This window comes from Enterobacter sp. 03-F-07-AD-ECC (assembly GCF_047530935.1).
Classification (GTDB): domain Bacteria; phylum Pseudomonadota; class Gammaproteobacteria; order Enterobacterales; family Enterobacteriaceae; genus Enterobacter; species Enterobacter cloacae.
Map to the genome: position 1 here is coordinate 1 of NZ_JBLKBZ010000002.1, position 57,671 is coordinate 57,671.

The following is a 57,671-nucleotide window of genomic DNA, read 5'->3' on the forward strand; positions in this document are numbered from 1 at the left end:
ACATTGCATCTCTTAATAAATTTCTTTTCCCTTTATTGTCATTCTTTACGTAAATATTTATATATGTTGAATTAAATAACACATTCGATATATCAATAAAGAACATTGGTAACATCATGGCAATTATGAATGCATCTACAAGGGCACCAGCCCCCCAAAAATAACCAATGCCAAACTCTCTTGCAGATGCAAAAACTTTACTCAAAAGGGAGAGAATCAGATATATAATAAAGTTCATGAAGGTTTTGTCACCTTTAACAGCATTGGAACCACGCTACCGCCCCTGGCTTGACAGCTACCAGTGCACTGGGCAAAGTTATAATGTTCGGTTATCTAAGATGTAACCAGCAAGGAACAGCTATTAATTGTCTTCCTAAACGGCTCAGGAAACAAGCACAAATCGTTACAAATCAGTCCACTTTTGAATCAGATAACTCCATGTTATCGCAAGAATTAATAAAAAAAACGGCAGTTACCATTTTGGTTATGTTGAACATAACCAATTGATAACTGCCGCTTATTCAAACAGACAGAGACAAATCAGTCTTCAGCCAGCAACTTCTCAATCCGGCTTCTGAACTTCGCCCCTTCCTTCAGGTTACGCAGTCCATAATTCACAAACGCCTGCATGTAGCCCAGCTTCTTACCGCAGTCATAGCTCTCACCGGTCATCAGCATCGCGTCAACAGACTGCTTCTTCGCCAACTCGGCAATCGCATCGGTCAACTGGATACGGTCCCAGGCGCCTGGCTCGGTTTTTTCCAGCTCAGCCCAGATATCCGCGTTCAGGACATAACGACCAACCGCCATCAGGTCAGAATCCAGTGTCTGCGGCTGATCCGGTTTTTCGATGAACTCAACGATGCGGCTCACCTGCCCTTCTGTCTCCAGCGCTTCTTTAGTCTGGATAACAGAGTACTCGGACAGATCGCCTTTCATGCGTTTCGCCAGCACCTGGCTGCGGCCTGTTTCGTTGAAACGCGCCACCATCGCCGCCAGGTTATAGCGCAGCGGATCCGCAGAAGCAGTATCGATGATGATATCCGGCAGGACCACGATAAACGGGTTGTCGCCTACGACAGGGCGAGCACACAGGATGGAGTGGCCCAGGCCCAGCGGCTGCGCCTGACGCACGTTCATGATGGTCACGCCAGGAGGACAAATGGACTGCACTTCCGCCAGCAATTGACGTTTAACACGCTGCTCCAGCAGCGCTTCGAGTTCGTAAGAGGTGTCGAAGTGGTTTTCAACCGCATTCTTGGACGAGTGCGTAACCAGAACGATTTCTTTGATCCCTGCAGCAACAATCTCGTCGACGATGTATTGAATCATCGGCTTGTCGACGATCGGTAGCATCTCTTTAGGAATGGCTTTTGTGGCTGGCAGCATATGCATGCCCAGTCCGGCTACCGGAATGACTGCTTTCAAATTAATCATTATTTCTTCCACCTTAAAATGGTTGACGAATTATAGCTCTTAAAACTGTTTTCGCCAGTATGATTTGCCGTAATCCTGTAATGATATTACGCCTTAGCACCACAAATTACAGTAGTTGTAATCTGAATAGAATGCGATTCCGTGCCAGGAATAGTCGCAAAAAGCTCACTGACGATTATCTGTGCGGCAGCGCAAAATTCAGCCGTTCCGTATTCACCACATGCTGATCCACCCGGTCAATATCCACCGAGCTCTGCCCTTTCTCATTCACTGCTTTGATGTTTGCCAGTGACAGCAACGTCTCGTCTTTCGCCATAAACTTACCCCGCACATCCTTACGCAGGTCGAAGTTCAGCTTCAGCGCGGGTCCGATTGCTGCTTCCTGCATCACATTGATATTGCGTAAGAAAAGGTGCTGAGGTTTGTTATGCAGTTCAAGCGTCGCGCGCTGCATCTCGACGTTGGTGATGGCCACAAACGAGGTCGCATTACCGGATGAAATTTGTATGCCGCGCAGCTTATAGGCAAGCTGGCTATTATCCAGACGAATATCGTTAAGCTTGAAGTTCTGCGGAATCGACAGGTAGTCACCTTTAATCACGCCGTAACCGATTAACATGCCGGCACTATTGACCATATCGACATTATCAATAACGAAATTATCACAGCCATAAATTGCTACCGTGGCATTGTCTATTCCCGCCTTTTTACTGAAATCAGGCGTAATATTTTTGGCTTTAATATTGCGGATAATAAAGTGTTTACCGTTCTCAACGTGCACCAGCTGGCGGCAGTTGCTGCCGGTGATATTGGCAACCACAAAGTTCTTCACGGTCTGTTTTTCCGGGTAGTCGTTGTCGTAGGTACTGCCCGCAAGGCCAATACCAATCCCCCAGTTAATCTTCCCGTTGGTGCAGTTGATGTTGTCGATCACATGGTCGGAGATCAGAATATTGCGGTCATTGATGGCCACATTCCACTCGATCGCATCGCCCTGCAGGTGGCTGAATTTGCTGTTGGTGATGCGGGCGCCATCCACCTGGTTGTGAAACCCCTGGCGCAGGATGGCGTAATTGGCCTGGCTCACGCGGATGTTATCAATGACCAGATTACGCATCACGCTGGGCTTTTTGCCGCCAATGTAGATTTGCGTTACCGGGCCAAATCCGCTCATTGCCAGCCCTTTGATGACACAGTCAGAGCCACGAACGTCAAGGGTAATGTTTTCGGTACGGCCTTCGCCCTCACCGATGACTTTACTGCCCTCCTGCAGGACAAAGCGCCCCCGGCCATTGCCGGTTAACGCCCCGCGAATCAGCAGCGTTTTGCCGTCAGGAATGAAAATGCCCGTGTTGATGTTTTTGCAGGTGAGCCCTGCAGGCACAACGACGGTGTCGCCTTCGTTAAACGCCTGCTTAAAGGCGGCGATCCAGTCGTTGTTATTGTACTGATTTACAGAGACCGTCTTGCCGGTTGCCGCCCGCGCAACGCGGGACGACAGCAGCGGCATTGCCGCCAGGACGGACAGAGAAGAGACAAAGCTGCGTCGGGTAATCTTTTTCAGCATACAACCTCGGCGTTACAACGTTTGCAGCAGGCTCGCTAACTGGCGATTGATCACCTGCTGGTTAAAATCTGCCTCGACTTTTTGTCGGGCATTGTGCAGCACGGGCTCCAGCGTCTGCTGGTCGATATCGCTAAACGCGGCCAGCCGATCGGCCAGGGCCATGGCGTTATTTTCGGGGACCAGCCAGCCGGAATGGTCAGACTTGATCAGCTCCGGGATCCCGCTGTGCAGCGTCGATACCACCGGAATCCCCACCGCCATCGCCTCCATCAGCGCCACCGGTATGCCTTCCATGTCGCCATCGGCACCGGTAACGGACGGCAGCAGAAACACGTCGGCTTCATCGAGCATGGCCTTCACCTCGTGGCTCGGCTTAAAGCCCGGCATCTCCACGTGCGTTTCCAGTTCATACTGTTCAATAAGCGTGCGCAGACGACGCTCCCACGGGCCGATACCGAGAATGCGATAACGGAAATCCACCCCGCGCGCCTTTAGCTGGCGGCAGGCTTCTATCGCCACATGCAGCCCTTTTTTCTCGGTCAGTCGGGCAACGGAGATAATCTGCAGCGGTTTACCCGGCACCTTGACCGGACGGCGGGTAAAGCGCGCCAAATCCACGCCCATCCGCGAAACGGTGATTTTCTCGCCTGGGCAGCCCATCTTTTTGAGGCGTCCGGCCCACAGGTCGCTGATGGGCAGCATCATGTCGCCGCGCTGGAACAGCTGCTGATACTCCGGCGTGTAGTGGTTCAGCACTTCACGGCTGGAGATATCAATGCCGTGGAAGATCGTGGCGATCTTCCCGTCAATCACCCCCAGCTCGCGCAGTTTGGCTGCGGTCACCCCTGCCGGGCCAAAGTGGGCGATAAAGACATCAGCGCGGTACGGCTGCGCCGTTTGCCCACAGATGGCCGACAGGATCAGATTGCGCGACTCCGCGCCATAGCGGGAGATGTTCAGCGCTCGCCAGGTCGACGCGCGATGGAGCCCGCGTAAGGTCTGGCTGGCACGGTAGCGCAGCTTGTTCACTTTTCCGGATGGCTCATCCTGCAGCCAGCGGGTTTTCGCCTCCAGCCCATACTGGGTATACGCCGCATGGGTGTTTTGCGTATCGCCCTTTTGCAGGGCGATAATTTCCACGTCATATCCCATATCGATAAACGCGGTGATTTGATTGAGTACAAAGGTTTCAGACGACAGTGGAAATTTCAGTAAGAAGAAACCAACCTTCATTTCCCCTCCCGCACGCGGTCAAGCACCGACTTCACCATCCCCATTCCCTTTTCGCGCTCGGCTTTCACCGCCACGGTCAGGCGCTCATTCACGGCGGGCAGTTGCCCAAGGGTGTCGCCCACCATTGCGCCGAGCGAGCCATCCAGCAGATGACGGATATCCACGGCCATTTCCGGCATCCCCAGCTGCTGCATAATTCCGGCAGATTTGTGCTCATAGTTGATGGCAATGGCCGGCGTGCCAAAGTTCATCGAGATGATGGCAGAGTGCAGACGGGTACCCACGGTCAGGTCACAGGCTGAGAGCAGTTTGCCCATCTCCAGATCGTTCAGTTCGTCCATCACCACGTGATACCGGGACGGATCGTTCACCAGATGGCGCAGGTTCAGCGCCACCATGCGATCATCCTTGTTGTAACTATCGATACCGGTACAGGTGGAGAGCGCCAGCACCTGATAACCGCTGTCCAGCACGCGGTTAACGACCTCGGCAAAGGCCTTCTCGTAGGCGGCCTGAGTGGTGCCTAAACGCTTATCAAAAGGTGCCAGCTCGCGCAGGGTAATAGCGACGGTTTTCTGTTTCGCCGCCACGTCCAGCCAGTGCTGCACCGCGTAGCTCGGCTGGAAGCTGTCGTCCTGGTGATCCACCAGCCACGCGGTATCCACCCCGTGCTCGACTTTCGAGGTATCGATCTCGCTGCGCTTCATCATGTCGAGGCTGACTGACTCACGTAAAATCAGGGCATCGCAGTGGCCAAACACATAGTTTGCCAGCTGGTTGAACTGAGGTTCCTGGAATGGCCCGACACTGTGACCAATCATAAACAGCGGCTTCTTCGCCATAAAGGTACAGAGGGCATGCTCAAACTGCGGCACGCCGTAGAGATCGACGAAGAACGAACCGCCCACCTGAATGATGGCGTCATAGCCTGAAAGCAGACGCACGAAATCGGTAAAGCCCTGCGCAATGGCGATGTTGCGCAGCTTGCCGGTGTCGGTTACGCGAGAAAGCAGCACCTGATGCTGGTAGCGGCGACGCAACACTTTCTTCACGCGGCCCATCACGCCCGCAGCGTTATTGTGCTGTTTCATCTGGCTGTAGAGCGGGTCGCCCATCACCGGGCGGTTCAGTAACCAGGATGAGCTGACCGGGTAACGGCTCATCACGTCCACTTCTGTCTCAGGCTTAAGGGTGTTAATTGCATCCAGTAAACCGCGCAGGATGGCGCTGTCGCCACGGTTGCCGCAGGTATGGTTGCCAAGAATTAATAATTTCATAATGGCCTCTTAAATAACTAGCCTGCGCGAAGCAGCGTTTTCATTTTTTCGTTACGGCAAAACTGGCGCTTCATCTCCACCACCAGCGCATTGCGTGACAGCACAATCATCACCCCAAACGCCAGTGCGCCCGCAGCAACCTGCACTGCCAGCAGCGCGGCCAGCGGCAAATGGCCCTTCAGGAGCACGCCCAGACCGTAGCTCACCACCAGGGTCGGCAAGGAGAGATAAAACGGCAGCCACAGGCTCAGGATGTACTGACGGTAGCTGGAGCCCAGCACTGGCTTGATCATGATGAAGTAGCTCAGCACGGTGTTGATGATTTGCACCAGCAGAAAGCCCAGCGTGACGCCAATGGCGCCCGCCATGTGTCCGCCGACGATAATTGCCGGAATAAACAGGAAGGTTTTAAATACGTTGAATTTAAAGCTGATATCCACGCGCGCTTTCGCCATCAGCAGGGAGCCAATCGGGTTACCCACGGAGCGCAGCAGCCCCACCACGCAGAGCAACTGCAGGATCGGGATGATGCTGTTCCACTTCTCGCCAAATACCAGCGGCACAAAGTTGCTCGACACCACCATCAGACCCAGCAGTACCGGGAAGTTAATAATGCCGACCACGGAGAGCAGCTTGTAGAAGTTGACGCGCAGCTTTTCAGTGTCGTCCTGAATTTTGGCGAACGCCGGGAACAACACGCGGGTGATAATCGGGTTGAGCTTCATCGGCGGGACGACCGCAACGTTGTAGGCCAGGTTATAACCCCCCGCGACGCTCGCCCCCAGAATGCGCGCCAGCACCAGCGTGGAAAGGTTGGTATTGACGTAGTTGATGATGCTGTCGGCCGTCAGCCAGGCGCCAAAGCGCAGGTTCGAGGAGACGGACGCGAGGGAGAAATGCAGCCCCGGGCGATAGATTTTGCGGCCAAAGTAGCCGAACAGCAGCGTACGCACGGTAGAGTTCACCAGATACCCCAGAATGGCGGTCATGGCCAGCGGCCAGAAATGGGCGCTCACCACCGTGAAGGTAAAGCCCGCCAGCACGGCGCTGGTTTCAATCATGCCGATCTTGTTGAACTCCAGCTCTTTTTGCATCAGCGCGCGGAACTGCTGCCCGTGCGGGATCACCACAAAGGCAAACGACAGCGTGCGCATCAGCGGTGCCAGATCCGGGTTGTGCAGCACGCTGGCGATCACATCGCTCAGCAGGAACACCAGCACAAAAACAAACATCCCCAGCCCCACGTTCAGCCAGTAGAGCGTGGTCAGCTCCAGCTGGCTAATCTCTTTGCGCTGGATAATCGAGTTGGCGATACCGAAGTCAGACAGCGTGTCGGCCAGCGCGATAATCACCAGCGAGACGGTCAGCAGACCGAACTGATGATTATCGATAATGCGCGCCAGCACGGTCATCTGCACCAGCCCCAGGCCAATGATGACGATAGTCGCCATCGCTGACCACTTGGCGCCGCTGATGGTTTTTTCACGTAAGCTCATCTTAGTACGCCGCTTTGTTCACGAAACCTTTGAAGATGGTCAGAAAAACAATTTTGATATCGAACCAGAGGCTCCACTCACGGATGTACTCAAGGTCGAATTCAATACGTTTTTCCATTTTTTCCAGCGTGTCGGTTTCACCGCGCCAGCCGTTGATTTGCGCCCAGCCGGTAATGCCTGGTTTCACTTTATGGCGCAGCATGTAGCCTTCAATCAGCGAGCGGTACTGCTCGTTATGGGCAACCGCGTGCGGACGTGGCCCGACAATCGACATACCGCCAGTAAAGACGTTGATAAACTGCGGCAGCTCGTCCAGCGAGGTGCGGCGCAGGAAATTCCCCACCCGGGTCACGCGCGGATCGTTCTGCGTAGCCTGCGTCACCACTTTGTCGTTCTCCATCACCTTCATGGAGCGGAATTTCCACACCATGATCGGCTTACCGTCCATGCCGTAGCGCGTCTGACGGAAGATGACCGGGCCGGGAGAGCTCAGTTTCACCGCCAGGGCAATGCAGCACAGCACCGGAGAGATCAGCAGAAGGATCAGCGAAGAGAGCACAATGTCTTCCAGGCGTTTGAGAACACGGTTGATACCTGACAGCGGCGTGTCGTACAGCGGCACTACCGGTACACCGTTCACCTCTTCGATACGGGAATGGAGAATGTTGAAGGTAAAGACGTCCGGAATGAGGATCACGGAACAGGTGGTGTCCGCCAGGTCGCGCATCAGTTTCTTAATGCGGGACTCCTCTTTCATCTGCATGGCAATGTAGACGTTGTGAATTTTGCCCGCTTTCGCATCGTCAATAAGCTGGTCGTAGTTGCCCGCCCAGTCCGACGGCACGCCACCCGGTTTCGCGTCGTGGTAGATCCCAACCACTTCAAAACCTAACCACGGCTCTTTGCGGAAGCTATCAAGCAGCACCTGGCCCACCGGCAGATCGCCGGCAACGGCGACATAGCGGCGGTTGTAACCACGGTTACGCAACCAGCCCGCGCCAAAGCGGATCAGGGAGCGGCAAACCACCATGCCGACGCTGGTTAACAGATACCAGCAAAGATACGTCACCAGACGATTATCAAAATCATGGCTGAACGCCACCAGGCCCGCGCTGAAGATCAGGCTTAAGGTCCAGTTCTGCAGCAACAGCATCAGTTCGGTGGTCATCTTGACGCCACGCCACGAACGATAGAAATCCGTCATCCCGCCGATCATCTGAAACACGACCAGCGCAATCAGTGCCATCAGCAGGTGCATGTATAAGAACGATTGCCCGCTGATCCAACACACCGCCCACAATCCGCCGACCATGATGGTGATATCAGAAAAACGCTGCACCATAGAGATTAACGATGCATTCGTTCTCGCTCGTTCGCGCTTTTTTAGATTCGTCATCGTTGTTCCTTTAGTTCAAAACCTTACCCCTCACCCTAACCCTCTCCCCACAGGGGAGAGGGAACTTGAACACCCTCTCCCCTGTGGGGAGAGGGCTGGGGTGAGGGGCAATGATTACTGATTCAACAGCGCCAGAATGTCCTTCGTTCGGGCTTCCATCAGCGCGGTGTCGGCGCGGGATTCCACGTTCAGGCGCACCACCGGCTCGGTATTGGACGAGCGCAGGTTAAAGCGCCACTGCGGGAACGCCATGCTGATACCGTCGGTACGGTCAATTTCCAGCGCGTGAATTGCAAAGTGCTGCTCCACGCGGGCAATGGCCTCAGCCGGCTGTGCCAGTTTGCTGTTGATCTCTCCACTTGCCGGGAAGGCCGCCATACGGTCGCGCACCAGCTCGCCCAGGGTCTGACCTTTCAGGCACAGCAACTCGGTCACCAGCAGCCACGGGATCATCCCGCTGTCGCAGTAGGCAAAATCGCGGAAGTAGTGATGGGCGCTCATCTCGCCGCCGTAGATGGCGTCTTCTTCGCGCATACGCTCTTTAATAAACGCGTGACCGGTTTTGGACATCACCGGCGTGCCGCCTGCGGCAGACACCACGTCAACGGTGTTCCAGGAGAGGCGCGGGTCATGAATGATCTTCGCCCCCGGATTTTTCTCGAGGAACGCTTCCGCCAGCAGGCCGACAATGTAATAGCCCTCGATGAACTGCCCTTTCTCGTCGAACAGGAAGCAGCGGTCGAAATCGCCGTCAAAGGCGATGCCCATATCCGCACCGTGTTCAATCACCGCATTGCGGGTATCGTCGCGGCACTCTGGCAGCAGCGGGTTTGGGATACCGTTCGGGAAGTTGCCATCCGGGGTGTTGTGTACCTTGACGAAGGTCACCGGCACGTTCAGCGCCTTAAAGCGGGCTTCCAGGGCATCCACCACCGGGCCCGCCGCGCCGTTGCCGGAGTTGATGACCAGCTTCAGCGGCTTAAGGTTCGCCACGTTGATGTAACCCAGCAGGTGGTCGATGTACTCTTTACGCAGATCGATCTGCTTGTAGCTGCCGCGTGCAGACTCGTTCACCGGCGGGAAGTCGTTGGCTTCCGCCAGACGCTGCACGTCGCGCAGGCCGGTATCACCGCTGATAGGGCGCGCACCCTTGCGCACCAGCTTCATGCCGTTGTAATCCATCGGATTATGGCTGGCCGTGACTTCAATCCCGCCGTCCACGCCCAGGTGGAAGGTGGCAAAATAGATCTCTTCGGTACCGGAAAGGCCGATATCCAGCACGTCCACGCCCGCGTCCTGCAGCCCTTTCGCCAGCGCCAGCTTCAGGGATTCGCTGGTCAGACGCACGTCGCCACCCAGTACGATAGTTTTCGGTTTCAGGTATTCGCCGTACGCGCGGCCGATGCGCCACGCAATGTCTTCATTCAGCTCTTCACCCAGCTTGCCGCGAATATCGTAGGCTTTAAAACAGGTTAACTTTTCCATCATGACCCCTTTTTCAGGCAACAGTTGGCCCGCCCAATTAACAGGCAAAATATTTTTTATTCATTCGTAGGCCCGGTAAGCACAGCGCCACCGGGCATGATGCGAAGCGGTTACACCCGACCGTAGCGGTCCTGGAAACGGACAATATCGTCCTCTTCCAGATACGCGCCGGAGCGCACTTCAATTAAATCGAGAGGTATCTTCCCTGGGTTTTCCAGACAGTGTGTCGCCCCCAGCGGAATATAAATTGACTCGTTTTCACCGAGCAGTTTCACTTCACCGTCGATGGTCACTTTGGCGGTACCCGCCACCACCACCCAGTGCTCGGCACGATGGTGATGCATCTGTACCGACAGGCCTTCGCCCGGCTTCACGGTAATGCGCTTCACCTGGTAACGTTCGCCCGCATCGATGGAGTCGTATTTGCCCCACGGCCGGTACACTTCGCGGTGAATATGGTGCTCGTGGCGACCATCGGCTTTGATCTTCTCCACCACCTTTTTAACGTCCTGCACGGCGTTACGGTCGGCAATCAGCACGGCGTCTTTGGTCTGGACGACCACCAGATCCTTCACCCCCACCGTGGTCACGAGGCCGGATTCGGCGTAGACGTAGCTGTTCTCGGTTTTGTGGCTAATCACATCACCGTGATGGACGTTACCCTCCGGGGTATGCGCGCTGATCTCCCACAGGGAGGACCAGGAGCCAACATCGCTCCAGCCTGCATCCATCGGCACCACCACCGCATCCGCCGTGCGCTCCATCACCGCATAGTCAATGGACTCTTCCGGGCAGGCGAGGAAAGCGGCTTCGTCGACGCGAATAAAGTCGAGATCCGGATCCACCACGTTCATGGCTTTTTCGCAGGCGCTCAGGATATCCGGACGATACTTTTGCAGTTCTTCAAGATAGCGGCCAGCGCGGAACAGGAACATACCGCTGTTCCAGTAGTATTCACCGCTGGCAACGTAGGCCTGCGCGGTTTCCAGATTCGGTTTCTCAACGAACTGCGCCACGTCAAACGCCACGCTGTCGCCTTCGCCCGGCGTCACGCTGCCGCGGCGGATATAGCCATAGCCGGTTTCTGGCAGATCCGGCACGATGCCGAAGGTCACCAGCTTGCCGCTTTCTGCGTAAGGAATGGCCGCCCGCACTGCGTCGCGGAACGCCTCTTCCTGCTGAATGACGTGATCTGCCGCCAGTACCAGCATCAGCGGATCGCAATCCGGGCTGCTGCGTTTTGCCGCCAGCGCTGCCAGGGCAATGGCTGGGGCGGTATTTCGTCCGGCAGGCTCCAGAATGATATTTTCTGTGAGTTTGTTCAGCTGGCGCAGCTGCTCGGCAACAATAAAGCGGTGCTGTTCGTTACAAATCACCACCGGGCTTTCACACTCCACACCCTGCAGACGGTTAACCGTCGTTTGCAGCATGGTGAGATCCCCTTTCAGGCAGAGGAACTGTTTTGGATAGAGCACGCGGGACAGCGGCCACAACCGGCTACCAGAGCCACCTGCCATCACAACCGGATACAACGTGGTTTGACTCATGATTTATCCCCGTATATCTGCAATAAATTGGCTCAGCACGTTCTCTTTCTCGAGCGTGCGTTCGGCATATTCACGTGCCATCGTGTTCACTTTTGGCATGGCGAGTGCCTGTTCAATTCCGGTCACCAGCGCCGGAACCGATTCCGGCTCCACGCAAACGGCGATCCCCGGATAGCTGTCACACAGCTGGCCTAATTCGGTTTCGGCCTCTGCCGTGATCACGGCGTTCCCGCCCACGGCCAGAATGTTGGTCAGCTTGGACGGCAGCACCGCATCCGCCGCGCCGCGCTTTTGCACCACCAGATGGCAGTCACCCATCTTCAGCAGCGCAGGCAGCGCCTCGTAAGACTGAAGCGGGAAGAATTTCACGTTAGTCAGGCCGCGTTCACTGGCCATCTTCTCCAGACGCGCTTTTCCGCCGCCCTGACCAACAATCACAAACATCCACGGATGTTCGCTAAGCTGTTGAGCCGCCTCGATAACGTTCTCCAGCCCCTGCTTTTCGCCGATATTGCCTGAATAAAGAATGATTTTTTGGTCATCAGGCAAACCGAGCTCTGCGCGAAGCGCCTGCGCGTCGTGTTCTGTTACGTCACGGAAACGGGCCACTTCGGACCAGTTCGGGAAAAAGATCACCTTTTCCGGCGCGACGCCCTTCTCCTGCGCTTTGTTCATCATCGAGCGCGAGATGGTGGAGACATAATCCACGTTATGCAGACCGCTGCGCTCAAAAGCGCTGGCGAGTTTCGCCACTTTGCCGCCCTTGCCTTTACCTGCCATCCCCAGGCCCAGCATGGCGTCGACTTCATAATCCTGAATGTGCAGCAACGTGCGCGCTCCGGATAGCTTGCCCAGCAGCCGCATGCCCGGCGTGCAGAACAGCGTCGGTACCACGCCGATGATGCGATCCGGCTTCCAGCGACGCTGCGCCATCAGCGGGAAGAAACTGCTCAGGGCAAAGCTGCCCAGATGAATTAAACGTTTCAGCGTCGAGGGCTGTTTCGGCACGTACAGCGGGCAACGCCAGACGGTCGCAGCGCCCTCTTCGCGGCGATAGCGCCAGCTGGAGTAGCGCTCGCCCACTTTCCATTCCGGGTAGTACGGCGGCGCGGTAATGACCCGCACGTCATGTCCCTGGCTCGCCATCCACTCGACCATCTCGCCGGTGTATTTCCCGATACCGGTCAATTCCGGCGAGTAGTTGATTCCATATACGAGGATCTTCATAGTCCCGGCACCTCAGACTGACGATCGGCCAGGAAATAGGCACGACTGTTGTCATGCACATTGTCGCTGGCCAGCAGCGCCTCTGGCGTCTGCCAGCGGTAGTCGTCGTGCTGAGAATCAGGCAGACGCAGGTCTGCCTCACTCACCTTCAGGCGGAACCCCAGCACGATGTAGTGCGTGGTGAAGCCGATGCCTGAAAAGTTATCGTCATAGAAGTGCTGCCAGACCCCGTAAAACTGGCCTGCTGCCATCGGCAGTTGCAGGCCCAGTTCCGCCAGAGTGAGACGCTCAAACGCGTTGGCCAGCGTCTCATCCTTCTGCACGCGCCCGCCGGGCACGAACCAGAAGCCCTGAGCAGGACGATTGGTTCGTTTCCCCAGCAAGAACTCGCCGCGTTCGTTCTCCACGATCAAATCAATTGAGATGAGCGGAGTGGAGCGCACTACCGTGGCAAAATCTTCCTGACTTAAAAACATTGTTACCCCCGGAAGCGGTGCTGGTTTTCCAGGAACCACTGGTAGGTACTTGCCAGCCCTTGTTCCAGCGACACCTCGTGATACCATCCCAGCTGATGCAGACGGGTGACGTCCAGCAGTTTGCGCGGCGTGCCGTCCGGTTTGGTGGCGTCAAACACCACGCGGCCCTTGTAGCCCACCACCTGGGCGATGGTCTGCGCCAGTTCGCGAATGGTGCAATCCACGCCAGTGCCAACGTTGATATGCGACAGCATCGGCTCGGTGTTCTCCTGCCACACCTCGCGATCCAGCTCCATCACGTGAATGCTGGCCGCGGCCATGTCATCCACGTGCAGGAATTCGCGCATCGGCGTGCCGCTGCCCCACACCACCACATCCGGTGCGTTCTCGGCGGTCGCCTCGTGGAAACGACGCAGCAGCGCCGGGATCACGTGCGAGTTGCTCGGGTGGAAGTTATCGTGCGGCCCGTACAGGTTGGTCGGCATCACCGAGCGATAGTCACGGTTGTACTGACGGTTGTAGGACTCGCACAGCTTGATCCCGGCAATTTTGGCAATGGCGTACGGCTCGTTGGTTGCTTCCAGCGTCCCCTGCAGCAGTTCGCTCTCGGCGATCGGCTGTTTCGCCATTTTCGGGTAGATACAGGATGAGCCGAGGAACAACAGCTTGTTCACGTTGTGCAGATGTGCCGCGTGAATGATGTTGCTCTCAATCATCATGTTCTCGTAGATGAAATCTGCCGGGTAAGTGTTGTTAGCGACAATGCCGCCCACTTTTGCCGCCGCCAGATACACCTGATCGATACGTTCATTGGCAAAGAAGTCCTGTACCGCACGGCTATCGAGCAGATTCAGCTCGTCGCGGGTACGGACAACCACTTCCACGTCACCGCGCTGCTCCAGCTGGCGAACAATCGCGGAACCCACCATTCCGCGATGACCGGCGACAAAAATACGTTGTTTTGTCATTCTCAGGACTCCAGCGCGATGGCAACCTCGTAGCCATGAGATTTGAGCAGGGAGTGTTTTTTCGCTGCTTCAAGATCTTTGGCTACCATCTCAGAGACCATCTCCTGCAGCGTGGTTTCTGGTTTCCAGCCCAGTTTCTCGTGCGCTTTGGTTGGGTCGCCCAGCAGGGTTTCCACTTCCGCAGGACGGAAGTAACGCGGGTCAACCTGCACAATCACATCACCTGGTTTCACGCCCGGTGCGTCATGGCCGGTCACAGAGACAACAATCCCCTTCTCTTCCACGCCAGTGCCTTCGAAGCGCAGTTTGATACCCAGCTGTGCGGCAGCCATTTCCACGAATTGACGGACGGAGTACTGCACGCCGGTCGCAATCACGAAGTCTTCTGGCTGCTCCTGCTGCAGCATCATCCACTGCATCTTCACGTAGTCTTTGGCATGGCCCCAGTCACGCAGGGAGTCCATGTTGCCGAGGTGCAGGCAGGATTCCAGACCCTGAGCGATGTTGGCGATAGCGCGGGTAATTTTACGGGTCACGAAGGTTTCGCCACGACGTGGGGATTCGTGGTTAAACAGAATGCCGTTACAGGCGTACATGCCGTAAGATTCACGGTAGTTTACGGTGATCCAGTAGGCATACAGTTTGGCTACCGCGTAAGGAGAACGTGGGTAGAACGGGGTGGTTTCTTTCTGCGGGATTTCCTGCACCAGACCGTACAGTTCAGAAGTGGATGCCTGGTAGAAACGGGTTTTCTTCTCAAGGCCGAGGAAACGAATCGCTTCCAGCAGACGCAGCGTACCCATGGCGTCAACGTCAGCGGTGTATTCCGGGGATTCGAAAGAAACCGCTACGTGGCTCATCGCGCCCAGGTTGTAAACTTCATCCGGCTGTACTTCCTGCAGGATGCGGGTCAGGTTGGAGGTATCGGTCAGGTCGCCGTAGTGCAGATGGAATTTCGGGTTCGCCGCATGCGGATCCTGGTAAATATGATCCACACGTTCCGTGTTGAAAGAAGAAGCACGACGCTTAATACCGTGAACTTCATAACCTTTTTCCAGCAGTAACTCTGCCAGGTAAGAACCATCCTGCCCGGTAACGCCGGTGATGAGAGCGACTTTAGACATGTTTATATTCCTCTACTTATGAATTTAATCAGTTTCAACGCGTTCGCGTATCACCACTGCGGGGTTGCCACGGCAAATTTTATTTGCCGGTAGCGATTTAAAAACGCTGCTGCGAGCACCAACTACCGTGCCATCGCCAACAGAAACACCAGGTGCAACAAATACATCTGTTGCCAGCCAGCATTTTTCGCCAATCACAATTGGCGAAGCGGTAATATCAAAATGCTGACTCATAAAATCGTGGCTGCCGGTACACAAATAACACTTCTGTGACACCACCGCGTTTGCACCAATCGTGATATCGCCAAGGGTATATAACACGGCGTCATCCCCTACCCAGGCGTAATCGCCAAGCGTTAATTTCCAGGGGTAAGTAATTTTTACCGATGGACGAATGACTACGTTTTTTCCGATTTTTGCGCCAAACAGACGCAATAAAAAGGCACGCCAGCGATACAGTATTTGCGGTGACCAGGCAAATAAGGTGGCCTGAACGGCCCACCATAACTGCACTTTAATTCCGTTCCCGCCCCGAAAACCTTTCGGCACGGTGAACCCGTTAAGATCCTGCATTACATTTCCTTATATTCAGGCTTTGTTATATAAGGTTTTCGTTTTACCCGTAGTGCGCAGGCGGAATAAATAAGACAATTCCGCCCAGAATGCGGGCACGCGTAATATCTTACGCTGTACGTTTTTTGCATCCTGGCACAATTCCAGATTATTCGAGGTGGATACACCGCCCATTGAAAATTCAGACACCAGCCCTTTAATTCGACGGAACGGGTAGCCTGATTTATACAGACTGGCGGCCAGGGCATAATCTGATGACACTTTATACTGCAGATCATAAGGCTGTTTTTTCAGACCTTTTACCGGGAAGAAAATGGCCTGATGGCTTGCCGGTAAACTGTGATAGATATACCAGCCGGGTTTCGCGCTGCGGCAAATTTTATGTCCGTCGCCAAAATCGAGCAGCGCATCGCCAATATACATCGCGTCGTCTTTCTGGAGCGCCAGCTGACGGGCAAACTGGGCCACATCGTCATGGAACACATCGCCCGAGTTAAGGAAGATGGCATAACGGCCTTGCGCCATGTTAATGCCTTTGTTCATCGCATCGTAGATGCCTTTATCTTTCTCGCTAACGAAGCGTAAGTTGAACTCACCGTTGAGTTTTTCCAGAAACTCCGCCGTGCCATCGTTCGAGCCGCCATCGACCACAATCCACTCAAAGCTGAGACTCGGATCGCGCGCCAGGTTGCGCAGCGAGCGCCAGGTTTTTACCACCCCTTCGTAATTACGAAAGGCAACAGTAATGACGCTAAGAAACATAAATCACCTCATTTCGTCATACGTTCGTAATATTAAGCGCTTTGCGCAGAATAAACGGACAGACAATCAAGAAAGCATATTCCGGGCTAAATATTGACCCCGTAAAAAACAGCGACACTGGCGTAAACAGATAAAGCTGCACGCGAAAGTTCTGGTTATCCCCAAACGCGTTAATCATCATTTTGAAAACTTTAAACAGATACCAGAGCGTCAACAGTACGGCGAACCACGAAAAGTAAATAATTAACAGATACAGGCCATTGTCTATGGTTTTACCGACATCCGCACCGTTAAAGATTCCGAATGATGCAACATATTCGTAAAGTGAGCCGAATCTTACTACACCGTCGATATGGGTTAAGGAATAACCCACCATCACCAGCGGCCCGATAATGCGATAATAGGACGATGAACCTTCCGTTCCCAAATCTCCCAGACGCTCTGAGATATACGGGAATGCAAATACCACGCCTACTAAAAATACCGTCAGGGAGATGATCGCCAGCGGCAGCTTTTTCTTAATCGCATCTTTGTTCAGGTACTGGAATGCCCACTCCAGGAGGTAAAACAGGATAAATGTCATGACCCCTGAGAACGAACCAGACAGAACGATTCCTGCAAGAATCATAGCATCGGTCTTAGGGGTTTTGATACCAAACTGTTTGATGCTGAGCCAAATTGAGATTAACGCCAGAGCGAAAAACGCCGGTTCAAAATAGAGGGCTGTCGTACGCTTACCGCCAAACTTAATGAAGTTCAGTACATAGCTGTTACTGTAAATGAGATATTTCGAAATCATCTCCATCAGGCTGCTACCACCGGTGAGAATAATTTGCGCCATTTCCAGTGCAGCAAGCATAACAATTAACGCAACGGCAATATAAAAGAGCCTGAGGATTTTCCGATAATTGTGCGGAGAAATAGTTTTAAAACGAATACTCCAGACCATGCCAATAATAATGACAATATAAACAAACAGCATGGTAGAGGTGACGTACTTGCTGGGATCCAGCGACTGGCCAAAGATGTAGTTAAACAGCGTCAGGCCAAAGCCCATCCCTAAGGCAATCATCAGCTTCTTGAGGTTGATTTTATCGACGTACAACAGAAGCAGAGCGGGCAAGAAAGTCACAATGGTTATCGGGAAGCTTTCGCCAAGCTGGGCAATTTTGACGTTGACCAGCAGATAGATCAGCGGCAGCAGCAGATAACTACAGACTCTGATAGAACGAGACATATTCCTCCAGCATCTGTTGTCCACTGTAGGCCTTGCGGCTGCGGTTGCGGAACGATTCCAGGTCAGTGCCAAAAACGGCCTGCGCAATCTGCGGCTTCGGCAGTTGCACCAGCGGCAGCACCTCCTGTTCCGCGAACGTTTTCCCGCCCGATTTTTCCAGCACTTCACGCGCCGCATCGCTGTGGGTGGCGATCACCGGCACGCCAATCGAGAGCGCTTCGCAGAGGATCAGCGGGTAGTTATCCACGCGCGAGCTGAACACCAGCGCATCCATCCCGTTGAGGGCGCTCATCAGCTTGCGCTTATCCGTTTCAAACCCGTGATTCACCACGTTAGCGCCATCGAACGGCGAGAATTTGCCGAAGGTATGCAGTTCGATTTTGTCACCCAGCGCCATCATGTCGCGCACCAGCTGCTGGTTGGTTTTGCCGTCGTAACGCAGGTCATGCGCGACGATTGCGATTTTCGGTTTGCCTGCGGTTTCCGCAACCGGGGTCAACTCGGCCAGAATTGCTTCCGTCGCCACGTCGATCCCGTTGTTGATGATCTGACACCGCCCTGCCCCATACAGACTGTTGAAGGCATCGGCCACATGCTGGCTGGGGGAGATAAACGTGCAGCCGAGCGACAGCATGTCGCGGAACAGCTGACGTTTTCCGTCCACCAGCTGGTGAGCGCGATCCACTTTCACCGGCGGGTAATTGGTTAATGTCGGGCACTTCTGGCAGGCGTTTTTCCAGCCTTCACAGCCGTCGGTGAACGCGCAGCGCCCGGTCACGCTCCAGTGGTCGTGCAGCGTCCAGATGAAGCGGGTATCCGGCTTGTGAGCCTGTACCTTCTGGCAAAACGTCACCACCTCTTGCAGGTTCAGCCAGTAGCTGTGCAGCACGTGAAAATGGAGCACAACCGGGCCGGAAGTGCGCGTTAGCGTGCGATAGAGGTTGTTCAGGTTGCCAAACAGATCGCGGTTAAACAGACGAAACAGCGCAATGTTGGCGACAGACGTCAGACGTGGCGTCTGCTTGTGCACCTGCGGATAGCTATCGTGGCTGACGCTTTTCTTACCGCCTTTGCCATAGCCGTAGATAAAACGAGACTGAAGCCCTTTTTGCAGCGCACGCTGGTGCAGATCCAGCGCCACGCCAGCCGCCCCGCCCTCGGCGAGACGGACGTTAAATTGCAGAATGTTCATTTGATCACCTTCACGCGGGCTTTTTCGCCCACTACCAGCGCGTTATCCGGAATGCTGTCCAGCACCACGCTGCCTGCACCAATCGTGACGTTGTTACCAATGGTAATGTCGCCAATGATCACCACGTTCGCCCCCAGCTCGACGTTGTTGCCGATGACCGGGCAGGCCAGGCTCTCCGGCCCCCGGTTGCCGATGGTGACCGCATGACGAATAGTGAAATCATCCCCGGCGACCACGAACTTATTGATGACCACCGCATAGCCGTGGTGAATGGTAAAGCGGCGGCCGATGGTGGCCGCAGCCTGAATTTCATAGCCAAAAATGCATTCGGTGATAATTCGGTACAGCACCAGAACCGGTGCCGCCCAGAGGTTGTTCAGAACATTTTTCTTACGCCACACCGAGCAGAAATGCGCGATGCGGTACGCCAGAACCATGCAGCACGGGCGCAGGCTCCAGCTGTTAGCGCGGCAATCTTCCAGAAACATTATTTCCCCCGCAGTCCATCAGCCAGTCGCTTGCCGTTGCGCACAGAAAACAGCGTCAGCAAGGTACGCCAGGTCATCCGCTTATTGCGGATCTGATAGAGGGTAAAGAGCTGGTACTTCCGGCTGGCACGGTCAAACTTATCCTTGTGCTTGCGGTAGAAATGGAAGTAACCCGAGAATTTTTTTGGTGAGGAGGTGATTTGCATCTCCCCGTGGTTGATGTGCAGGATCTGCGTGGCCTCTTCCACCTTCCACGGCTCGCCATACTCCACCACCATTCGCAGGAAGATGTCGTAATCCTGCGCGGCCTTCAGTTCGGTATCGAACAGGCACTCTTTAAAGCGCCACGCCCAGGTGAACACCTGATTGCCAATGATGTTGCGCTTGTAGAACAGGCGGCGAGAGTATGGTGATTTCGGGTACAGCGGCAGGCTGGCAGGCTGCGAGTAAACCTCGCCCTGACAGACATAGTCGTTGGCATACAGGAAAGCGTGCGTGACCAGTTGTTCCTTGTGCGACAGGAAAATGGACAGACGGTTTGGTGTCCACTCGTCATCGTCGTCGATGCCGGTCAGATACTGCCCTTTGGCCTGCATAATTGCCTGATTACGCACCGCACACGCCCCGGAGTTGATCGGGTTATGGGTATAGCTGACACGCGGGTCATTGAGGTCAGTGACAAACTTTTGCAGCTGCTCATACGAAGAGGAACAGTCATCTACGATGATCAGCTCCCAGTTATCGTAATCCTGGCGCAGCACCGATTTGATTGCACGGATCGCCAGCTGTTGACGATTCCATGTCGGCATATAAATAGAAACTAAAGGGCGTTGTGTGGTCATGGTCTTCCCCTGATCCCTCACCCCGCCCCTCTCCCAAAGGGAGAGGGAGAATAGCTGCACCGGGCAGTTCCCTCTCCCCTCGGGAGAGGGTTAGGGTGAGGGGGATTGTTATTTGCTGTCAGACTTATATTCGTACTCGTAATACCCGTAATCCTGGTACCCGGTCGCACGGCGGAAGATGGAGTTCAGGATCACCCCTTTCACCTCAATGCCGTTCTGCTCGAAGCGGCTCAGGCTGGTTTCCACTTCCTTCAGGGTGTTCACCGCATAGCGCGCCACCATCAGCGTGGTTCCCGCCAGGCGACCGACCACGGCCGCATCGGTCACGGCCAGAATTGGTGGTGTATCGATCAGCACCAGGTCATAGTTTTTGCTCGCCCACTCCACCAGCTCGGCAAAGCGGTCGCTCATCAACAGTTCGGATGGGTTTGGCGGCACCTGACCACGTGGGATGAGGTCAAATTTCGGGATGCTGGTCGGTTTTGCGCTCTGGCTAATCTCACCCTTGCCAAGCAGGATTTCCGACAGGCCGTTAACGTTATTGGTCCCCAGCAGCTCGTGGGTATAGCCCTTACGCATATCGCAGTCGATCAGCAGCACCCGTTTATTGGTCTGGCTGACCACCGCCGCCAGGTTGGCACAGACAAAGGTCTTACCTATCGACGGGCTGACACCGGTTAACATCAGTACGTTGTTTTTGGCCTGCATCATGGCGAAGTGGAGACTGGTACGCAGGCTGCGCACCGCTTCAATTGCCAGGTCCGTCGGGTTACCCACTGCCAGCAGCTGGCTCTGTTTGTAACGCTTGACGCCTTTGACGCTTTTGACCCGGTCATGCGACTTCTGCCATTCGGAGAGCGGGATACTGGCGTAAACGTTGATACCGTTCTCTTCCAGCACCTGGGGGCTTTCGATACCGCGGTTGAACAGCGAGCGCAGCAACACACCAACAATGGAGAGCATCAGGCCGAGGATAATGCTGCCGAGGATAATCAGCGCTTTCTTCGGCTTCAGTACGCCAGGCTGGGTAATGGCCGGGTCAACAATACGCACGTCGCCGACGGTACTGGCTTCGGTAATCTTCAGCTCCTGCTGTTTGTTCAGCAGTTGCATATAGACCTGCTGACCGGATTCCACGTCGCGGGTCAGACGCACAATTTCCTGCTGCGTTTTTGGCATCGCGGTGACGCGGTCATTAAGCTTCGCTTTTTCCTCTTCGAGGGTGCGACGTTTTTCCAGCAGCGTGCGATAGGCCGGGTGACGTTTGGTGTAGAGCTTAGAAATTTCCGCCTCTTTGAAGGTCAACTCGTTGAGTTGCGCATCAATGTTGACCATCGAATCGAGCACCGATTTCGCTTCCAGCGGCAGATCGACGGAGTCTTTATCCTGACGAAACGCGTTCAGTTTGTTCTCTGCATCATCCAGACGTGCGCGCACTTCCGGGAGCTGTCTGGCGAGGAAGGCCAGGCTTTTCGCCGCTTCAGCCGACTTGCGCTCGACGTTCTGCTCAAGGTAGTTGCGGGTAATGCTGTTGAGAATTTCGCGGATTTGATCTTTATCTTCACCGGTAAAGGTCATGCTCAGGACACCCGTGTCCTTGCCATTTTCGGTGACCGTCAGGTTGTTTTGCAGATTGTTGATCATCCCCAGGGTGGAGAATTTGGTGACGGTAAACTCGCTGCCTTCCTGCGCCTGAATAGCGCTCACCTTCATGCTGACGCCATCTTTTGTCAGCATTTGCCCCACTTCACCGCGCGCGCTGAAGCCTGCGTCGCTGGTCAGCTGATACTGCTTCGGCCCTAGCACGGTCAGGGTAAAGGTTTGATCCGCGCTCCCTTTCGGCAGCACAAAGTCGGTAACTTTTACCGTGTCGTTGCTGTGCCCGGTCAGGCGATCCCAGCCGGCACCAAATATCGGGAAGGTATTTTTGGTAACGGAGATATCAAGCCCCAGATCGTGAACCGTTTTGCCAAGCACCAGACGCGACTGGATCAGCTGAATTTCGGCCTCGGAGGCAGGCGGTTTGTTCGCCAGGGCAGAGCCAATATCCTGCACCAGCGAGTTGCCGGTGTTCTGCTCAATCTGCACCAGCGCATCGGCGCTATAGATGGGTGTCGCAAACAGCGTATAGACGATCGCCGCGGCGGCAAACACGGCGGTGATCCCAAGTACCCACCACTTCGCCTCTATGACGGTGCCGACCAGGCGACCAATATCGATTTCATCACTGCCCGAAATCGGGGCGGCAGAAGGTTTTGTTTTTTCTGTCATTGTTATCCCTGCTGAGCTTTCAGTGCCTGCGCCCACTGACGGGCAGACTGGTCAAGTAAGGTATACACCGCCTCAAAGGCCTCACGGCTTTTGCGATAGGGATCGGGGATTTCGCGTTCGTTTTCCCAGTGACCAAACAGCATCACTTTGCCGCGCATCTCCGGTGCGATTTCGCATAGCGAGTGAATATGGCGTTTTTCCATCGTCAGGATCAGGTCATACTCCCGGCACATGCGGCCGGTGACCTGGCGGGCGCAGTGCCCGTCAAGAGAAAGGTTGTGATCGCGGGCCACGCTCGCGGCGCTTTCATCGGCACCTTTACCGACCAGCGCGCCCAGCCCTGCAGATTCGACGGTGAGCTCGGGTTGGTAGTGTTTCAGCAACCGCTCAGCCGTTGGGGAACGGCAAATGTTCCCCACGCATACCACCAGAATTTTATTAAACATCGCGGATTACCAGGTATGAATGTCGCGCGCCGTATCCGTCATGTAGCGAACGCCACTGATGGTTGGCAGCAACTGGTTGATCAGACGGTTCCAGCGGGCAACCGGTGCGGTGGTGACATACACCACGTCATAAGGCTGGAGGCGGAACTCCGTTGCCATTACCAGAGAAGTCGCATCGGACATATCCAGCTGGTAAATATTGGCAATCTTGCCTTTCGCACTGCCCTCGCCTTTCAGCGGACGGATCACGAAGATACCGGTGGCATTAGAGGTGGTGAGATCGATACCCTCTGCATTACCCAGTGCTTCGGTCAGGGTCATGCCGCTGAAGTCCATTTTGAGGGTGCTCTGTTTCTTCACTTCACCCATCACGAAGACTTTCAGATCGTCATTACGCGGTACATACAGAATGTCGCCCGGATAGAGCAGACGGTTCTGGGTCAGGTCGCCGTTTTGCATCAGCGCCTGCAGAGAAATGCGTTGTTCTTTGCCGTTGTGTGTCAGAACGACGTTGCGCCAGTCGGCACCGTCGGTTAAGCCGCCCGCGGCGTTAATGGCGTCCAGCACGGTCAGCGGCACGTTGGTGATGGCCTGCTGGCCAGATTTGTTCACCTGTCCGGAGATATAGGCTTTTTGCGAACGGAATGCGGCGATATTAACGTCCACCTGCGGATCGGCGATGTACTGCGCTAAGCGGCCGGTAATATCACTACGGATTTCGGCAAGGGTTTTCCCGGCAACGTGTACTTTGCCGATATAGGGATAGAACATGGTGCCATCAGACTGCACCCAGTTACCGGTGTCGCTTGAGCTGCGGTATTGGCCCGCTGGCGTGGTCAATTCCGGATGGTCCCACACGGTAACGTTAATCACGTCACCCGGACCTACGCGGTACTGGTAGGAGGCAATTTCCTGGTCCAGAGACATATTCGGCTGCGCAACATTTGGACGTGGACGTAATTGTTCGACCAGACGTGGTGTCAGTGGATAAACATTCACCATTTTGTCGAGATCAAAATCAGCATCCTGTTGTTTGATCACATCCTTACCCATTGTTGACATATTGCTGCCGGGAAAGACTGTACAACCACTCATCAAGGTCACAGACACCAATAATGGCATCAATTTCATTTTGGATTTCATCATTGATTATTTATCACTTTGGCAGAGTAATTATCCTGTGCAATTAAATAAGCCGGGTCGATTTGGCTTTCAGCATGCAGTTGTTCAAATAGAAATATAACTGGCATCAGTCCTAAAAAAAGCTTATTCATCCATTGGCTATTGACAGAATAATCGAGGCTGATTCACACGCTTTCAGGCACGCTACCGCCCTTGGCTTTCAGTTACCAATCCACTGACTAAACAATGCGTTATGGATAGACACCCTCTTTGATAAGGCCTTCTGGAAATATATCAGCCGCTTGCGATACACGGCAGATAATGAATAACCATCACTGAAGACCGGAACAATAATAGCAACAAGGAGATTTAACATTTGATGCTGGGAGAATTGTTGCAGCTAACCTAATAGCAGGCAAGGAGACAACTGTCCTAATAACGGTTTTTAAGATTAATATTAAGAGCAAAGTTTTGACGTTTTAGGATTTTCTTTATATTGACAAAATTAAAATAAAAACCATTTATTGCGATATATCCTAAAATGCGTTCGCCGTAATTAAATCTACGCATTTAGCTTATTTACAGATTCCGCATTGTTCTTCCTTTTTGCCGGATCGTATTAAGAGAAATCTCAGCCCGGCATTGCAATTTCCCCTGGCTTTATCCATGATCGAAGTGTGACATTGCTCATATAACAGAAGGTATTGCGATTACTATGGAATGGATTGCCGATCCATCAATCTGGGCCGGGCTGGTTACGCTGGTCGTCATCGAATTAGTGCTCGGTATTGATAACCTGGTCTTTATCGCCATCCTCGCCGAAAAACTCCCCCCGGCGCAGCGCGACCGTGCGCGCGTAACGGGCCTGCTGCTGGCGATGGTGATGCGACTGCTGCTGCTGGCCTCAATCTCCTGGCTGGTGACCCTGACAAAGCCCCTTTTCTCCGTTTACGGCCTGAGCTTTAGCGCACGTGATTTGATCATGCTCTTCGGCGGGTTGTTCCTGCTGTTTAAAGCCACGGTAGAACTGAACGAGCGGCTCGAAGGCAAAGACAGCGAAAACCCCACCCAGCGGCGTGGGGCTAAATTCTGGCCGGTGGTGGCGCAAATTGTGGTGCTCGATGCGGTCTTCTCCCTGGACTCCGTCATTACCGCCGTCGGGATGGTCGACCATCTGGCGGTGATGATGGCTGCGGTAATCATTGCCATTACGCTGATGGTGATGGCGAGTAAAGCGCTGACCCGGTTTGTTAACAGCCACCCGACCATTGTGATTCTCTGCCTGAGTTTCCTGTTAATGATTGGCTTTAGCCTGGTGGCAGACGGCTTTGGGTTCCACATTCCGAAAGGCTACCTCTACGCCGCCATTGGTTTCTCCGTCATGATTGAGGCGCTTAACCAGCTGGCGATTTTCAACCGCCGCCGTTTCCTCTCGGCAAATCAGACATTACGTCAACGCACCGCCGACACGGTGATGCGCCTGCTCAGCGGGAAGAAAGAAGATGCGGAGCTGGATGCCGAATCCTCCGCGATGCTGGCCGATCACAGTGACGGGCAGATCTTCAACCCGCAGGAACGACTGATGATTGAGCGGGTGCTCAATCTTAACCAGCGCACGGTCAGCAGCATCATGACGTCGCGCCATGACATCGAACATATCGACCTCACCGCCCCGGAAGAGCAGATCCGCGCCCTGCTGGACAGAAACCAGCATACCCGGGTGGTCGTGACGGGGGGTGACGAAGAAGAGGAGCTGCTGGGCGTGGTGCACGTCATTGACCTGCTGCAACAGCAGTTGCATGGTGAGGCACTCAATTTGCGCGCCCTGGTGCGCCAGCCGCTGGTGTTCCCGGAGGGGCTGCAGCTGCTCTCTGCCCTTGAGCAATTCCGTAACGCGCGTACGCACTTTGCCTTTGTGGTGGATGAGTTTGGTTCGGTTGAGGGGCTGGTCACGCTCAGCGACGTGATGGAAACCATCGCCGGTAATTTGCCAAACGAAGTGGATGAAATCGATGCGCGCCACGACATTCAGAAAAACGCAGACGGTTCATGGACGGCCAACGGCCATATGCCGCTTGAAGACCTGGTCCAGTATGTTCCCCTGCCGCTGGATGAAAAGCGCGAGTATCACACCATTGCAGGTCTGCTGATGGAGTATCTGCAGCGCATTCCTCAGCCGGGTGAAGAAGTTCAGGTAGGCGACTATATGCTCAAGACGCTGCAGATTGAAAACCATCGCGTGCAGAAGGTGCAGCTGATACCGCTGCGCGACGAAGACGAGATGGATTTTGAGGTGTAGGAAAAACAAGTTGCTCCCTCTCCCGTGGGAGAGGGATGGGGTGAGGGCATCAGGCCGCACTGGCAGCCGCCACCCGGCACAACGAACATCAAAGCTTATCGAGCAGCTTCTTCACGTCCTTCCCGTTTTGGGTATCTTTATTACGATCCGCCCAGTCGTTCAACCGACGTTTGGCTTCATCCTGCAGATGCTTGCGCAGGACCTGATCCACCTGCAGGCTGTAGTTCAGCGACTGCCATTGGCCATATACGCTCAGCGGTACCGGCGTCTCTTTCAGGAAGTCGATCAGCTTACCTTCACCCTGCCAGCCGGACAGCACCTGAACGTTGAAGTGGGTATCTGCCGTCTCTTTTACCAGATCCAGCTTGCCCTCGCCGGTTAATGACAACAGTGAGGAGGTCCCCTGCATGCCGTTCAGAGAGAGCTGCCCATTGTCGAGCGTCAGGTCACTGCTAAAGCTGTCGAGACGCGTGGCGCTGTCGTAATTTTCCTGCGCTTTAACATCGCTGCTACGCTCCACCGCCTGCTGTACCAGCTGCTGGAAGTTGAGCCCTTCCATGCGGGCATCTTTCAGTTCAAGGTGAGCCTGCCCCTGCCAGTCGCGGCGGAAAGCATCAGCATCGATCTTCGTGCCCGAGAAATCCCCCGCCAGCGTCAGTTGACCCGTCATGGAGATGGGGTAGTCAAAGGCTTTCAGGATGGTGCCAATCTCAACGTTGTCGAGACGCGGCTGAAATTCCGCAGTCGAGGCCTCTTTACGCACATCCAGCGTGCCCGGCAGGGAAAGGTGCCCGGCGCCCATTTTGCCGCTCAGTTCGGAGATCACCAGCAAACCGTTCTGGTTGAACATCTGGCTGCTCACGTCGGTGAAATCGATACCGCGCCAGCGCAGGCTGTTGGCCTTCAGCAGAATGTCCGCCGTGAAGCCCCGCAGACCGTTATAGTCCGGCTGATCGAGATTAGACGAGATAACCGGTCGCGTCTGTTTCCCCTGGTTTTGCCCGAGCTGCGCGGGATCGTTGTCCGTTGCGCTCGCCGGAGGCGGAGGAAGCAGGTTTTCCAGGTTGAGCTTGTCAAACTGCAGATTGAGCACCCATTTCGGCTTCGCCTCCAGAATGACGCTCGCCTGCCCTTTCAGGCTGCTGTCGTTCGCCTGCAGGTTGAGATTATTCATCTCCAGCTGTTTTAACTCTTCACGCCAGACGGCCTGCATCGTTCCCTGACCGGCAATCCCCTGGGCAGGGAGATCGGCTCCTGTCAGTTGCCAGTTCAGCTGCTGAATGTCGGCGGTAAGCTGGTGCGGATAATCCGACGCATTGACGCTGGCATTCAGAGACAAAGTGAGATCGCGCTGATCGCGGTTGACCCGTCCGCTAAACTCCAGCGAAGCAAGATGGTGCTCATCCTGCTCCATTTTGAGGTTGATATTCCGTACGGTGACCTGCTCATCGTCTTCATGCTGGAAAACCAGCACGCTATCGGCCACCTTCAGTTTGCCAATATCGAATGACCAGCCCGTATCCGACGGTTCATCAGGTAAGGTATTTTCCCGCGGCGCAACCGGCGCATCCGCGTTACGCACGGCTTCAGTTTGTTGCGTCAGCTGAATCACCGCGCCTTTTAACATCACCTGGTTGACCTGCAACTGGTGCGAAAAGAGCGGAACTAACGCCACATCAAGGCGCATGTTATCGGCAGACACCAGGGGCTGCGCAGCCCCTGGCGCGGTTAACGACATGCGGCCAGAGAGAATGCTGAGCTGGGGCCAGACGTGCCAGCGCAGCGGCCCATCCAGCTTCAGTTGATAACCACTGCGGGCTTCGACCTGCCGCACCATATAGGCGCGGAAATCATTCGGGTTAACCAGCAGAACCAACGCTGAAAGGCCAGCAACCAGCACCACCAGCAAAATCATCAGCGTTGTCAGAACTCTTCTCATGGCATCCTCAATGGACTAACGATCAGTCTTTATCAATACGGCTGGCAACCGCACCCTGCTGGTCGCGGTATTTTGCGTCCTGACGGCGGTTGTAAGGACGATCGGCCGGACCCGTCAGCGGTTCAAAGCTCAGCGCACCAATCATCATGCCCGGGCGCAGCGCCAGCGGCAGTTTACCGGCGTTGAAAAACTCCAGCACGATTCGGCCCGACCAGCCTGGATCGATACGGTGCGCGGTCACGTGTACCATCAACCCCAGACGCGCCAGAGAGGAACGGCCATCGAGCCAGCCCACCAGATCCGCGGGCAGCGTCACCGATTCAAAGGTCACCGCCAGCGCCAGCTCGCCCGGATGCAGATAAAAGGCCTCGCCTTCGTCGATAACGATTTCGTCACTCATCACGCGATCAAGCGCGGCGCTGACTTCATCCTTCGGCCCGCTAAGGTCGATGAACGGTGCGGTATGGCCGCTGAAGGTGCGGAATTTATTCCCCAGTCGCACATCAACGGTGACACCATTGATACGCTCCACGGGTGGACGTGGGGTAATAGACAGGCGGCCTTCATCCAGCCAGGCTTCTATATCGCGATCACAAAGACGCATGGCACTCTCTCCTTTCGTGCATCGTGCCCTGAGGATAATGACTCAGGGCAAAGCAGGTTATCTCTGAACGGTACACAATTCGCGCGGCTTATTCAAAAAACTGGCTGATTTTCGCTTTTAAGATATCAATGGCAATGCGGTTTTTGCCTCCGCGCGGCACGATAATATCGGCGTATTGTTTGGATGGTTCAATAAATTGCAGGAACATTGGGCGAACGGTTTTCTGGTACTGCGCCATGACGGAGTCCATTGAACGGCCACGTTCGTTTACGTCACGCTTGATGCGGCGCATCAGGCAGATGTCCAGCGGGGTATCAACAAAGATGGAGAAGTTCATTGACTCGCGCAGACGCGCGTCGGTCAGAAGCAGGATGCCTTCAAGGATAATCACCTTCTTCGGCTCAATGCGAATCGTTTCCTGCGTGCGGGTATGTTCCACGTAACTATAAACAGGCAGTTCAATCGCCTGGCCGCTCTTGAGCGCTTCTAAATGCTGGAACAACAAGCTGTGATCCATGGCATTAGGATGGTCATAGTTCGTTTTTACGCGCTCTTCCATCGACAGATGGGATTGGTCTTTGTAATAGCTGTCTTCGGGAATGACGCCGATGTGCTCATCACCAACTTGTTCACGCAGTTCGCGGTAAAGCGTACTGGCAATAAGACTTTTACCTGAAGCCGATGCGCCGGCAATGCCTATAATGACGCACTGATGAGACTTATCAGTCATAAATTTAGCGACCTGATTAACCTGGATGTTAAGGAAGGACGACGCCGGAGCGTCAAACGCGGCAATTATAGGGATTTCACGGGCGTGATACCAGTCGAAAGCGCAGGTTATGCGAGACAGGCTGAAAAGTGACGTCATGTTCCCTGAGTGAAATTTTTACGCGCGTTTTTTCAGCGTTTAACAGGATTTTTTTAAACACTAACTATTTAATAAATCTATGATGTCAAATTATGAGCAGTCGCCATATGAATTGTAAATTGTTTGTACTAGCATAAACCAAATTAGCACATTCACTCGTCCGGACCTTCACTCCTGACGGCATGGCGTCTCTGGATAAAGCGGTAATGAATAAACAACACCAGCGGGTTTTGGTTACCACCCCACATCCTCTTATGCGACTTGTCTGTCTGGGCCTGGTCACCTTTATCTTTACCCTTTTTTCGCTGGAGTTGACCCGCTTCGGCGCGCTGCTGGCTCCGCTCTGGTTTCCCACCGCCATTATGATGGTGGCGTTTTATCGCCACGCCGGAAAAATGTGGCCCGGTATTGCTCTGGCCTGTTCGTTTGGCAATATTCTGGCCTCGTGGATGCTCTTCTCCTGGTCGTCGATTAATCCGACCTATACCGCCATTAACGTGGTGGAAGCGGTAGTTGGTGCATTATTACTGCGCAAACTGCTCCCCTGGTACAACCCGCTGCAGAATCTGAATGACTGGATCCGCCTGGCCATCGGCAGCGCGCTGATCCCCCCGCTGGTGGGCGGTGTGCTGGTGCATTTACTGATACCCAGCCCGGAGCCGCTGCGTAATTTCCTCGTGTGGGTCTTGTCTGAAGCGGTTGGCGCACTGGCCCTGGTGCCATTAGGGTTACTGTTTAAGCCGCACTATCTCCTGCGCCATCGAGACCCGAAGCTGCTGCTGGAAACGCTGGTAACCATGGCCGTGACGCTGGTCCTTAGCTGGGCGGCCATCGTCTGGCTGCCGTGGCCTTTTACCTGCGTCATTGTCTTGCTGATGTGGAGCGCTGTGCGCCTGCCGCGCATGGAAGCCTTTATGGTGTTTCTGGTCACCGTGATGGTGGTTTCGCTGATGATTGCCCATAACCCGGAGGCGCTGACTACGCAGCACACCGGCGCGATGCTGAACGCCCCCTGGCTGCCGTTCCTGATGCTGCTTCTGCCAGCCAACGTCATGACCATGGTGATGTATGCCTTTCGCGCAGAGCGAAAACACATCACTGAAAGTGAAGAGCGTTTTCGTAATGCGATGGAGTATTCCGCCATTGGCATGGCGCTGGTCAGCATTGACGGCCAATGGCTGCAGGCCAATAAAGCGCTGTGTAACTTTCTCGGCTACAGCCAGACGGAGCTGCAGTCGCTCACCTTCCAGCAGCTAACCTGGCCGGAAGACCTGCACACCGATCTCGAACAGCTTGAACAACTGGTCAACGGGGATATCAACACCTACACCCTTGAGAAACGCTACTATACCCGCAGCGGCGAAGTGGTCTGGGCGCTGCTTGCGGTCTCGGTTGTACGTCATGCCGACGGTTCACCGCTCTATTTCATTGCCCAGATTGAAGATATTAACGATCTGAAGCAGACCGAATGGGTCAATAAACGGCTGATGGAGCGCATTACCCTTGCCAATGAAGCGGGCGGCATTGGCATCTGGGAGTGGGATCTGGAGCCGGACATCATCAGCTGGGATAAGCGGATGTTTGAGCTGTATGAAATCCCGCCGCACATCAAACCTACGTGGCAGCTCTGGCACGATACGATGCTGCCTGAAGATCGCGCCCATGCGGAAAAAGTGCTTCGGGAATCACTCATTTCACGGCTGCCGTTTAAGCTTGAATTCCGTATTCGCGTGAAAGAGGGGGTACGCCATATTCGCTCCCTGGCGAACCGGGTCCTGAACAAACAGGGGGAAGTCGAACGCTTGCTCGGTATCAATATGGACATGACCGAAGTGAAGCAGCTCAATGAGGCCCTGTTCCAGGAAAAAGAGCGTTTGCATATTACCCTCGACTCCATCGGCGAAGCAGTGCTGTGTACCGATGTCGACATGAATGTCACCTTTATGAACCCGGTCGCAGAGAAAATGAGCGGCTGGTTGCAAACCGAGGCCATCGGCCAGCCGGTGCTGAAGGTTCTGCATATCACCTTCGGCGAAAAAGGGCCGCTGATGGAGAATATTCACAGCGGCGATATGTCCCGTTCAGATATCGAGCAGGATGTGGTGCTGAACTGCCGTACCGGCGGCGTTTTTGATATCCATTACAGCATCACCCCACTCAGCACGCTGGACGGGCAGAATATCGGCTCGGTGCTGGTTATTCAGGACGTCACCGAATCGCGCAAAATGTTGCGTCAGCTCAGTTATAGCGCTTCTCACGATGCCCTCACCCATCTGGCAAACCGGGTCAGTTTCGAAAATCACCTCAAGCGGCTGCTGCAAACCGTTCAGGAGACGCGCCAGCGACATGCGCTGGTGTTTATCGATCTTGATCGCTTCAAAGCCGTCAACGATACCGCAGGCCACGCGGCGGGTGACGCCCTGTTGCGGGAGCTTGCGTCCTTGATGCTGACCATGCTGCGCTCCAGCGACGTGCTGGCGCGTCTGGGCGGGGATGAATTCGGGCTGCTGCTGCCGGACTGCAATATTGAAAGTGCCCGCTATATTGCGGGTCGGCTGGTCCATACCATCAACGACTATCACTTTATGTGGGAGGGCCGCCTGCACCGGATCGGCGCCAGCGCGGGGATCACGCTGATTGATGAAAATAATCATCAGGCCTCGGAAGTCATGTCCCAGGCCGACATTGCCTGCTACGCCTCGAAAAACAACGGTCGCGGCGTGGTGACAGTGTACGAGCCGCAGCAGGAGCGGGCCCACAGCGCGCGCAGCATGATGTCGCTTGATGAACAGTGGCATATGATCAAAGACAACCATCTGATGATGATCGCCCGCAGCGTGGCCTCCCCGCGCATCCCGGAAAGCTGCAACTTCTGGCTGATTTCGCTGCGCCTGTGGACCAGCCAGGGAGAAGTGCTGGAAGAGCACGCCTTCCGTTCCGGCCTGGCGGAGCCTGAGCTTTTACATGCGCTGGACCGCCGTATATTTAGCGAATTCTTCCGCGCGTATGCCGCTCCGGTTGCCAAAAAAGGCCTCGGGGTCGCCCTTCCCCTGTCCGCCGCGGGTTTAGCCAGCACCACGCTGATCGACGAATTGCTCGACCTGCTGGATAAAGGGCCTTTACCGGGCCGTCTGCTGCATCTGGTCATCGCGATCGACGTTGTGGCAAACCCGGATCCAAACGTCCAGACGGGGCTACAAAAGCTCCGCCACGCTGGCTGCCGCGTGGTGCTCAGCCAGGCGGGACGCAACATGGAGCTCTTTAGCCACCTTGGTGCCAACGTGGCTGATTATCTGATGCTGGACGCCGAAGTGGTGACCAATGTGCACGGCAACCTGATGGATGAGATGATGGTTACCATTATTCAGGGCCATGCCCAGCGTCTGGGGATGCGTACCATCGCCGGTCCGTGTAACCAACCCATCATGATGGATACGCTCTCCGGCATCGGCGTTGATTTTATTTTCGGTGACACCATCGGTGAGCCGCAGCCGCTGGATCTACTGCTGAACACCAGCTATTTCGCCATCAACTGATGGCGTCCAGCCGTCGGTATACCAGATGTGCAAAAGGGCGTAAGAGCGCCACGGCTGCCAGCGCTGGGCGTAGCGGCAAATTTGCGCAGGCGTCATGCCAGCAAAGCGTTGCTTAATCAGGTAGTCATCCGGCAGGAACACATCTTTCGCCTGCCAGCCGCGCAGGGCAAGGTAATTTGCTGTCCAGCGCCCTATCCCCGGCCGCTGCTGTAAGGCTTTCATCCCGGCCTCAATATCCGCAGGCGGGAACAGCGGAAACGTGCCGTCGACCACGGAGCGGGCCAGATGAATCAACGACTCCGCCCGTTTGACCGGCATGCCGAGGGCCTTCAGCGCCAGCGGATCCACCGCAGCCAGCACCTCAGGTGTGGGAAAGCACAGATAGCCCGGCGCATCTTTTACAGGTTCGCCGCACAGGGCTACCACCCGTGAGGCCAGCTTCGCCGCCATCGCCACGCTGACCAGTTGCCCCAGGATCGCCCGCACGCCCTGCTCGTAGGCATCCATCGCCCCCGGTAAGCGCAACCCTGGTCGCGCAGCGCCAAGGTCGCCCAGCGCCTGCTGAATTTGCTGCGGATCGCAGGCAAGATCGAACAGACCTGCGATGCGTTCAAGACAGGTCTGCGCAACCGGGATTAACCCCGGGCTAAGCGTGACGTTGAGCGTATGGGTGTTCAGATCCGGGGTGACGCGAAAGATCCCCTGGTGCCGCTGGCAGGTGAAACTGCGCTCGTAGTAGCGTTCGGTAACCGTCTCGATCCCCTCCACCGCACGCGCGCCAAGAAAGCCAAACATCCATTGCCAGTCATAAGGGGGTTGCCAGGTCAGGGTATACATTGTCACTCCTTTTTTGTTCACCTCAGCATAAACCGAAAGGCCTTGTTTCGCCTTGCTTTCATATTCCTGTTGTCGCCGGTCGGGCATTCCGCTAAAGTCTCGCCCCTTCTCACTGGCATGGGGATTAATCGTGTTTATTGGATTCGACTACGGTACGGCGAACTGTTCGGTTGCGATTATGCAAAACGGACAACCATTGCTCCTGAAAATGGAAAACCAGAGTACGCTGCTGCCGTCAATGCTCTGCGCACCAACCCGCGAAGCGGTCAGCGAATGGCTGTTCCGCCACCATCAGGTTCCGGCCACGGCGGCGGAATCACAAGCGTTGCTGCGCCGGGCCGTCAGTTTTAACCGCGAAGAAGATATCGACGTCACACCGTCGAGCGTCCAGTTCGGCCTCTCGTCGCTCGGACACTACATTGACGACCCGGAAGAGGTCTACTTCGTTAAATCGCCAAAATCGTTTCTCGGCGCCAGCGGGCTGAAGCCGCAGCAGGTGGCGATGTTTGAAGATCTGGTCTGCGCCATGATGCTGCACATTCGCAATCAGGCGCAAACCCAGGTACCGGAGGCGATCGATCAGGCGGTCATTGGCCGTCCGATCAACTTCCAGGGGCTGGGTGGCGACGAGGCTAACCAGCAGGCGCAGGGGATCCTTGAGCGTGCCGCGCACCGCGCGGGCTTTCGCGACGTGGTATTCCAGTATGAGCCGGTGGCGGCGGGGCTGGATTTTGAAGCCACGCTGACAGAAGAGAAGCGCGTGCTGGTCGTCGACATCGGCGGGGGCACCACCGACTGCTCACTGCTGCTGATGGGGCCGCAGTGGCATAACCGTCGTGACCGCGAAAACAGCCTGCTGGGGCACAGCGGCTGCCGCGTGGGCGGTAACGATCTGGATATCGCGCTCGCCTTTAAGAGCCTGATGCCACTGCTGGGCATGGGTGGGCAAACGGAAAAAGGGATCGCCCTGCCGATCCTGCCCTGGTGGAACGCTATCGCCATCAACGACGTCCCCGCGCAGAGCGATTTTTACAGCAGCGCGAATGGCCGCTTCCTGAACGATATGGTGCGCGATGCCCGGGAGGCCGACAAGGTCGCCCTGCTCTACAAAGTCTGGCGTCAGCGTCTGAGTTATCGCGTGGTGCGTACTGCCGAAGAGAGCAAAATCGCCCTCTCCGATCGCCCGGAGCACGCGGTTTCCTTGCCGTTTATCAGTGAAGATCTGGCAACCGCCATTTCTCAGGAAGGACTGGAAACCGCGCTCGCCCAGCCGCTGCAGCGCATTCTGGAACAGGTGCAACTGGCGCTGGAGAACGGCAAAGAGAAGCCGGACGTGATTTACCTGACCGGCGGTAGCGCCCGTTCGCCGCTGATCAAGAAAGCGCTGGCAGAACAGCTGCCGGGCATTCCAATTGCCGGCGGCGATGACTTTGGCTCCGTCACGGCGGGGCTGGCGCGCTGGGCGCAGGTGATGTTTAGTTAAATACACAAACTGAGGCCCCTCGATCATCTCGTGGGGCCTCAGTATCGGTATCTATAGTGAGCGACAACGCTCCACTTGCATTGGGTCTGAATTTAGTCTTTTTCTCCTCCATGCAGACCCTATTGCTGCGGAGCCATACTGCTGCATATAGCGATGAAATTCAGCCAGTGCCATAGGTGGCATGAAATAATACCCCTGCAGGAAATCAACCTTATGGGCGATAAGCCATTCGCGTTGACAGGCATACTCCACGCCCTCTGCAACAGTACGTAACCCCAGAATGCCAGCCAGATTAATGATCGATTCCAGCATCGGCAGCGTCTGATCTTCTGCATGGATCCCTTTGATAAAGATCTTATCAATCTTAATCACGTCCAGCTCGAGTTCATTCAGACAACACAGATTGGCGTATCCCGTTCCAAAATCATCCAGAGCAAAGAGGACACCCCGGTTACGTAACGAACGGATTAACTCTTTTATTGCAGGCGTGACTACCAGTGTCTGGTTTTCAGTAATCTCAATCATCAATTTTATTGGCAGTGATTCCGTTAATTCCAAAAAATTGAGGCATTCCCAATAGAAAACAGGGTTACTCAAATTTGAGGGGCTCACGTTAAACGCCACAAAAAAAGACTGTCCCTGCCAGGTAATATCGTGATTTAAATGACTCGCGACCTTATTCATCAGATAACTTGTCAGATCGTTTATTTGACCACTAATTTCCGCCAGCGGGATGAACTCACGTTGAGAAATGGCATAGTTGTGGCCTGAAGGCCACCGCGCCAGCACCTCAACGCCACACAGCTCTCCTTTACTTCCGAGGATGGGTTGAAAATAAGGCACAATCTCATCATTTTTCAAAGCCAGAGTTAATCTATTAGCTTCGTTGCTATCAAATATACCCTCTATCATTGTTTGGCTTTTCTTGTTGTCATGTGCCCCCCATCGTTCTGCCAAAAAACCATTTCTGGAAAGATAAATTATAGTCTCATTAAAGTTATCAAAACTCAGGCGATGAGTTATTTTATCTCGATAACGATAGAGCGATTTTGGCGTTAAAGAATTTGCCTTGCAAAATTCTTCCAGCCCCACTTTAGTGAAAGAGGCGTAAATCATCTCTTGTTCAAAATCACTTAAATGAAATCTATCAACGCAGCCCAATGTTGACGGAGCGCCCCCCTGCACATTTGACATCAATTTAGTTTTTAGAACAGAAATAAGGCTATTACAGCTTACTTTAGCGTTAACAGACTCACTATTTTCACAGCCTCGATTGATACATTTACTGTCACTCATCGTGAGAACAATACTGTTAACATAGATAAACTGGCTGCTATTTCTTTGCAGCCATTTTTGTATTATACAAAATGGCACTCTGTTATCAATGATTAACAAACAGCTGTTGTACTGTGGCATTAAAATGTCTGAATCAGAAACAAACGTTCCAGAATCAACGAGTACCAGATTAGGCAGAAATGACCTTATTCCTGAGAAAAGATAAATGTCGTAACTGAGCAGAAAGACCTTTTTCGTGTTCATAATTATCACCGTAAAAGTTTAATTGAAAATCGCTTCCTTCTATCGTACAGAGAGAAAGATTATATTTGCTTTGGTTTTCGCAAAACATCCAATGCCCGGTAGACAATATCCGCCTTAATAAAACAAGAACAAGAAATGGTTAATCTTAATGGTCCCTCCCTCCGTCAAGATCATATTTTTTCCACAATGATAAGAATATTTCCGCAGCAGATACAGAAATTTTCCTTATCCTAATACAGTACAAATTAATGCACTTACATTCAGAGCAAGACAAAATAAAATAAGAATAAAAAGAAAAATTACAGAATTAATATCTGTGAAACTCACAAGATGTAGAGAATCACGCCAAAGAGAAGTCCTCATTGTCACGTTACTTTGCTCGACAGACCATCAGCGTGCGCCGTAGATCCCTGACCCCATAAACGTTATCGGTGATATGTATGATCTTGTAATAAAAGAGTTGTTGCTTAGACATGAGCAGGTTGGTTATTTCATCAGGCAAGTCATCGTTATCATTTTTTACCACCGCAATGCGTTGCGTACGCAAATAACCATCACTGTCTTCTCTAAGGAAGCTCAAGGTAGTGGAGCGATTAATAGCATAATGTTTACCGTTAACATCCAGCACCCCAACTTGTGAGAAAGCACCTTCCTCTGCAGAGGAAATCCTCAAAACTAACAAAACCTCACCTTCAATGCTCACCCCCTCTTTTTGAGTATGGAGAAAAACATGGCTTTTAGCCGTACACACAAAAGCCGATGGAATACGAGGGCAATTAAGCAAAAAAAGAAATATCACCATGACCGCAGCGAACATACTAATAAAGATAATTTTCGCATTCATGCACCGTTCCTTTTTGCTCCATTTTACACACGCTAAAGAAATATTCTTTCAGTTTATTACCTGCCGATAAGTTATTGTCATCATAAAATATGATGACTTTATCTCTTCCTTCACAAATGGAACTGTGTTTTTGCCAATTTGGTGAATTCAAAAATCGGGATAACTTCACTGATGAATTATCATCTGTGGTGTAAAAATCACACGAGCCGGATTTCAATATATGTACAACCCCATCGTTATTGCGAAACATTAATATGAGAAAAAAAACCATAACTGCACAGACAGTAAAAGTGAAAACACACCATAGGATAAGCTGCGGCCACCGTCTATACTGAAAAGCCTTATCAACAATATCTAACTGGGTGGTCGTTATTCTTTTACTCTTGATATCATCATTCACGCTGCTGACCCGGGCCTGAAAAAGGAACCCTTCGCGCGGGATCGTGACGATTATATTGTTCAAGCCTAACGATGAAAAAGCTTTGCGCAATATGCTCACGCTTTTATTTAGGCTATGCCCTGAGGGTATCATGCCATGTTTTCCCCAGACCTCTTCGATGATCAGTTCCCGGTTTACTTGCTTATAGTTATTATCAATAAAAAGTTCCAGTAACCTTGAGGTTGGTGCAGAGAGGATAATCCTTTCACCTTGCACACTTAATACCCTCTGCTCTGAATCGTATAAAACCTGACCGTTAATTATTTTTTTCATCCAGATAAACTCTTATTTTTATCTTTGACGAGATTCACATACGATACAGAATATATTCACACCAGATAGTTAGCAATACAAGAATAGTTTGTTCCAATTTTATGAGGCATGTGTAAAACATCCACTACCAACAGGGATATACTTTTGCAAAGCCACTATAAATTTTTTATTTTGTGCTTTCAGTTCGGGGCTTCGGTACGTTTCTCCCGGTAGAATATAGCGAATGGTCGCTTCATCATCGGTCGAATTGCACCCCTTTTGAACAATGATTTTAAAAAAGGTATTTCCTGTATTTTCAAGAACCCCTTTCTGCTCATCCAGCATATAATGCAAATTCATTTTTCGTGGCCGAACAACCAGAATGGTTTCCAGTGCGATAGCTGGTATCGCTTCGCTCTTTTTACCCCTGTTGCGCTCCGGGAAAAGGGTGATGGGCATTTCAGTAAACTGCACACGGTAGTAGCGCTCCTTGTCATCCTGCGGACCACGATAGAAAATCTTGAAAAACTCTCCTGCATCCGGTGCCAGAGAGAAATTAAGCGGTGCAAACAGTAATTCGCCCTCTTCGATAGCCTGGCGACGCTCCCCGCCAGGCCCGGGCTTATCAATTTTCACCGCCGAAATGCTGTAAATATTCTGCTTGTGGCTGTCATTAAAAACACGTTTGCTGATAAAGGATTTATCCGCCGCCATGTCAAAAATGGTTGAATCAAGATACAAGGCGCGTGCGGGCAGGCTAAATAACGCCAGGAGAGCCAAACCAGTAACGATCATAGCCACACGCCATCCGGTCATTTTGTCACCCCTACCCAGTTCGCCATGACTTTTATCTCCCCACTGGCGCTGACCACGCCTTCCCAGTCAGAACCTGATACCGTTAAAGCAGAGCGAGAATCGTCCATCGGAAAGAGCAGTGATAAACGGGTATTGAAGTAACTCCCGTCATCAGTATTGTTGGCGTCCCAGGGCGTTTGTTGCCACAGAGCATCATTCAGGCTTATGGCCGCTTCACCACAGCTATTTCTTGCCTGAGTCACACTACCTGACTGGTTGTTATACTCAAGATAGGCCGGTATCGGTACACTTACTCCACCTTGTGCGGACGTAAACAGGCAGTACGGCGTGTCATTTAACGTTGTGCTATCGCCAATAACTTGCGCGGTAATGCTGTCAGCCTGGCGAGGGCCTGAAACAGTAACGGTATAATCCATTCTTATTGGCGTATCCTCGCCAATAGTGCCGCTACCGCTAGCAGACGTTGTATTATTAGATGAAATAATACTTATCCCATACTCCTTAGGTACGATATTAAGCTGTAACGAAGGCGTGAACTGGTAATAACCTGACTCAGGTGTTAGAGCATTAGTAAACGCAAAGGTAAACGGCTGGCTATTCGTAATACTGACGCCCGCATTGACCAGATTTTTGAGAAATGTCTGCGACAAAAAGAGGTACACATATTCACCGCTGGTGGTGAACACGTTGTAATACGCCGTCGATGCACTGAAGTTATACCATGTGGAGCCATTACCGGAATACCGCACGGTGGCCGCTGCAGGGGTAAATCCAAGCGCTGTTGAATCCACATACGCCCTGAACGTCAATGATGCCGTCAGGTTAGCTGTCTGCTGAAGATTATAGCTGACCATTTTGCAGATAACACCGCTCACGTTACTGACGACGCCCAACTCACAGGCACCTGAATCATTGGTAATACTCGGCGTGCCGTCGCTGGCGATCCACAGTTCCTGGAAGGCGCTGGTCGATTCCAGTGCCAGATGGCCGCGTTTGGTTAACGTGTAGTTTACGTAGTTCCAGCGTCCTGAGGACTGATCTTTGCAGCGCTCGCCTGCCGCGTAATCATAATTGACCGAGGTATAACAGCGATTGAAAACATATGTTTCGCTACTTCCGGTGACCATATTGCGGAAATATTCGTAGGCAGAGTCACTCAGGGAGGCAAACCCATATGCCCCGCCGACCACACCGGCGACAGACCCGACCTGAGCATGGTAGAAACCGTTGCTGTCCGTTCCCTGACCCGTAATATACCCTGTCGTTGGGCACTGCGTTCCACTGTAGCAACGAATACCGCTAAACGGTCCATCGATTGGGGAATTATCAATCCACATATCCTGATAGTTATTCGCCGGTGCCAGCCAACCTACGTAGCCTAAATAGCCTAGACTTACCTGGGAAGTTCCATATTTCACCCAGGTATTCGACCCGCTGAAACGTGGATCAAGCGAGGAAGGAGTAATAAAATACTCACCATCAATGGCATTTTCGATAAACATAAAATTATTACTGACAGATCCGGAGGATGTCGCCGTCAACGCTTTCGCTGTAAAGGGTGTTAAGGCACCGACAATGAGTAAAGGAATAATAATATTTGCACTTTTTTTCATAGAATTACCTCTTCGCCATTGTCGATTGCAGTGCACATTTAACATCACCCACCCACGCGGCCCCCCTGGCTTTATCCAGATCCAAATCGGCTTCACAGATACTTCCATTAGCTGATACCAGGGTAATGATGGGATACTTTTTATCGATATCGATCGCAAACTCACCTTTCCCGTCAGTCCGAGTTTTGCCTATGTGATTATGGATATCTGTGTTCGCCGCCAGTTGCCCATCGGGATAGCGGACGCGACCAAATACGGTCACCATACTTTTCACTTCCGGTGCAACAACGCTCACATTCCCTGGATACAAGTTCATCGCGTGTTTGCGTCCGGAAACAATATCGAAGCTGTCTTCGGAGTTCCGGTCGTTCATAATTTCCAGTTTGTATTGCGCATACGGAGGGAGCGCAATAAAGGTCGATTTACCGCTCAACAGGTAATTGCGGTTATTGACTTTTGCTGCCAGTTTTCCATCGCCTGCCAGACCCGTTTTAACAATGATCCCCGAGCGTTGTCGCTCATTACTCAGACCAACATCACCGCCAGCCCAGGCTATTGCCCCGAGAGAAGAGAAGTTCATGTTAGTCGAGTTATCTGCTGAACGAGTGACAGAGACCGTCCCGGCGTTATATTGGGTGCTGTAACTGACATTGCCATTGACGGAATAATCGTTGCCGTAATTCTGCTCTCCGCTCAGGCGCGTCGAGGCAGAAACGCCTGCTGAGGTGATTGGGCCATCTTTAAACTGTTTACGAGCGCTGATATTGCCCTGCGTCGCACCGTAACGATCGCGCGATGCGCCCACACTTAACCAGGAGGCCAGTGGTAACGAGAAGTCCAGGCTGACATAACGCTCCTGACGACCGTCATCATTCGTGTTGTTATAGAAGTAGCGCTGTACACCCGCCCGCAGACCGACAGTGGCATACCGTCCGGCATAAAGTGTTGTGCTGTAATCTATATTGCGATACTTATTGCCTGAATAGCGGTTTTCCGTCTGGCTTAGCGTTAGCGATCCTCCGTGTGGAATAACGCTTCCCAGGTTGATCGTGCCGCCAATGGAGTAGTTATCACGTTCTTGCACCGGCAAACGGTCACCAATTTTGCTGTCTTCCCGAGAGGCCCACACTGAGCCAAATCCACCGGGTGCGCTGACATTCACATTGCTGACATTTCGCCAGGTTCCATCATTTGCCAGCATCGTTTGCGCACCCACACTCACGTATTCGTTCACATTTAACGTGATATCAGTTTCGTTAACCGCATTGGAATCAAAACCGTAAAGCGTTGACTTCATATTCAGGCCGGAAAGCACCGCCAGCGTCAGAGAAGCCGCGCCCCCTCCAATCCAGCTCTGTTCACTGCCTAAGTCACGGTAATGATTGCGCTTATAACTGACGCGATCGTAATCAAGCGAACCGCCAAAGACCTGCCATGAGATCTCATGCAGCCCCGCCGCCTGCTGGCGTGAGAAGATTTTATTTACGCGACTCATGCGGGTATTGACCGTGCGCCCATTGACGACAATATCCACCGTAACGTCGTACACCCCGTAAGGGAAACGGCTGGTGTCAATTTCGTAGCTGCCCATGTTAAAGTTCTGAACGCTCAGCAGGCGTCCGTCACGAAATACATGCACCTCCCCAGCTGCCGGTAAAAAGACCGTAATCGGGGTCAGCGAAAGGGAGGTATTTTCGACAACGGTGCTGCCTTTATTTCCGTAGCTTGCACCGTAGATTTTTCCGCCGTTTAAGGCGTTAAGACTGGCAATAGACTGGACATTCCACGTATCAAGCATTCCTAATGCCAGGCGATAACCTTCGTAATCGCGCTCGTACATCGCCCGATAAACGTTGCTGGAACCATTACTTTCACCAATACCATATACCGAACCATTAATATTAAAATGGTGCTCACGAAGTGACGTTGTATTATCCAGCGTTAAATAGCTGCGGGAACTGTTGCCGTTTTGATAATCATTGTAATAGGTACCAAAACTGTAATTGAGCACGTTAGTTAACCGGTCAACGCTTGACGGACCTAACAAGGAGCTGCGCGCCACAACAGCCTCGGTCAACGCGTCCCTGCTGACGATCATCTCCAGGTGGAACGATGAAATGTTCAGTTGAAGACGTGCTTCAGGCGTAAGGGCAATAGCGGTGTTGTCCTTAAATTTCACATTGCCTATTTTTTCTACCATCTCGCGCGTTTTATCCGCCAGCACAGCATTGTTTGGCAAGTCAGAAACCATTATCGATTTGACTGTAATATTCCCGTCAACCAATGAGATCACCGCATCAGCAATTTTTTGCTGGCTTTTTTCGTCCGTCTCTTGATACCGAATAAACACCGGAACTGTCATCCCTTGCTCCAGAGAGCGCGCAAAAGTACCAGGAATGACATAATGACCAATTTTAACGGGGGCGGAATGAACGGCCCCTGGTGTTAACGCTAAAGAGAGAAATACACTCCCTCCAATAAAATATTTAAATGACATATGCATCCTTACACTTCAGCATTTTATTATTGGCACCGGTAATGGCGTCGTGCATTACTTCACTGTAATAAATTGCTTGCCATGCCAAATGCCAATACGAGTGCGGCTGTTTGATACATCGCTTTTTTGAAGCCTTATTTTGGTTCCAGGCATAACGTAATAGCGTTCCCGGCATCCCCGCCCCTGGTCCTGAGCGGGATCCTTACACACGCCATAGGCAATCACGCGGAAAGAGACATTGCCTGTGTTGATGATCAAATCGTCCTGACGACTGTAGTTGAAGCGCTCATTACGCGGAGCTACAACTAAAATAGTCCCAATTTCCGCTGAAGCCGTTGCCGTCGCGGCTTTGCCCGCTTTCGTTGCTGCGCTTTCGCTCACAGGTTCATCGATCCATTGCAGGCGATAATAGCGTTCTTTATCATCCTCTGGCCCTTTATAGAAAAAGCGGAAAACATCTTTCGCGTCGCCTGGAAGAATAAGGCTGGCGGGTGTAGACAGTAATTCGCCTGGATTAATGCTTATTTCGGTGCCATCAGGCAACGGTGATGAGAGTCGTTTCACCGTAACGCTGACATAGCGTGCGGAATTCGTCGTGTTGATAATCTCTTTCGATAATGAACTCTGCTCGGAAGTCATTATCGACGTGATATCACCCACATTAATTGCCCAACTGGAAAAAGACGTAGCGATCCCCGCCAATATGGCAAAGGGTAAATATTTATTCATCAGTACATTCCTAAGAAATTCGGGAGAAAAATCTCCCGAATTTTTTCATTCATTACGCAGGCGTGGTCCAGGTCGCGTTGAACTGTACTTTCACATCGCCTGTCCAGTAGCCATCAGGCAAAGCAGAATAGTCAGTGACAGCTGTTGAACCATCAGACGTCGCAGAGGCGATAGAGAACTTAAAGCTGGACTGATCGCTCACGCGTTCAGCACCGTTATAAGCACCGTCAGCCATCAGACTTTCCAGACCAGAAGTTGATGAGGCATTAACCAGAACGGTTTCAGCGGAACTGGAAAGTGCATTACCGTTCCAGGCAACACCGACATCCAGAGTAGATGCATCGCCGCTTGCATTGGTTAGGGTATTGCTAATGACCTGTGCAGTCAGTTCAAAGTCGGTTGCACTTTCCTGTCCCTGGATCGTAATGTCAAAAGCACCATCCTGAGTATTAAAAGCATTCAGACCTTCCGCATACTGGAATGTCAGCGAGTTCAGCGGAGTAACAACCAGCATGCTAGTTGTATCTTTTGTTGCTGTAGCATCCCATGACGCAGTGGCAGATGCAGTAACATCAGCCATTGCATTTGCTGCTGCGAAAACAGAAACCAGAGAGGCCACCAGTAATAATTTTTTCATTTTCTTCTCCTAAGAACAAACGCGCAACCTGGCACTTTTCATAATAAGTAACCGGGAAGCTCCATTTAATTGCGAGCGAGAATTGCCGCGCCGAAAAATTATGTTCCGAGATATTGTTAACAGCAACAGCATGAAATTATCAAATCCTCAACATCATTAGGAATTTTCTTGTCTTGAAGATAAGTAAACACCTACAGATTAGAACTTAAAACCATAAAAATTCATAACTAAGTTTTTAAATCTAAAAAATAATCAAATTAAAAAATTTTCATCCATTCTTGCTTTTTGATGCAAATCAAAATTAAAAAAAGATTCAAAGGATTAAAAAACATTTCAAATCAATAAACTATGAAAACCCTCAGAAAAGAAAAAACTTGTTAAAAAAATGCTACAAAAACAACCCACTTTAGTAAAAAATGAAATATTCCTAACGCAAATAAATAAATCAAGGAAAATTCTTATACGCAACCTAAAAGTAATAACGCACGAGAAATTCATTATTTTCTTGGTTATTTATAAAAATAAGAATATTCCGCGAATATTATAAAAATCCTGGTATTCGAATGATACGGTTTATTTCGCGCATTTATCACAACGTGTTGCTGTTCTTCGCCGCTTTCACTCAAAGCGATGAGATAGCATCTTATGCCCGTGCACACGGTGTCACATTGCCCTCTCCGCCATTCAGACAATTCCCGACAGTCTTCCATATTTCCTCCATTTTTCTGCCGACTGACCTGACTAAACTAGTATCATTCCCCGAAGTGTTTCAGGATGAGAACGTATAACGATGAAAGGCAGTAACAAATCCCGCTGGGCAATCGCCGCTGGCATCATTGTGGTGGTCCTTGCCGCCGCCTGGTACTGGCACACTCAATCCGCCGAGCCTTCTACTCCGGCAGGCGCCAGCAGTCAGTCAAAACGCCCTGCGGGCGGGGGTCGTCACGGTATGCGAGGCGGCGCGCTGGCACCGGTTCAGGCGGCCACCGCGGTGAATAAAGCCGTTCCTCGCTATCTCACAGGCCTCGGGACCATTACCGCCGCCAACACCGTCACAGTACGCAGCCGCGTCGACGGTCAGCTCATGGCGATCCACTTCCAGGAAGGTCAGCAGGTGAAAGCTGGCGATTTACTGGCCGAGATCGACCCAAGCCAGTTCAAAGTCGCCCTTGCCCAGGCTCAGGGGCAGCTTGCCAAAGACAAAGCCACGCTCGCTAACGCCCGGCGCGATCTGGCGCGCTACCAGCAGCTGGTGAAAACCAACCTGGTCTCTCGTCAGGAGCTGGACACGCAGCAATCGCTGGTCAGCGAAACCCAGGGCACCATCAAAGCTGACGAAGCCGCGGTGGCCAGCGCACAGCTGCAGCTTGACTGGAGCCGCATCACCGCGCCAATTGACGGACGCGTTGGCCTCAAGCAGGTCGATATCGGCAACCAGATCTCAAGCGGAGATACCACGGGCATCGTGGTCATAACCCAGACCCACCCAATTGATTTAGTCTTCACTCTGCCGGAAAGCGAAATTGCGACGGTGGTGCAGGCGCAGAAAGCCGGAAAGGGGCTGGTGGTGGAAGCCTGGGACCGTACCAACAAGCAGAAATTGAGCGAAGGTTCTTTGCTTAGCCTGGATAACCAGATCGACACCACCACCGGCACCATCAAGCTGAAAGCGCGCTTTAACAACCAGGACGACGCCCTCTTCCCGAATCAGTTTGTAAATGCACGCATGCTGGTGGCGACGGAAGAAAACGCGGTGGTGATCCCCACCGCCGCGCTGCAGATGGGCAACGAAGGTAACTTCGTCTGGGTGCTGAACAGCGACAATAAAGTCAGCAAGCACCTGGTGAAAACCGGGATTCAGGACAGCCAGACGGTTGTGATCAGCGCCGGACTCTCTGCGGGCGACCGCGTGGTGACGGACGGTATCGATCGTCTGACCGAAGGCGCCAAAGTCGAAGTGGTTGAACCCGCGAAACAGGGAGCGAACTCCTGATGCAGGTCATGCCCCCAGGCGCAACAGGTGGGCCATCACGCCTGTTTATTCTGCGCCCTGTTGCCACCACGCTGCTGATGGTGGCGATCCTGCTCGCCGGGATTATTGGCTATCGCTTCCTGCCCGTCTCGGCGCTGCCGGAAGTGGATTACCCCACCATTCAGGTCGTTACCCTCTATCCTGGCGCCAGCCCGGATGTGGTGACCTCCGCCATTACCGCTCCGCTGGAACGCCAGTTTGGTCAGATGTCGGGCCTGAAACAGATGTCATCGCAAAGCTCCGGTGGGGCATCGGTGGTAACGCTGCAGTTCCAGCTCTCGCTGTCACTGGACGTGGCCGAGCAGGAGGTGCAGGCTGCGATCAACGCCGCCACCAACCTGCTGCCGTCAGACCTGCCTAACCCGCCGGTCTACAGCAAAGTAAACCCGGCGGATCCGCCAATCATGACCCTTGCTGTCACCTCTTCCGCCATGCCAATGACGCAGGTGGAAGACATGGTCGAAACCCGCGTGGCGCAGAAAATCTCCCAGGTCTCCGGCGTCGGGCTGGTAACGCTGGCGGGCGGACAACGCCCGGCGGTGCGCGTGAAGCTTAACGCGCAGGCCATCGCTGCGCTGGGGCTGACCAGCGAAACCATCCGCACCGCCATCAGCAACGCCAACGTTAACTCGGCGAAAGGCTCGCTGGACGGCCCCACCCGCGCCGTGACGCTCTCGGCTAACGATCAGATGCAGTCTGCCGATGAGTACCGTCAGCTGATTATTGCCTACCAGAACGGTGCGCCGGTACGTCTGGGTGACGTCACCACCGTTGAGCAAGGCGCAGAAAACAGCTGGCTGGGTGCGTGGGCCAACAAACAGCAGGCGATTGTGATGAACGTGCAGCGCCAGCCGGGCGCTAACATCATTGAAACCGCCGACAGCATTCGCACCATGCTCCCGCAGCTTATTGAAAGCCTGCCCAAATCGGTCACTGTGAAGGTGCTTTCCGACCGTACCACCAACATTCGCGCGTCGGTTACCGATACCCAGTTTGAGCTGATGCTGGCGATTGCGCTGGTGGTGATGATCATCTATCTGTTCCTGCGCAACGTACCGGCAACCATCATTCCCGCCGTTGCCGTGCCGCTCTCGCTGGTGGGAACATTTGCCGTGATGGTGTTCCTCGATTTTTCGATCAACAACCTGACGTTGATGGCGCTCACCATCGCCACCGGCTTCGTGGTGGATGATGCCATCGTTGTGATCGAGAACATCTCGCGCTATATCGAGAAAGGCGAAAAACCGCTGGCCGCTGCGCTGAAAGGTGCGGGCGAGATCGGATTTACCATTATCTCGCTGACCTTCTCGCTGATTGCGGTGCTGATCCCGCTGCTGTTTATGGGCGATATCGTCGGGCGACTGTTCCGCGAGTTTGCCGTCACGCTGGCGGTCGCCATTCTGATCTCTGCCGTGGTGTCGCTGACCCTGACGCCAATGATGTGCGCCCGCATGCTGAGCCATGAATCCCTGCGCAAGCAAAACCGTTTCTCTCGCGCCTCTGAGCGGATGTTCGAACGGATCATTGCCGCTTACGGCCGGGTGCTGGCAAAAGTGCTTAACCACCCGTGGGCGACGCTCGGCGTGGCGCTCGGCACGCTGGCACTCAGCGTCATGCTGTGGATCGTTATCCCGAAAGGCTTTTTCCCCATCCAGGACAACGGCATTATTCAGGGCACGCTTCAGGCGCCCCAGTCGGTCTCCTTCGCCAGTATGGCGCAGCGTCAGCAGCAGGTCTCTGACATCATCATGAAAGATCCGGCGGTGGAAAGCCTGACCGCGTATGTGGGCGTCGATGGCACCAACCCGTCGCTGAACAGTGCGCGTCTGCAGATCAACCTCAAGCCGCTGGATGACCGCGACGATCGGGTCAACGCCGTTATTGAGCGGCTGCAAACTGCCGTGGCGCGCGTGCCGGGCATTGAACTTTACCTGCAGCCAATTCAGGATTTGACCATCGATACCCAGGTCAGCCGCACGCAGTACCAGTTCACGCTTCAGGCGACCAGCCTTGATGCGCTGAGCACGTGGGTACCGCAACTGGTCAACAAACTCAAGGCGCTGCCGCAGCTTTCTGACGTCAGCAGCGACTGGCAGGACAAAGGGCTGGCGGCATATGTGAATGTCAATCGCGATACTGCCAGCCGGCTGGGCATCACCATGTCCGACGTGGACAACGCGCTCTATAACGCCTTTGGTCAGCGCCTCATCTCCACCATTTATACCCAGGCGAATCAGTATCGCGTGGTGCTGGAACACAACACCGATAACACGCCCGGCCTGGCCGCGCTGGACTCGGTGCGCCTGACCAGCAAAGACGGTGGTATTGTGCCGTTAAGCGCCATAGCCAGCGTGGAGGAGCGTTATACGCCGCTGTCGATTAACCATCTCGATCAGTTCCCGTCCACCACCATCTCGTTCAACGTACCGGACAACTATTCGCTGGGTGAAGCGGTCGAGGCCATTCTGGGCGCGGAGAAAGAACTCAACTTCCCGTCTGATATTCAGACCCAGTTCCAGGGCAGCACCCTGGCGTTCCAGGCTGCGCTGGGCAATACCATCTGGCTGATCGTGGCTGCCGTGGTGGCGATGTACATCGTCCTTGGGGTGCTGTACGAAAGCTTTATCCACCCAATCACCATCCTCTCTACCCTGCCGACTGCCGGGGTGGGTGCGCTACTGGCCCTGATGCTGGCGGGCAGCGAACTGGACGTCATCGCCATTATCGGCATCATTCTGCTTATCGGGATCGTGAAGAAAAACGCCATCATGATGATCGACTTCGCCCTTGCCGCCGAGCGCGAGCAGGGCATGTCGCCGCGAGACGCCATCTTCCAGGCCTGTCTGTTGCGTTTTCGTCCGATCCTGATGACCACGCTCGCCGCCCTGCTGGGCGCGCTGCCGCTGATGCTCAGCACCGGCGTCGGTGCAGAGCTGCGCCGTCCGCTGGGTATCGGCATGGTCGGTGGTCTGCTGGTGAGCCAGGTGCTGACGCTGTTCACCACGCCGGTGATTTACCTGCTGTTTGACCAACTGGCCCTGTGGACCAAAAGCCGCTTCCCCAAACGTGAAGAGGAGGCGTAAGTGAAGTTTTTCGCCCTCTTCATTTACCGCCCGGTGGCGACGATTTTAATCTCGCTCGCCATTACGCTGTGCGGCGTGCTGGGCTTCCGCCTGCTGCCGGTGGCCCCCCTGCCGCAGGTGGATTTTCCGGTGATCATGGTCAGCGCATCGCTGCCGGGCGCGTCGCCAGAGACCATGGCCTCGTCGGTTGCCACGCCACTGGAACGCTCGCTCGGGCGAATTGCGGGGGTCAACGAGATGACCTCCAGCAGCTCGCTCGGCAGCACGCGCATCATTCTGGAGTTCAGCTTCGACCGGGATATTAACGGTGCGGCGCGCGACGTGCAGGCGGCGATCAACGCCGCGCAAAGCCTGCTGCCGAGCGGAATGCCAAGCCGCCCGACCTACCGTAAAGCCAACCCGTCCGACGCGCCGATTATGATCCTGACGCTGACCTCGGACACCTATTCCCAGGGGCAGCTCTACGACTTTGCGTCGACCCAGCTGGCGCAGACGATCTCACAAATAAACGGCGTGGGTGACGTGAGCGTTGGCGGTAGCTCCCTGCCCGCCGTGCGCGTCGGCCTGAACCCGCAGGCGCTGTTTAACCAGGGCGTGTCGCTGGATGATGTGCGCTCCGCCATCAGCAGCGCCAACGTGCGCAGGCCGCAGGGGGCGATAGAGAGCAACAGCCACCGCTGGCAGATCCAGACCAACGACGAGCTCAAAACCGCCGCCGAATATCAGCCGCTCATCATCCACTACAATAACGGCGCGGCGGTACGTTTAAGCGACGTAGCCAGCGTCACCGACTCGGTGCAGGACGTGCGCAACGCCGGGATGACCAACGCCAAACCGGCCATCTTGCTGATGATCCGCAAGCTGCCGGAAGCCAATATTATTGAAACGGTAAACAGCATTCGCGCGCGTCTGCCGGAGTTACAGAAGACCATTCCGGCCGCTATTGATCTGCAGATTGCCCAGGATCGTTCGCCGACCATTCGCGCCTCGCTTGAAGAGGTGGAACAGACGCTGGTGATCTCCGTCGGGCTGGTGATCCTGGTGGTGTTCCTGTTTCTGCGCTCGGGCCGCGCAACGCTTATTCCCGCCGTTGCGGTACCGGTGTCGCTGATTGGTACCTTCGCCGCCATGTACCTGTGCGGCTTTAGCCTGAACAACCTGTCGCTGATGGCGCTGACCATCGCCACCGGCTTTGTGGTGGATGACGCCATCGTGGTGCTGGAGAATATTTCCCGCCATCTGGAAGCCGGGGTAAAACCGCTGCAGGCCGCCCTGCAGGGCACGCGCGAAGTGGGCTTTACGGTGCTCTCCATGAGCCTGTCGCTGGTGGCGGTCTTCCTGCCGCTGCTGCTGATGGGCGGGCTGCCGGGGCGACTTCTGCGCGAATTTGCCGTCACCCTTTCGGTGGCTATCGGCATCTCGCTGATTATCTCGCTAACGCTCACGCCAATGATGTGCGGCTGGATGCTAAAGCGCAGCAAACCGCACTCGCAGCCGCGTCGTAAAGGGTTTGGCCGTTTCCTGTTGGCAATGCAGGAAGGGTACGGAAAATCGCTGAAGTGGGTGCTCAACCATACGCGGCTGGTTGGTCTGGTGCTTGTCGGCACCATCGCGCTCAACATCTGGCTGTATATCTCCATCCCGAAAACCTTCTTCCCTGAGCAGGACACCGGCGTGCTGATGGGCGGCATCCAGGCTGACCAGAGTATTTCCTTCCAGGCGATGCGCGGCAAGCTGCAGGATTTTATGAAGATCATCCGCGAAGACAAGGCGGTGGATAACGTCACCGGCTTTACCGGCGGGTCACGCGTTAACAGCGGGATGATGTTTATCACCCTTAAGCCGCGCGGCGAGCGCAATGAAACGGCGCAGCAGGTGATAGACCGGCTGCGAATGAAGCTCGCCAAAGAGCCAGGCGCCAACCTGTTTTTGATGGCCGTTCAGGATATCCGCGTGGGCGGACGTCAGGCGAACGCCAGCTACCAGTACACCCTGCTCTCTGACGATCTGGCCGCGCTGCGCGAGTGGGAGCCCAAAATCCGTAAAGCGCTGGCCGCCCTGCCGCAGCTGGCGGACGTGAACTCCGATCAGCAGGACAACGGGGCAGAGATGGCGTTGACCTACGATCGTGAAACCATGTCGCGGCTGGGCATTAACGTTGAAGCCGCCAACAGTCTGCTGAACAACGCCTTTGGCCAGCGCGAGATTTCCACCATCTATCAGCCAATGAACCAGTACAAGGTGGTGATGGAAGTGGACCCGCGCTATACCCAGGACATCAGCGCGCTGGATAAAATGTTTGTCATTAACAACGACGGTAAAGCGATCCCGCTCTCTTACTTCGCCAGCTGGCGGCCCGCTAACGCGCCGCTCTCTGTGAACCATCAGGGGTTGTCGGCAGCGTCCACAATCTCCTTTAACCTGCCCACCGGCTCGTCGCTTTCCGAGGCCAGCGAGGCCATCGACCGTGCCATGACCCAGCTCGGCGTGCCCTCGACCGTGCGCGGCAGTTTTGCCGGGACCGCGCAGGTCTTCCAGGAGACGATGAATTCGCAGGTGATTTTGATTCTGGCGGCCATTGCCACGGTCTATATCGTGCTTGGCGTGCTGTATGAGAGCTATGTTCATCCGCTGACCATTCTCTCGACGCTACCATCGGCAGGCGTGGGGGCGTTGCTGGCGCTGGAGCTGTTTGGCGCGCCCTTTAGCCTCATCGCCTTAATCGGGATCATGCTGTTAATTGGTATTGTGAAGAAAAACGCCATCATGATGGTGGACTTTGCGCTGGAGGCTCAGCGTAACGGCAACCTGACGCCAGAAGAGGCGATTTTCCAGGCCTGCCTGCTGCGTTTTCGTCCGATCATGATGACCACGCTGGCGGCGCTGTTTGGCGCGCTGCCGCTGGTGATCTCCGGTGGTGATGGTTCAGAGCTGCGCCAGCCGCTGGGGATCACTATTGTCGGTGGGCTGGTGATGAGTCAGCTCCTGACGCTCTACACCACGCCGGTGGTCTATCTGTTCTTTGACCGCCTGCGGCTGCGTTTTTCACGTAAAGACAGAACTACGGTGACCGGGTAAATGACTGATCTTCCCAGTAACGTTCGCTGGCAATTATGGATAGTGGCCTTCGGCTTTTTTATGCAGTCGCTGGATACCACCATCGTCAACACCGCCCTCCCCTCAATGGCAAAAAGCCTGGGGGAGAGCCCGCTGCACATGCATATGGTGATTGTCTCCTACGTGCTGACCGTTGCCGTGATGCTCCCTGCCAGCGGCTGGCTGGCGGACAAAGTGGGGGTGCGCAATATCTTCTTCACCGCTATCGTGCTGTTTACCGCGGGGTCGCTGTGTTGCGCGATGGCGAATACGCTGGATCAGTTGATAATGGCACGCGTTCTGCAGGGCGTCGGTGGGGCTATGATGGTGCCAGTCGGGCGACTGACGGTGATGAAAATCGTCCCGCGCGAGCAGTATATGGCGGCAATGACTTTTGTGACCTTACCAGGCCAGGTGGGTCCGCTGCTTGGTCCGGCGCTGGGCGGGATACTCGTGGAATATGCCTCCTGGCACTGGATTTTCCTCATCAACCTGCCGGTGGGCATTATTGGTGCTATCGCCACCCTGGCGTTGATGCCCAACTACACCCTGCAGACGCGGCGCTTTGATGTAATCGGTTTTCTGTTGCTCGCCACCGGTATGGCGACGCTGACCCTCGCTCTCGATGGGCAAAAAGGGCTGGGAATCTCCTCACTGACGCTCGCCATTCTGATCGTTATCGGGATGAGCGCCATTCTGTGGTATCTGTGGCATGCCAGAGGAAACGACCGGGCGCTGTTCAGCCTGACGCTGTTTAAAAACCCTACCTACCGGCTTGGCCTGTTCGGAAGTTTTGCGGGGCGCGTGGGCAGCGGCATGCTGCCGTTTATGACGCCCGTGTTCCTGCAAATCGGTATGGGTTTTTCACCGTTTCACGCGGGGCTGATGATGATCCCGATGGTGCTGGGCAGCATGGGAATGAAGCGCATTGTGGTGCAGGTGGTTAACCGCTTTGGCTATCGCCACGTGCTGGTGGCCGCCACGCTGGGGCTGGCACTGGTCAGCCTGCTGTTTATGGCCGTAGCGCTGATGGGCTGGTACTACGCCCTGCCGCTGGTGCTGTTCTGCCAGGGCATTATTAACTCCATGCGCTTCTCGTCGATGAACACCCTGACGCTGAAGGATCTGCCGGACGAGCTGGCAAGCAGCGGCAACAGTCTGCTGTCGATGATCATGCAGCTCTCCATGAGCGTGGGGGTCACCATTGCCGGTTTACTGCTCGGCATGTACGGTCAGCATCATCTCAGCGTCGACACGCCGGTGGCGCATCAGGTCTTTTTATACACGTATCTCAGCATGGCGGTTATCATCGCCCTGCCCGCTTTCATCTTCGCCCGTGTGCCGGATGATACCCGTAAGAACGTCGTTATCCGGCGCAGTAAGAGGAGTGGATCATGAAATTCTGGCGTCCGGGCATTACCGGTAAGCTCTTTCTGGCAATTTTTGCCACCTGTATTGTCCTGCTGATCACCATGCACTGGGCCGTGCGGCTCAGCTTTGAGCGCGGTTTTATCGATTACATTAAGCATGGTAATGAGCAGCGCCTGCAGGGTTTGAGCGATGCACTGAGCGAGCAGTATGCCCAGCACGGGAACTGGCGTTTTTTACGTAACAATGACCGTTTTATCTTCCAGATCCTGCGCTCGCTGGAGCACGATAGCGGCGATGACCGCCCCGGCCCGGGCATGCCGCCCCACGGCTGGCGCACCCAGTTCTGGGTGATCGACCAGGATATGCGCACGCTGGTTGGCCCACGTGCGCCCATCCCCCCGGACGGCACCCGGCGGGCAATCAAAGTGAATAACGCCACCGTCGGCTGGGTTATCGCCTCGCCAGTGGAACGCCTGACGCGCAACACCGATATCAACTTCGATCGTCAGCAGCGCCGGGCCAGTTGGCTGATCGTCATCCTCTCCACGCTGCTGGCCGCGCTTGCCACCTTCCCGCTGGCGCGGGGCCTGCTCGCCCCGGTGAAAAGGCTGGTGGAAGGCACGCATAAACTGGCCGCCGGGGATTTTTCCACCCGCGTAGACACGCGCAGCCAGGATGAGCTGGGCAAGCTGGCGCAGGATTTTAACCAGCTCGCCAGTACGCTGGAGAAAAACCAGCAGATGCGTCGCGATTTTATGGCCGATATTTCGCACGAGCTGCGCACCCCGCTGGCAGTGCTGCGCGGCGAACTGGAGGCCATTCAGGACGGCGTGCGCAAGTTCACGCCCGAATCCGTGGCCTCGCTGCAGGCGGAAGTGGGTACGCTGACCAAACTGGTAGACGATCTGCACCAGCTCTCCATGTCAGACGAAGGGGCGCTGGCCTACCAGAAAGCACCGGTGGATGTGATCAACATTCTGGAGGTTATCAGCGGGGCTTTCCGCGAGCGTTTTGCCAGCCGCAACCTGACCATTGACCTATCCCTGCCGGACAGCGCGGTGGTGTTTGGCGATAAAGATCGTCTGATGCAGCTCTTCAACAACCTGCTGGAAAACAGCCTGCGCTACACCGACAGCGGTGGCGGACTGCACATCTCCGGCAGACAGGAAAACGGCCGCTTCGCCCTCACCTTTGCCGACTCCGCTCCCGGCGTGCAGGATGCGCAGCTGGAAAAACTGTTTGAACGTTTTTATCGCACCGAAGGCTCCCGCAACCGTGCCAGCGGCGGCTCCGGGCTGGGACTGGCGATTTGCGTTAATATCGTCGAGGCGCACAATGGCACCCTGCGTGCCGCCCATTCGCCTTTTGGCGGGGTTAGCATTACAGTAGAGTTACCGCTGGAACGGGATTTATCGAGAGAAGCATGACCGAATTACCGATTGACGAAAACACGCCACGCATTTTGATTGTGGAAGACGAGCCTAAGCTTGGGCAGTTACTGATCGACTATTTACGTGCGGCCAGCTACGCCCCGTCGCTTATCAGCCATGGCGATCAGGTGTTACCGTACGTGCGCCAGACGCCGCCGGATCTGATCCTGCTGGATCTGATGCTCCCCGGCACCGATGGCCTTACCCTGTGCCGGGAAATTCGTCGCTTCTCCGACGTGCCGATCGTCATGGTGACGGCAAAAATCGAAGAGATCGACCGCCTGCTGGGACTCGAAATTGGCGCGGACGATTACATCTGCAAACCCTACAGCCCGCGTGAAGTGGTCGCCCGCGTGAAAACCATTCTGCGTCGCTGTAAGCCGCAGCGCGAGCTTCAGGTGCTGGACGCCGAAAGCCCGCTGATTGTTGATGAGAGCCGCTTCCAGGCCAGCTGGCGCAGCAAGCTTCTCGATCTCACGCCTGCTGAGTTCCGCCTGCTGAAAACCCTTTCCCACGAGCCGGGGAAAGTGTTCTCTCGCGAGCAGCTGCTCAACCACCTGTATGACGATTACCGCGTAGTGACAGACCGCACCATCGACAGCCACATCAAAAACCTGCGCCGTAAGCTGGAGGCGCTCGACGCCGAACAGTCATTTATTCGCGCGGTGTATGGCGTGGGATACCGCTGGGAAGCGGATGCGTGCAGGATTGCATAGCTAAACGCCCCCTCACCCTAACCCTCTCCCCAAAGGGGTGAGGGGCAAAGCTTTACCTCCCTGCCCCGCAGCGCTACAATGCCCGCCCTTAAAGTGGGGGATCTCCCCTTACCGCTGCACCTGGTGCACGCGGATCTGACCTGTCATCAGAACGAGAATAAACATGTTTAAACCGGAACTCCTTTCCCCGGCGGGAACGCTGCAAAATATGCGTTACGCTTTCGCCTATGGTGCCGACGCCGTCTACGCGGGCCAGCCGCGCTACTCGCTGCGCGTGCGCAACAACGAATTCAACCACGAGAATCTGCAGCTCGGCATCAACGAAGCGCATGCCCTGGGCAAAAAATTCTACGTGGTGGTCAACATCGCGCCGCACAACGCCAAGCTGAAGACGTTCATCCGTGACCTGAAGCCGGTGGTGGATATGGGGCCGGACGCGCTGATCATGTCGGATCCGGGTTTAATCATGCTGGTTCGGGAGAACTTCCCGGAGATGGATATTCACCTCTCCGTGCAGGCTAACGCCGTGAACTGGGCGACGGTCAAATTCTGGAAACAGATGGGGCTGACCCGCGTCATTCTGTCGCGTGAACTTTCCCTCGACGAAATTGAAGAGATCCGCACCCAGGTGCCGGATATGGAAATCGAAATTTTCGTTCACGGTGCGCTGTGCATGGCCTACTCCGGGCGTTGCCTGCTCTCCGGTTACATCAACAAGCGCGACCCGAACCAGGGGACCTGCACCAACGCCTGCCGCTGGGAATATAATGTCCAGGAAGGCAAAGAGGACGATATCGGTAATATCGTCCACAAGCATGAGCCAATCCCGGTTACGAACGTTGAGC

43 protein-coding genes and 1 pseudogene (1 of these 44 running past the window's edge) are annotated in these 57,671 nt (G+C 54.2%); 10 read left to right on the plus strand and 34 right to left on the minus strand.

Features of this window, described 5'->3' with window-relative positions; genetic code table 11:
• The 22 genes and pseudogenes from ACMWKA_RS02935 to ACMWKA_RS03040 all read right to left on the minus strand — a co-directional run.
• Positions 1-238: pseudogene (locus ACMWKA_RS02935) on the minus strand (hypothetical protein); the annotation flags it as partial.
• A gap of 302 nt (positions 239-540) precedes the next feature.
• Positions 541-1,437 carry a GalU regulator GalF gene (gene galF / locus ACMWKA_RS02940; protein ID WP_151347966.1) on the minus strand — a complete coding sequence of 299 codons (897 nt, stop codon included), beginning with the start codon at positions 1,435-1,437 and terminating at the stop codon, positions 541-543.
• A 175-nt stretch (positions 1,438-1,612) separates the two neighbouring features.
• Positions 1,613-3,004, minus strand: coding sequence for a colanic acid biosynthesis protein WcaM (wcaM, locus tag ACMWKA_RS02945; protein WP_061771939.1), 1,392 nt, complete (start codon positions 3,002-3,004; stop codon positions 1,613-1,615).
• A gap of 12 nt (positions 3,005-3,016) precedes the next feature.
• Positions 3,017-4,237 carry a colanic acid biosynthesis glycosyltransferase WcaL gene (wcaL, locus tag ACMWKA_RS02950; protein ID WP_094084002.1) on the minus strand — a complete coding sequence of 407 codons (1,221 nt, stop codon included), beginning with the start codon at positions 4,235-4,237 and terminating at the stop codon, positions 3,017-3,019.
• A complete protein-coding gene (gene wcaK / locus ACMWKA_RS02955) occupies positions 4,234-5,514 on the minus strand; it encodes a colanic acid biosynthesis pyruvyl transferase WcaK (RefSeq protein WP_058683803.1) in 1,281 nt (426 codons plus the stop codon). Before wcaK ends, wcaL begins: the two co-directional genes overlap by 4 nt.
• Before the next feature lie 17 nt (positions 5,515-5,531).
• Entirely contained in the window at positions 5,532-7,010 is a 1,479-nt protein-coding gene (wzxC, locus tag ACMWKA_RS02960) for a colanic acid undecaprenyl disphosphate flippase WzxC (protein ID WP_045294482.1), read from the minus strand.
• Between the two features lies 1 nt (position 7,011).
• Positions 7,012-8,406 carry an undecaprenyl-phosphate glucose phosphotransferase gene (gene wcaJ, locus ACMWKA_RS02965; RefSeq protein WP_014832616.1) on the minus strand — a complete coding sequence of 465 codons (1,395 nt, stop codon included), beginning with the start codon at positions 8,404-8,406 and terminating at the stop codon, positions 7,012-7,014.
• Between the two features lie 114 nt (positions 8,407-8,520).
• Positions 8,521-9,891, minus strand: a complete 1,371-nt coding sequence (gene cpsG / locus ACMWKA_RS02970) for a colanic acid biosynthesis phosphomannomutase CpsG (protein ID WP_013097871.1) — start codon at positions 9,889-9,891, stop codon at positions 8,521-8,523.
• A 110-nt stretch (positions 9,892-10,001) separates the two neighbouring features.
• A complete protein-coding gene (cpsB, locus tag ACMWKA_RS02975; RefSeq protein WP_000084309.1) occupies positions 10,002-11,438 on the minus strand; it encodes a mannose-1-phosphate guanyltransferase in 1,437 nt (478 codons plus the stop codon).
• A 3-nt stretch (positions 11,439-11,441) separates the two neighbouring features.
• Positions 11,442-12,665: a colanic acid biosynthesis fucosyltransferase WcaI gene (wcaI, locus tag ACMWKA_RS02980; protein WP_259387398.1), complete on the minus strand. Its 1,224-nt coding sequence runs from the start codon at positions 12,663-12,665 to the stop codon at positions 11,442-11,444.
• Positions 12,662-13,141 (minus strand): GDP-mannose mannosyl hydrolase, encoded by a 480-nt coding sequence (locus ACMWKA_RS02985; RefSeq protein WP_057072529.1) that lies wholly within the window; start codon positions 13,139-13,141, stop codon positions 12,662-12,664. The genes wcaI and ACMWKA_RS02985 overlap by 4 nt, the downstream gene beginning before the upstream one ends.
• A gap of 2 nt (positions 13,142-13,143) precedes the next feature.
• Positions 13,144-14,109: a GDP-L-fucose synthase gene (gene fcl / locus ACMWKA_RS02990; protein ID WP_013097874.1), complete on the minus strand. Its 966-nt coding sequence runs from the start codon at positions 14,107-14,109 to the stop codon at positions 13,144-13,146.
• 2 nt (positions 14,110-14,111) lie between these two features.
• Positions 14,112-15,233: a GDP-mannose 4,6-dehydratase gene (gmd, locus tag ACMWKA_RS02995; RefSeq protein ID WP_003863514.1), complete on the minus strand. Its 1,122-nt coding sequence runs from the start codon at positions 15,231-15,233 to the stop codon at positions 14,112-14,114.
• A gap of 24 nt (positions 15,234-15,257) precedes the next feature.
• A complete protein-coding gene (gene wcaF, locus ACMWKA_RS03000) occupies positions 15,258-15,806 on the minus strand; it encodes a colanic acid biosynthesis acetyltransferase WcaF (RefSeq protein WP_013097875.1) in 549 nt (182 codons plus the stop codon).
• Between the two features lie 15 nt (positions 15,807-15,821).
• A complete protein-coding gene (gene wcaE / locus ACMWKA_RS03005; RefSeq protein WP_414759979.1) occupies positions 15,822-16,568 on the minus strand; it encodes a colanic acid biosynthesis glycosyltransferase WcaE in 747 nt (248 codons plus the stop codon).
• A 16-nt stretch (positions 16,569-16,584) separates the two neighbouring features.
• A complete protein-coding gene (gene wcaD, locus ACMWKA_RS03010; RefSeq protein WP_045903315.1) occupies positions 16,585-17,805 on the minus strand; it encodes a colanic acid polymerase WcaD in 1,221 nt (406 codons plus the stop codon).
• Complete coding sequence (gene wcaC, locus ACMWKA_RS03015; protein ID WP_045903316.1) at positions 17,780-18,997, minus strand: colanic acid biosynthesis glycosyltransferase WcaC; 1,218 nt, start codon at positions 18,995-18,997, stop codon at positions 17,780-17,782. The genes wcaD and wcaC overlap by 26 nt, the downstream gene beginning before the upstream one ends.
• Complete coding sequence (wcaB, locus tag ACMWKA_RS03020; protein ID WP_013097879.1) at positions 18,994-19,485, minus strand: colanic acid biosynthesis acetyltransferase WcaB; 492 nt, start codon at positions 19,483-19,485, stop codon at positions 18,994-18,996. Before wcaB ends, wcaC begins: the two co-directional genes overlap by 4 nt.
• Entirely contained in the window at positions 19,485-20,327 is an 843-nt protein-coding gene (gene wcaA / locus ACMWKA_RS03025) for a colanic acid biosynthesis glycosyltransferase WcaA (protein WP_045903317.1), read from the minus strand. Before wcaA ends, wcaB begins: the two co-directional genes overlap by 1 nt.
• 108 nt (positions 20,328-20,435) lie before the next feature.
• Positions 20,436-22,598 carry a tyrosine-protein kinase Wzc gene (gene wzc / locus ACMWKA_RS03030; RefSeq protein ID WP_013097881.1) on the minus strand — a complete coding sequence of 721 codons (2,163 nt, stop codon included), beginning with the start codon at positions 22,596-22,598 and terminating at the stop codon, positions 20,436-20,438.
• 2 nt (positions 22,599-22,600) lie between these two features.
• Positions 22,601-23,044: a low molecular weight protein-tyrosine-phosphatase Wzb gene (wzb, locus tag ACMWKA_RS03035; RefSeq protein ID WP_013097882.1), complete on the minus strand. Its 444-nt coding sequence runs from the start codon at positions 23,042-23,044 to the stop codon at positions 22,601-22,603.
• Positions 23,045-23,050: 6 nt separating this feature from the next.
• Positions 23,051-24,190, minus strand: a complete 1,140-nt coding sequence (locus ACMWKA_RS03040; protein ID WP_014170829.1) for a polysaccharide export protein — start codon at positions 24,188-24,190, stop codon at positions 23,051-23,053.
• A 691-nt stretch (positions 24,191-24,881) separates the two neighbouring features.
• Between ACMWKA_RS03040 and ACMWKA_RS03045 the strand changes: the two genes are divergently transcribed.
• A complete protein-coding gene (locus ACMWKA_RS03045) occupies positions 24,882-26,465 on the plus strand; it encodes a TerC family protein (protein ID WP_058683807.1) in 1,584 nt (527 codons plus the stop codon).
• Positions 26,466-26,553: 88 nt separating this feature from the next.
• Here the strand turns inward: ACMWKA_RS03045 and asmA are convergent, their stop codons facing one another.
• From asmA to udk, 3 genes are all read right to left on the minus strand, one after another.
• Positions 26,554-28,404, minus strand: coding sequence for an outer membrane assembly protein AsmA (asmA, locus tag ACMWKA_RS03050; RefSeq protein WP_095439606.1), 1,851 nt, complete (start codon positions 28,402-28,404; stop codon positions 26,554-26,556).
• Positions 28,405-28,426: 22 nt separating this feature from the next.
• Complete coding sequence (dcd, locus tag ACMWKA_RS03055) at positions 28,427-29,008, minus strand: dCTP deaminase (RefSeq protein WP_013097886.1); 582 nt, start codon at positions 29,006-29,008, stop codon at positions 28,427-28,429.
• Between the two features lie 88 nt (positions 29,009-29,096).
• Entirely contained in the window at positions 29,097-29,738 is a 642-nt protein-coding gene (gene udk, locus ACMWKA_RS03060) for a uridine kinase (RefSeq protein ID WP_008500855.1), read from the minus strand.
• Positions 29,739-30,082: 344 nt separating this feature from the next.
• Between udk and ACMWKA_RS03065 the strand changes: the two genes are divergently transcribed.
• Entirely contained in the window at positions 30,083-33,412 is a 3,330-nt protein-coding gene (locus ACMWKA_RS03065; RefSeq protein WP_038420943.1) for a diguanylate cyclase, read from the plus strand.
• On the opposite strand, the gene alkA is transcribed toward ACMWKA_RS03065, so the two are convergent.
• On the minus strand, positions 33,377-34,249 hold the full coding sequence (gene alkA, locus ACMWKA_RS03070; protein WP_047351627.1) for a DNA-3-methyladenine glycosylase 2: 873 nt from the start codon (positions 34,247-34,249) through the stop codon (positions 33,377-33,379). The genes ACMWKA_RS03065 and alkA overlap by 36 nt on opposite strands.
• A gap of 130 nt (positions 34,250-34,379) precedes the next feature.
• Between alkA and yegD the strand changes: the two genes are divergently transcribed.
• Positions 34,380-35,732: a molecular chaperone gene (gene yegD, locus ACMWKA_RS03075; protein WP_058651722.1), complete on the plus strand. Its 1,353-nt coding sequence runs from the start codon at positions 34,380-34,382 to the stop codon at positions 35,730-35,732.
• 51 nt (positions 35,733-35,783) lie between these two features.
• Here yegD and ACMWKA_RS03080 read toward each other — a convergent pair whose 3' ends face one another.
• From ACMWKA_RS03080 to ecpA, 8 genes are all read right to left on the minus strand, one after another.
• Positions 35,784-37,271: an EAL domain-containing protein gene (locus ACMWKA_RS03080; protein WP_414759980.1), complete on the minus strand. Its 1,488-nt coding sequence runs from the start codon at positions 37,269-37,271 to the stop codon at positions 35,784-35,786.
• A 370-nt stretch (positions 37,272-37,641) separates the two neighbouring features.
• Positions 37,642-38,115 carry a hypothetical protein gene (locus ACMWKA_RS03085; RefSeq protein WP_013097892.1) on the minus strand — a complete coding sequence of 158 codons (474 nt, stop codon included), beginning with the start codon at positions 38,113-38,115 and terminating at the stop codon, positions 37,642-37,644.
• Entirely contained in the window at positions 38,090-38,827 is a 738-nt protein-coding gene (locus ACMWKA_RS03090; RefSeq protein ID WP_038979540.1) for a winged helix-turn-helix domain-containing protein, read from the minus strand. Before ACMWKA_RS03090 ends, ACMWKA_RS03085 begins: the two co-directional genes overlap by 26 nt.
• Positions 38,828-38,926: 99 nt before the next feature.
• Positions 38,927-39,601 (minus strand): hypothetical protein, encoded by a 675-nt coding sequence (locus ACMWKA_RS03095; RefSeq protein ID WP_013097894.1) that lies wholly within the window; start codon positions 39,599-39,601, stop codon positions 38,927-38,929.
• A 17-nt stretch (positions 39,602-39,618) separates the two neighbouring features.
• Positions 39,619-41,235, minus strand: a complete 1,617-nt coding sequence (locus ACMWKA_RS03100; RefSeq protein WP_414759981.1) for a fimbrial protein — start codon at positions 41,233-41,235, stop codon at positions 39,619-39,621.
• 4 nt (positions 41,236-41,239) lie between these two features.
• A complete protein-coding gene (locus tag ACMWKA_RS03105) occupies positions 41,240-43,732 on the minus strand; it encodes a TcfC E-set like domain-containing protein (protein WP_029881795.1) in 2,493 nt (830 codons plus the stop codon).
• A 54-nt stretch (positions 43,733-43,786) separates the two neighbouring features.
• Entirely contained in the window at positions 43,787-44,461 is a 675-nt protein-coding gene (locus tag ACMWKA_RS03110) for a hypothetical protein (protein WP_013097897.1), read from the minus strand.
• A 52-nt stretch (positions 44,462-44,513) separates the two neighbouring features.
• A complete protein-coding gene (ecpA, locus tag ACMWKA_RS03115) occupies positions 44,514-45,098 on the minus strand; it encodes a common pilus major fimbrillin subunit EcpA (RefSeq protein ID WP_013097898.1) in 585 nt (194 codons plus the stop codon).
• 790 nt (positions 45,099-45,888) lie between these two features.
• On the opposite strand from ecpA, the gene ACMWKA_RS03120 reads away from it, so the two are divergent.
• The 7 genes from ACMWKA_RS03120 to yegQ form a co-directional block, all read left to right on the plus strand.
• Positions 45,889-47,091 carry an MdtA/MuxA family multidrug efflux RND transporter periplasmic adaptor subunit gene (locus ACMWKA_RS03120; protein WP_045903326.1) on the plus strand — a complete coding sequence of 401 codons (1,203 nt, stop codon included), beginning with the start codon at positions 45,889-45,891 and terminating at the stop codon, positions 47,089-47,091.
• Positions 47,091-50,213, plus strand: a complete 3,123-nt coding sequence (locus ACMWKA_RS03125) for an MdtB/MuxB family multidrug efflux RND transporter permease subunit (RefSeq protein WP_414759982.1) — start codon at positions 47,091-47,093, stop codon at positions 50,211-50,213. The genes ACMWKA_RS03120 and ACMWKA_RS03125 overlap by 1 nt, the downstream gene beginning before the upstream one ends.
• Positions 50,214-53,291: a multidrug efflux RND transporter permease subunit MdtC gene (gene mdtC / locus ACMWKA_RS03130; RefSeq protein WP_128311421.1), complete on the plus strand. Its 3,078-nt coding sequence runs from the start codon at positions 50,214-50,216 to the stop codon at positions 53,289-53,291.
• Positions 53,292-54,707: an MFS transporter gene (locus ACMWKA_RS03135; RefSeq protein ID WP_129327017.1), complete on the plus strand. Its 1,416-nt coding sequence runs from the start codon at positions 53,292-53,294 to the stop codon at positions 54,705-54,707.
• Positions 54,704-56,107 carry a two-component system sensor histidine kinase BaeS gene (gene baeS, locus ACMWKA_RS03140; RefSeq protein ID WP_020690175.1) on the plus strand — a complete coding sequence of 468 codons (1,404 nt, stop codon included), beginning with the start codon at positions 54,704-54,706 and terminating at the stop codon, positions 56,105-56,107. Before ACMWKA_RS03135 ends, baeS begins: the two co-directional genes overlap by 4 nt.
• Entirely contained in the window at positions 56,104-56,826 is a 723-nt protein-coding gene (gene baeR / locus ACMWKA_RS03145) for a two-component system response regulator BaeR (RefSeq protein ID WP_013097904.1), read from the plus strand. The genes baeS and baeR overlap by 4 nt, the downstream gene beginning before the upstream one ends.
• Before the next feature lie 163 nt (positions 56,827-56,989).
• A protein-coding gene (gene yegQ, locus ACMWKA_RS03150) for a tRNA 5-hydroxyuridine modification protein YegQ (RefSeq protein WP_414759983.1) crosses the window boundary here: on the plus strand, positions 56,990-57,671 show its 5' portion. It continues 680 nt past the right edge of the window; only the first 682 of its 1,362 coding nucleotides appear in the window; it begins with the start codon at positions 56,990-56,992; its stop codon lies off the right edge, out of view.

Excerpts from the sequence above, each read along its gene's own strand:
- ACMWKA_RS03040 (WP_014170829.1), bottom strand. The coding sequence starts at position 24,190 with ATGATGAAATCCAAAATGAAATTGATGCCATTATTGGTGTCTGTGACC.
- wcaL (WP_094084002.1), bottom strand. The coding sequence starts at position 4,237 with ATGAAGGTTGGTTTCTTCTTACTGAAATTTCCACTGTCGTCTGAAACC.
- ACMWKA_RS03095 (WP_013097894.1), bottom strand. The coding sequence starts at position 39,601 with ATGATCGTTACTGGTTTGGCTCTCCTGGCGTTATTTAGCCTGCCCGCA.
- wcaJ (WP_014832616.1), bottom strand. The coding sequence starts at position 8,406 with ATGACGAATCTAAAAAAGCGCGAACGAGCGAGAACGAATGCATCGTTA.
- ACMWKA_RS03065 (WP_038420943.1), top strand. The coding sequence starts at position 30,083 with ATGAATAAACAACACCAGCGGGTTTTGGTTACCACCCCACATCCTCTT.
- alkA (WP_047351627.1), bottom strand. The coding sequence starts at position 34,249 with ATGTATACCCTGACCTGGCAACCCCCTTATGACTGGCAATGGATGTTT.
- ACMWKA_RS03105 (WP_029881795.1), bottom strand. The coding sequence starts at position 43,732 with ATGTCATTTAAATATTTTATTGGAGGGAGTGTATTTCTCTCTTTAGCG.
- gmd (WP_003863514.1), bottom strand. The coding sequence starts at position 15,233 with ATGTCTAAAGTCGCTCTCATCACCGGCGTTACCGGGCAGGATGGTTCT.
- ACMWKA_RS03085 (WP_013097892.1), bottom strand. The coding sequence starts at position 38,115 with ATGAATGCGAAAATTATCTTTATTAGTATGTTCGCTGCGGTCATGGTG.
- wcaB (WP_013097879.1), bottom strand. The coding sequence starts at position 19,485 with ATGTTTCTGGAAGATTGCCGCGCTAACAGCTGGAGCCTGCGCCCGTGC.
- ACMWKA_RS02985 (WP_057072529.1), bottom strand. The coding sequence starts at position 13,141 with ATGTTTTTAAGTCAGGAAGATTTTGCCACGGTAGTGCGCTCCACTCCG.
- wcaE (WP_414759979.1), bottom strand. The coding sequence starts at position 16,568 with ATGTTTCTTAGCGTCATTACTGTTGCCTTTCGTAATTACGAAGGGGTG.
- wzb (WP_013097882.1), bottom strand. The coding sequence starts at position 23,044 with ATGTTTAATAAAATTCTGGTGGTATGCGTGGGGAACATTTGCCGTTCC.
- wcaM (WP_061771939.1), bottom strand. The coding sequence starts at position 3,004 with ATGCTGAAAAAGATTACCCGACGCAGCTTTGTCTCTTCTCTGTCCGTC.
- ACMWKA_RS03135 (WP_129327017.1), top strand. The coding sequence starts at position 53,292 with ATGACTGATCTTCCCAGTAACGTTCGCTGGCAATTATGGATAGTGGCC.
- wcaC (WP_045903316.1), bottom strand. The coding sequence starts at position 18,997 with ATGAACATTCTGCAATTTAACGTCCGTCTCGCCGAGGGCGGGGCGGCT.
- fcl (WP_013097874.1), bottom strand. The coding sequence starts at position 14,109 with ATGACAAAACAACGTATTTTTGTCGCCGGTCATCGCGGAATGGTGGGT.
- ACMWKA_RS03100 (WP_414759981.1), bottom strand. The coding sequence starts at position 41,235 with ATGAAAAAAAGTGCAAATATTATTATTCCTTTACTCATTGTCGGTGCC.
- wzxC (WP_045294482.1), bottom strand. The coding sequence starts at position 7,010 with ATGAGCTTACGTGAAAAAACCATCAGCGGCGCCAAGTGGTCAGCGATG.
- udk (WP_008500855.1), bottom strand. The coding sequence starts at position 29,738 with ATGACTGATAAGTCTCATCAGTGCGTCATTATAGGCATTGCCGGCGCA.
- wcaK (WP_058683803.1), bottom strand. The coding sequence starts at position 5,514 with ATGAAATTATTAATTCTTGGCAACCATACCTGCGGCAACCGTGGCGAC.
- ACMWKA_RS03120 (WP_045903326.1), top strand. The coding sequence starts at position 45,889 with ATGAAAGGCAGTAACAAATCCCGCTGGGCAATCGCCGCTGGCATCATT.
- dcd (WP_013097886.1), bottom strand. The coding sequence starts at position 29,008 with ATGCGTCTTTGTGATCGCGATATAGAAGCCTGGCTGGATGAAGGCCGC.
- wzc (WP_013097881.1), bottom strand. The coding sequence starts at position 22,598 with ATGACAGAAAAAACAAAACCTTCTGCCGCCCCGATTTCGGGCAGTGAT.
- wcaA (WP_045903317.1), bottom strand. The coding sequence starts at position 20,327 with ATGACCACACAACGCCCTTTAGTTTCTATTTATATGCCGACATGGAAT.
- wcaD (WP_045903315.1), bottom strand. The coding sequence starts at position 17,805 with ATGTCTCGTTCTATCAGAGTCTGTAGTTATCTGCTGCTGCCGCTGATC.
- baeR (WP_013097904.1), top strand. The coding sequence starts at position 56,104 with ATGACCGAATTACCGATTGACGAAAACACGCCACGCATTTTGATTGTG.
- ACMWKA_RS03110 (WP_013097897.1), bottom strand. The coding sequence starts at position 44,461 with ATGAATAAATATTTACCCTTTGCCATATTGGCGGGGATCGCTACGTCT.
- baeS (WP_020690175.1), top strand. The coding sequence starts at position 54,704 with ATGAAATTCTGGCGTCCGGGCATTACCGGTAAGCTCTTTCTGGCAATT.
- ACMWKA_RS03045 (WP_058683807.1), top strand. The coding sequence starts at position 24,882 with ATGGAATGGATTGCCGATCCATCAATCTGGGCCGGGCTGGTTACGCTG.
- wcaI (WP_259387398.1), bottom strand. The coding sequence starts at position 12,665 with ATGAAGATCCTCGTATATGGAATCAACTACTCGCCGGAATTGACCGGT.
- galF (WP_151347966.1), bottom strand. The coding sequence starts at position 1,437 with ATGATTAATTTGAAAGCAGTCATTCCGGTAGCCGGACTGGGCATGCAT.
- ACMWKA_RS03125 (WP_414759982.1), top strand. The coding sequence starts at position 47,091 with ATGCAGGTCATGCCCCCAGGCGCAACAGGTGGGCCATCACGCCTGTTT.
- wcaF (WP_013097875.1), bottom strand. The coding sequence starts at position 15,806 with ATGCAGGATCTTAACGGGTTCACCGTGCCGAAAGGTTTTCGGGGCGGG.
- ACMWKA_RS03090 (WP_038979540.1), bottom strand. The coding sequence starts at position 38,827 with ATGAAAAAAATAATTAACGGTCAGGTTTTATACGATTCAGAGCAGAGG.
- cpsB (WP_000084309.1), bottom strand. The coding sequence starts at position 11,438 with ATGAGTCAAACCACGTTGTATCCGGTTGTGATGGCAGGTGGCTCTGGT.
- asmA (WP_095439606.1), bottom strand. The coding sequence starts at position 28,404 with ATGAGAAGAGTTCTGACAACGCTGATGATTTTGCTGGTGGTGCTGGTT.
- cpsG (WP_013097871.1), bottom strand. The coding sequence starts at position 9,891 with ATGGAAAAGTTAACCTGTTTTAAAGCCTACGATATTCGCGGCAAGCTG.
- ACMWKA_RS03080 (WP_414759980.1), bottom strand. The coding sequence starts at position 37,271 with ATGAACACGAAAAAGGTCTTTCTGCTCAGTTACGACATTTATCTTTTC.
- ecpA (WP_013097898.1), bottom strand. The coding sequence starts at position 45,098 with ATGAAAAAATTATTACTGGTGGCCTCTCTGGTTTCTGTTTTCGCAGCA.